50 protein-coding genes and 3 pseudogenes (1 of these 53 only partly in view) are annotated in these 56,739 nt (G+C 71.6%); 26 read left to right on the top strand and 27 right to left on the bottom strand.

Translation table 11 applies throughout. The annotated features are described in order from the left end of the window. Together QIT00_RS21975 and QIT00_RS21970 are read left to right on the top strand one after the other, a co-directional pair. Positions 1-949: the 3' portion of an NAD-binding protein gene (locus QIT00_RS21975; protein ID WP_282537109.1), read on the top strand. Its footprint begins 932 nt before the window's first position; only the last 949 of its 1,881 coding nucleotides appear in the window; its start codon lies beyond the left edge, outside the window; its stop codon occupies positions 947-949. A gap of 259 nt (positions 950-1,208) precedes the next feature. Then, positions 1,209-2,660: an aldehyde dehydrogenase family protein gene (locus tag QIT00_RS21970; protein WP_282537050.1), complete on the top strand. Its 1,452-nt coding sequence runs from the start codon at positions 1,209-1,211 to the stop codon at positions 2,658-2,660. Between the two features lie 119 nt (positions 2,661-2,779). Here QIT00_RS21970 and QIT00_RS21965 read toward each other — a convergent pair whose 3' ends face one another. The 3 genes from QIT00_RS21965 to phnA all read right to left on the bottom strand — a co-directional run bounded on the left by QIT00_RS21965 (position 2,780) and on the right by phnA (position 6,703). Continuing rightward, a complete protein-coding gene (locus QIT00_RS21965; RefSeq protein ID WP_282537049.1) occupies positions 2,780-3,922 on the bottom strand; it encodes a TIGR03364 family FAD-dependent oxidoreductase in 1,143 nt (380 codons plus the stop codon). Positions 3,923-3,996: 74 nt separating this feature from the next. Beyond that, the gene (locus tag QIT00_RS21960; protein WP_282537048.1) at positions 3,997-5,328 is read right to left on the bottom strand and encodes an MFS transporter; all 1,332 of its coding nucleotides are present in this window, start codon (positions 5,326-5,328) and stop codon (positions 3,997-3,999) included. 127 nt (positions 5,329-5,455) lie between these two features. Next, a complete protein-coding gene (gene phnA, locus QIT00_RS21955) occupies positions 5,456-6,703 on the bottom strand; it encodes a phosphonoacetate hydrolase (RefSeq protein ID WP_282537047.1) in 1,248 nt (415 codons plus the stop codon). Between the two features lie 249 nt (positions 6,704-6,952). Between phnA and QIT00_RS21950 the strand changes: the two genes are divergently transcribed. Next, positions 6,953-7,864, top strand: coding sequence for a LysR family transcriptional regulator (locus tag QIT00_RS21950; RefSeq protein WP_282537046.1), 912 nt, complete (start codon positions 6,953-6,955; stop codon positions 7,862-7,864). Between the two features lie 20 nt (positions 7,865-7,884). Here QIT00_RS21950 and QIT00_RS21945 read toward each other — a convergent pair whose 3' ends face one another. Beyond that, positions 7,885-8,604, bottom strand: a complete 720-nt coding sequence (locus QIT00_RS21945; RefSeq protein ID WP_282537045.1) for a carbon-nitrogen hydrolase family protein — start codon at positions 8,602-8,604, stop codon at positions 7,885-7,887. Between the two features lie 65 nt (positions 8,605-8,669). Then, positions 8,670-9,797 (bottom strand): PucR family transcriptional regulator, encoded by a 1,128-nt coding sequence (locus QIT00_RS38995; protein ID WP_408909823.1) that lies wholly within the window; start codon positions 9,795-9,797, stop codon positions 8,670-8,672. Between QIT00_RS38995 and QIT00_RS38990 the strand changes: the two genes are divergently transcribed. Further along, the gene (locus QIT00_RS38990; RefSeq protein WP_408909825.1) at positions 9,687-10,082 is read left to right on the top strand and encodes an aldehyde dehydrogenase family protein; all 396 of its coding nucleotides are present in this window, start codon (positions 9,687-9,689) and stop codon (positions 10,080-10,082) included. The genes QIT00_RS38995 and QIT00_RS38990 overlap by 111 nt on opposite strands. Further along, the gene (locus QIT00_RS38985) at positions 9,974-10,204 is read left to right on the top strand and encodes an aldehyde dehydrogenase family protein (RefSeq protein ID WP_408909824.1); all 231 of its coding nucleotides are present in this window, start codon (positions 9,974-9,976) and stop codon (positions 10,202-10,204) included. The genes QIT00_RS38990 and QIT00_RS38985 overlap by 109 nt, the downstream gene beginning before the upstream one ends. Here QIT00_RS38985 and QIT00_RS21930 read toward each other — a convergent pair. Beyond that, a complete protein-coding gene (locus QIT00_RS21930; protein ID WP_282537044.1) occupies positions 10,201-10,638 on the bottom strand; it encodes a hydrolase in 438 nt (145 codons plus the stop codon). The genes QIT00_RS38985 and QIT00_RS21930 overlap by 4 nt on opposite strands. Next, the gene (locus tag QIT00_RS21925) at positions 10,635-11,357 is read right to left on the bottom strand and encodes a leucine-rich repeat domain-containing protein (protein WP_282537043.1); all 723 of its coding nucleotides are present in this window, start codon (positions 11,355-11,357) and stop codon (positions 10,635-10,637) included. Before QIT00_RS21925 ends, QIT00_RS21930 begins: the two co-directional genes overlap by 4 nt. 45 nt (positions 11,358-11,402) lie before the next feature. Here QIT00_RS21925 and QIT00_RS21920 point away from each other — a divergent pair, with 45 nt between their 5' ends. From QIT00_RS21920 to QIT00_RS21910, 3 genes are all read left to right on the top strand, one after another. Beyond that, the gene (locus QIT00_RS21920) at positions 11,403-12,038 is read left to right on the top strand and encodes a CGNR zinc finger domain-containing protein (RefSeq protein ID WP_282537042.1); all 636 of its coding nucleotides are present in this window, start codon (positions 11,403-11,405) and stop codon (positions 12,036-12,038) included. Between the two features lie 9 nt (positions 12,039-12,047). Beyond that, complete coding sequence (locus QIT00_RS21915; protein ID WP_282537041.1) at positions 12,048-12,482, top strand: ACT domain-containing protein; 435 nt, start codon at positions 12,048-12,050, stop codon at positions 12,480-12,482. Between the two features lie 168 nt (positions 12,483-12,650). After that, entirely contained in the window at positions 12,651-13,151 is a 501-nt protein-coding gene (locus QIT00_RS21910; RefSeq protein WP_282537040.1) for a hypothetical protein, read from the top strand. Between the two features lie 112 nt (positions 13,152-13,263). On the opposite strand, the gene QIT00_RS21905 is transcribed toward QIT00_RS21910, so the two are convergent. Continuing rightward, positions 13,264-15,243 carry an N-acetylmuramoyl-L-alanine amidase gene (locus tag QIT00_RS21905; RefSeq protein WP_408909822.1) on the bottom strand — a complete coding sequence of 660 codons (1,980 nt, stop codon included), beginning with the start codon at positions 15,241-15,243 and terminating at the stop codon, positions 13,264-13,266. A gap of 239 nt (positions 15,244-15,482) precedes the next feature. Next, positions 15,483-16,718: an ROK family transcriptional regulator gene (locus QIT00_RS21900; RefSeq protein WP_282537038.1), complete on the bottom strand. Its 1,236-nt coding sequence runs from the start codon at positions 16,716-16,718 to the stop codon at positions 15,483-15,485. A 189-nt stretch (positions 16,719-16,907) separates the two neighbouring features. Here QIT00_RS21900 and QIT00_RS21895 point away from each other — a divergent pair, with 189 nt between their 5' ends. The 6 genes from QIT00_RS21895 to QIT00_RS21870 all read left to right on the top strand — a co-directional run bounded on the left by QIT00_RS21895 (position 16,908) and on the right by QIT00_RS21870 (position 25,719). Continuing rightward, the gene (locus QIT00_RS21895; RefSeq protein WP_282537107.1) at positions 16,908-18,425 is read left to right on the top strand and encodes a sugar ABC transporter ATP-binding protein; all 1,518 of its coding nucleotides are present in this window, start codon (positions 16,908-16,910) and stop codon (positions 18,423-18,425) included. Then, positions 18,422-19,420, top strand: a complete 999-nt coding sequence (locus QIT00_RS21890) for an ABC transporter permease (protein ID WP_282537037.1) — start codon at positions 18,422-18,424, stop codon at positions 19,418-19,420. The genes QIT00_RS21895 and QIT00_RS21890 overlap by 4 nt, the downstream gene beginning before the upstream one ends. Next, positions 19,417-20,448, top strand: coding sequence for an ABC transporter permease (locus tag QIT00_RS21885; protein ID WP_282537036.1), 1,032 nt, complete (start codon positions 19,417-19,419; stop codon positions 20,446-20,448). Before QIT00_RS21890 ends, QIT00_RS21885 begins: the two co-directional genes overlap by 4 nt. Next, on the top strand, positions 20,445-21,650 hold the full coding sequence (locus tag QIT00_RS21880; RefSeq protein WP_282537035.1) for an ABC transporter substrate-binding protein: 1,206 nt from the start codon (positions 20,445-20,447) through the stop codon (positions 21,648-21,650). Before QIT00_RS21885 ends, QIT00_RS21880 begins: the two co-directional genes overlap by 4 nt. Next, a complete protein-coding gene (locus QIT00_RS21875; RefSeq protein WP_282537034.1) occupies positions 21,647-22,519 on the top strand; it encodes a sugar phosphate isomerase/epimerase family protein in 873 nt (290 codons plus the stop codon). The genes QIT00_RS21880 and QIT00_RS21875 overlap by 4 nt, the downstream gene beginning before the upstream one ends. Positions 22,520-22,590: 71 nt before the next feature. Then, positions 22,591-25,719 carry a ThuA domain-containing protein gene (locus QIT00_RS21870; protein ID WP_282537033.1) on the top strand — a complete coding sequence of 1,043 codons (3,129 nt, stop codon included), beginning with the start codon at positions 22,591-22,593 and terminating at the stop codon, positions 25,717-25,719. Between the two features lie 77 nt (positions 25,720-25,796). On the opposite strand, the gene QIT00_RS21865 is transcribed toward QIT00_RS21870, so the two are convergent. The 3 genes from QIT00_RS21865 to QIT00_RS21855 form a co-directional block, all read right to left on the bottom strand. Continuing rightward, on the bottom strand, positions 25,797-27,047 hold the full coding sequence (locus QIT00_RS21865) for a cation:proton antiporter (protein WP_282537032.1): 1,251 nt from the start codon (positions 27,045-27,047) through the stop codon (positions 25,797-25,799). Between the two features lie 4 nt (positions 27,048-27,051). After that, positions 27,052-27,522, bottom strand: a complete 471-nt coding sequence (locus QIT00_RS21860) for a TrkA C-terminal domain-containing protein (RefSeq protein WP_282537031.1) — start codon at positions 27,520-27,522, stop codon at positions 27,052-27,054. Between the two features lie 237 nt (positions 27,523-27,759). Beyond that, positions 27,760-28,890 (bottom strand): aminoglycoside phosphotransferase family protein, encoded by a 1,131-nt coding sequence (locus QIT00_RS21855; RefSeq protein ID WP_282537030.1) that lies wholly within the window; start codon positions 28,888-28,890, stop codon positions 27,760-27,762. A gap of 232 nt (positions 28,891-29,122) precedes the next feature. Between QIT00_RS21855 and QIT00_RS21850 the strand changes: the two genes are divergently transcribed. Continuing rightward, positions 29,123-30,619, top strand: coding sequence for a DNA-binding protein NsdB (locus QIT00_RS21850; RefSeq protein ID WP_282537029.1), 1,497 nt, complete (start codon positions 29,123-29,125; stop codon positions 30,617-30,619). A 191-nt stretch (positions 30,620-30,810) separates the two neighbouring features. On the opposite strand, the gene QIT00_RS21845 is transcribed toward QIT00_RS21850, so the two are convergent. The 4 genes and pseudogenes from QIT00_RS21845 to QIT00_RS21830 all read right to left on the bottom strand — a co-directional run bounded on the left by QIT00_RS21845 (position 30,811) and on the right by QIT00_RS21830 (position 35,211). Beyond that, positions 30,811-32,247 carry a PP2C family protein-serine/threonine phosphatase gene (locus QIT00_RS21845; RefSeq protein WP_282537028.1) on the bottom strand — a complete coding sequence of 479 codons (1,437 nt, stop codon included), beginning with the start codon at positions 32,245-32,247 and terminating at the stop codon, positions 30,811-30,813. Between the two features lie 280 nt (positions 32,248-32,527). Continuing rightward, on the bottom strand, positions 32,528-33,088 hold the full coding sequence (locus tag QIT00_RS21840) for a dihydrofolate reductase family protein (RefSeq protein WP_282537027.1): 561 nt from the start codon (positions 33,086-33,088) through the stop codon (positions 32,528-32,530). Positions 33,089-33,161: 73 nt separating this feature from the next. Further along, positions 33,162-34,290: pseudogene (locus QIT00_RS21835) on the bottom strand (lactonase family protein). Between the two features lie 105 nt (positions 34,291-34,395). Further along, positions 34,396-35,211: an NAD(P)H-dependent oxidoreductase gene (locus QIT00_RS21830; RefSeq protein WP_282537026.1), complete on the bottom strand. Its 816-nt coding sequence runs from the start codon at positions 35,209-35,211 to the stop codon at positions 34,396-34,398. A 236-nt stretch (positions 35,212-35,447) separates the two neighbouring features. On the opposite strand from QIT00_RS21830, the gene glxA reads away from it, so the two are divergent. Together glxA and QIT00_RS21820 are read left to right on the top strand one after the other, a co-directional pair. Then, positions 35,448-37,448, top strand: a complete 2,001-nt coding sequence (gene glxA / locus QIT00_RS21825; protein ID WP_282537025.1) for a radical copper oxidase GlxA — start codon at positions 35,448-35,450, stop codon at positions 37,446-37,448. A gap of 325 nt (positions 37,449-37,773) precedes the next feature. Continuing rightward, positions 37,774-38,850 carry a Ppx/GppA phosphatase family protein gene (locus QIT00_RS21820; protein ID WP_282537024.1) on the top strand — a complete coding sequence of 359 codons (1,077 nt, stop codon included), beginning with the start codon at positions 37,774-37,776 and terminating at the stop codon, positions 38,848-38,850. 42 nt (positions 38,851-38,892) lie between these two features. Here the strand turns inward: QIT00_RS21820 and QIT00_RS38980 are convergent, their stop codons facing one another. Then, positions 38,893-39,018 carry a hypothetical protein gene (locus QIT00_RS38980; protein ID WP_408909821.1) on the bottom strand — a complete coding sequence of 42 codons (126 nt, stop codon included), beginning with the start codon at positions 39,016-39,018 and terminating at the stop codon, positions 38,893-38,895. A gap of 54 nt (positions 39,019-39,072) precedes the next feature. Here QIT00_RS38980 and QIT00_RS21810 point away from each other — a divergent pair, with 54 nt between their 5' ends. The 4 genes from QIT00_RS21810 to QIT00_RS21795 are packed head-to-tail and all read left to right on the top strand — an operon-like array spanning position 39,073 to position 41,305. Then, positions 39,073-39,231: a hypothetical protein gene (locus tag QIT00_RS21810; protein WP_282537114.1), complete on the top strand. Its 159-nt coding sequence runs from the start codon at positions 39,073-39,075 to the stop codon at positions 39,229-39,231. A 28-nt stretch (positions 39,232-39,259) separates the two neighbouring features. Then, positions 39,260-40,585 (top strand): deoxyguanosinetriphosphate triphosphohydrolase family protein, encoded by a 1,326-nt coding sequence (locus QIT00_RS21805; protein WP_282537023.1) that lies wholly within the window; start codon positions 39,260-39,262, stop codon positions 40,583-40,585. Positions 40,586-40,607: 22 nt separating this feature from the next. Then, on the top strand, positions 40,608-40,904 hold the full coding sequence (locus QIT00_RS21800) for a hypothetical protein (protein WP_282537022.1): 297 nt from the start codon (positions 40,608-40,610) through the stop codon (positions 40,902-40,904). Positions 40,905-40,933: 29 nt separating this feature from the next. Then, a complete protein-coding gene (locus QIT00_RS21795) occupies positions 40,934-41,305 on the top strand; it encodes a VOC family protein (RefSeq protein ID WP_282537021.1) in 372 nt (123 codons plus the stop codon). A 44-nt stretch (positions 41,306-41,349) separates the two neighbouring features. Here the strand turns inward: QIT00_RS21795 and QIT00_RS21790 are convergent, their stop codons facing one another. Further along, positions 41,350-42,231, bottom strand: a complete 882-nt coding sequence (locus QIT00_RS21790) for an esterase/lipase family protein (RefSeq protein WP_282537020.1) — start codon at positions 42,229-42,231, stop codon at positions 41,350-41,352. A 140-nt stretch (positions 42,232-42,371) separates the two neighbouring features. On the opposite strand from QIT00_RS21790, the gene QIT00_RS21785 reads away from it, so the two are divergent. From QIT00_RS21785 to QIT00_RS21775, 3 genes are all read left to right on the top strand, one after another. Further along, positions 42,372-43,112, top strand: coding sequence for a class I SAM-dependent methyltransferase (locus QIT00_RS21785; RefSeq protein WP_282537019.1), 741 nt, complete (start codon positions 42,372-42,374; stop codon positions 43,110-43,112). Positions 43,113-43,376: 264 nt separating this feature from the next. Next, entirely contained in the window at positions 43,377-44,744 is a 1,368-nt protein-coding gene (locus tag QIT00_RS21780; RefSeq protein WP_282537018.1) for a M20/M25/M40 family metallo-hydrolase, read from the top strand. Beyond that, positions 44,741-46,288, top strand: coding sequence for a YfcC family protein (locus QIT00_RS21775; protein ID WP_282537017.1), 1,548 nt, complete (start codon positions 44,741-44,743; stop codon positions 46,286-46,288). Before QIT00_RS21780 ends, QIT00_RS21775 begins: the two co-directional genes overlap by 4 nt. Here the strand turns inward: QIT00_RS21775 and QIT00_RS21770 are convergent. From QIT00_RS21770 to QIT00_RS21735, 8 genes and pseudogenes are all read right to left on the bottom strand, one after another. Next, positions 46,195-46,581 (bottom strand): carboxymuconolactone decarboxylase family protein, encoded by a 387-nt coding sequence (locus QIT00_RS21770; RefSeq protein ID WP_282537016.1) that lies wholly within the window; start codon positions 46,579-46,581, stop codon positions 46,195-46,197. The two genes, QIT00_RS21775 and QIT00_RS21770, sit on opposite strands and share 94 nt — an antisense overlap. A 161-nt stretch (positions 46,582-46,742) precedes the next feature. Next, on the bottom strand, positions 46,743-47,309 hold the full coding sequence (locus QIT00_RS21765) for a DinB family protein (RefSeq protein ID WP_282537106.1): 567 nt from the start codon (positions 47,307-47,309) through the stop codon (positions 46,743-46,745). Positions 47,310-47,315: 6 nt separating this feature from the next. Further along, a pseudogene (locus tag QIT00_RS21760) lies at positions 47,316-48,455 on the bottom strand (serine hydrolase domain-containing protein); the annotation flags it as partial. Positions 48,456-48,577: 122 nt separating this feature from the next. After that, positions 48,578-49,060, bottom strand: coding sequence for a GNAT family N-acetyltransferase (locus QIT00_RS21755; protein ID WP_282537015.1), 483 nt, complete (start codon positions 49,058-49,060; stop codon positions 48,578-48,580). A gap of 406 nt (positions 49,061-49,466) precedes the next feature. Then, positions 49,467-51,194, bottom strand: coding sequence for an aa3-type cytochrome oxidase subunit I (gene ctaD / locus QIT00_RS21750; RefSeq protein WP_282537014.1), 1,728 nt, complete (start codon positions 51,192-51,194; stop codon positions 49,467-49,469). A gap of 161 nt (positions 51,195-51,355) precedes the next feature. Next, positions 51,356-52,501: a S1 family peptidase gene (locus QIT00_RS21745; protein WP_282537105.1), complete on the bottom strand. Its 1,146-nt coding sequence runs from the start codon at positions 52,499-52,501 to the stop codon at positions 51,356-51,358. A gap of 345 nt (positions 52,502-52,846) precedes the next feature. After that, entirely contained in the window at positions 52,847-53,164 is a 318-nt protein-coding gene (locus QIT00_RS21740) for a zinc-ribbon domain-containing protein (protein ID WP_282537104.1), read from the bottom strand. 111 nt (positions 53,165-53,275) lie between these two features. Continuing rightward, a pseudogene (locus QIT00_RS21735) lies at positions 53,276-53,785 on the bottom strand (VOC family protein); the annotation flags it as partial. Positions 53,786-54,114: 329 nt separating this feature from the next. Between QIT00_RS21735 and QIT00_RS21730 the strand changes: the two are divergent. Continuing rightward, positions 54,115-55,191, top strand: coding sequence for a diaminopropionate ammonia-lyase (locus QIT00_RS21730; RefSeq protein ID WP_282537103.1), 1,077 nt, complete (start codon positions 54,115-54,117; stop codon positions 55,189-55,191). A 356-nt stretch (positions 55,192-55,547) separates the two neighbouring features. After that, positions 55,548-55,703 carry a hypothetical protein gene (locus QIT00_RS21725; protein WP_282537013.1) on the top strand — a complete coding sequence of 52 codons (156 nt, stop codon included), beginning with the start codon at positions 55,548-55,550 and terminating at the stop codon, positions 55,701-55,703. A gap of 465 nt (positions 55,704-56,168) precedes the next feature. Here QIT00_RS21725 and QIT00_RS21720 read toward each other — a convergent pair whose 3' ends face one another. Further along, complete coding sequence (locus tag QIT00_RS21720) at positions 56,169-56,576, bottom strand: ATP-binding protein (protein WP_282537012.1); 408 nt, start codon at positions 56,574-56,576, stop codon at positions 56,169-56,171. Positions 56,577-56,739: the final 163 nt, after the last annotated feature.

Raw genomic sequence — 56,739 nt, 5'->3', positions numbered from 1 at the left:
CTACGTCACCGTGCTCGACCTGTTCGCCATGGGCGACCCCGCCGAGGACGAGCCGCGCAGTCGCCGGATGCTCCAACTTCTCTCCGGATTCGCCGGGTTGCTGCTCCTGCCGGTGCTGCTCGCCGCCGCACTCGAAGCCTTCGGCACGTTCCGTACGGCGTCCTCGCTGCGCCGACCGCCGCGCCGGCTCTCCGGGCACGTGGTGCTGCTCGGCCTCGGCAAGATCGGCACCCGTGTCCTCGCGCGGCTCTTCGAGCTCGGCATCCCCGTCGTGTGCGTCGAGGAGGACCCGGAGGCCCGCGGCGTTGACCTCGCGCGCCGGCTGCGGGTCCCCGTCGTCCTCGGCGACGTCACCCAGGAAGGCGTCCTGGAGGCCGCGAAGATCGAGCGCGCCCGCACCCTGCTCGCCCTGACCAGCATCGACAGCACCAACCTCGAAGCGGCCCTGTACGCCCGCTCGGTGAAGTCCGACGTGAAGGTGTCGCTGCGGCTGTACGACGACGAGTTCGCCACCGTCGTCAACCGTACGCTGCGCTCGGCCCACCCCAACTCCCAGACGCTGAGCCGAAGTTGCACCCACCTCGCGGCGCCCGCCTTCGCCAGCGCCATGATGGGACGGCAGAACCTCGGCTCCCTCTCCGTGGAACGCCAGGTGCTGCTGTTCGCCGCCGTGAACGTCGCGGGCCATCCGGTCCTGGAGGGCTGCACCGTAGGGGAGAGCTTCCGGCCCGGCCGCTGGCGCGTGATCGGCCTCGACGCCGCCGACCCGGCCGAACGCCGCCCCGACCTCGCGGCCCCACAGGACGACGCCGAGGAACGCCCGCCGGGCCTGGTCTGGAACCTGCACCCCGGGTACGTACTGCGCTCATCGGACCGCGTCGTGGTCGCGGCGACCCGGCGCGGCCTGGCGGAGCTGATGGGGCGGCGGCGGGTGGTGGGGGTTTCCTGACCTCCTCAATCTCCCCCAGCTACCGCTGTGAGGTGCCCCCGGAGGGGCTCAAATTGAGCCCCTCCGGCGATTGAGGAGCGGGGTCCGGGGCGGAGCCCCGAAGCTCCGCAGGATTTCGGGAAGGGGCGGGGAGGGGAAATAGCCCTGAGCTATCGCGGACATTGGGCAATCACGCATTGTGGCCGCCCCGCCCCTGGGCGAGCCTGGCCGAGGCTCCCGGCGCCCCGCCGGTGCGGTCAAGCGAAGGGGAGGGCAACACGTGGCACAGCACCTTCGGCTCAACTTCGTCGACGGGCGATGGACCCCGGCGGAGTCGGGGCTCACCCGGGAGAACGTCAACCCGGCCGACTTCTCCGACGTACTCGGGGAGTTCGCGGAGTCCGGCGGCGTGGACACCGACCGGGCAGTGGACGCGGCGGCGGCCGCGCTCCCGGCCTGGCGTGCGCTCGGCCCGATCCACCGGGCGGCGCACCTGACCGAGGCCGGACGGATGCTCGCCGCGCGGGCCGAAGAGGTGGCCGCGGCCATCACCCGGGAACAGGGCAAACTCCTCGCAGAAGCCCGCGGCGAGGTCCAACGGACCCTTTCCGTACTGGAGTTCACGGTCGGCCAGGCCCGGCGGCTCGGCGGCGTGACGGCACCCGCCGAGGACGAACGCACCTTCGCGTACACCTTCCGCCGCCCCATCGGCGTCGTCGGACTCGTCACCCCGTGGAACTTCCCGCTCGCCATCCCGATGTGGAAGGTGGCGCCCGCGCTGCTCTCGGGCTGTACGGCGGTGCTCAAACCGTCGCCGCTGACCCCGCTCACGTCCGCGCTCCTGGTCGAGGTGTTCCAGCAGGCGGGCGTGCCGGACGGGGTGCTCAACCTCGTCCAGGGCGACGTGGCGGCCGGTGAGGCCCTGGTCGCCAACCCGGCCGTCGCCGGCATCAGCTTCACCGGCTCCCTCGGCGTCGGCACCGCCATCCACACCGGCGGCGCCCACCGACTCCTGCGTACGCAGCTGGAGTTGGGCGGCAAGAACGCGGTGGTCGTGTGCGACGACGCGGACCTGGACGCGGCCGTGGACGCGGTGGTGCACGGCGCCTTCGGGCAGGCGGGCCAGCGGTGCAGCGCGACCAGCCGGGCCGTCGTGGACGTCCGGGTGCGGGACCGGTTCCTGGACCGCCTGGTGGCGCGGGTCGCGGGCCTGCGCGTGGGCCCGGGCGACGATCCGGCCTCGCAGCTCTGCCCGGTGGTGAACACCGTACGCAGGGACGCCGCGCTCGCCGCGATCGAGGGCGCGCAGCGCGACGGCGGCAAGGTGCTGTGCGGCGGCGGACCCGAGGTGCGGCCGGGACTGCCGGAGGGCTGCTACGTCCAGCCGACGGTGATCCGGGACGTGCCCTGGGACAGTGAGCTGGCGCAGGAGGAGGTGTTCGGGCCGGTGCTGGCGGTCGTCGACGCGGACGGATTCGACGACGCGATCCGGATCGCCAACTCCGTCAAGTACGGGATGAGCGGCACCGTGTTCACGGCCTCGCAGGCGCGGGCGTTCGAGGCGGTGGAGCGGTTCGAGGCGGGCATGCTGCATGTGAACCGGCCCGGGGTCGGGGCGTACGCGCATCTGCCGCACACCGGCGCGAAGGCTTCCCAGTACGGGCCTCCGGAGTGCTCGCCGGAGGTCTTCGAGTTCTACACTGCGTGGCATTCGGCTTGCATCGGGTACTGAGCTGCGCTCCGCGCGCATCAAGGCTCCGGCGGGCCGGTTCCCGCCGGAGCCTTCTCTTTCCCCACCCCGCCCCTTCCCGAAGGTCCTGCCGGACGGGCCTCCTCAATCGCCGGAGGGGCTCAAAATTGAGCCGCCGCCACCACCTCCTCCGCCAACCCGAACGACAGCGTCATCCCCGCCCCGCCGACCCCGTTGACCACCGTCACGCCCGGCTCCGGGGAGACCACCAGTTCCGTGCGGCCGTCGCGCAGGGACGGGTAGTAGCCGGTCCAGCGTTCGGTGATACGGGGGTCGGGGAGGTCGGCGAACGTGCGCAGGTAGTCGCGTACGGCCTCGTTGATGCCCTCGTCCTCGAAGGGGTCGTGCGTCGTGCCGTAGGCGTGGCTGTCGCCGATCGTCAGGCGGCCGTCGGCGGTCTGGGAGAGCAGGACGTGGATGCCGTGCTCGCGGTGGTACGGCAACTCTTCGCCCATCCGCTCCGCGAGCGCCTCCCGTGCCGCGAGGCCGTCGAACGCCGCGTAGTGCAGCAGCGTCAGACCGCCGCACAGCATCGGGCCGAGCGGCCGGCCGCCGGGCTGCACCCCGGTGCGCATCATCTGCAGCTTGCAGCGCACCAGACCGCTGTCGGCGTACACCTCCGGGTAGAGCGTCGCGAAGTCGTTCCCGCCGCACACGAAGACCCGCCCGGCCCGCCACTCGCCCGCCGTGGTGGACACGGTCGGCAGGTCCACGGAGCGTACGGTCGTACCGAAGCGGATGTCGACGTCGTACTCCGAGACCAGGTGCTCCGCGACGGCGGGAAGCGCGAGCCGCGGGTCCACGTTGAGCTCGGTCGGGCTCCACATCGCCGCCAACAGCCCCTCGGGACGGGCCACATGGCTTCTCTCCACGGCCTCACGGGGCGTCACCATGGCGACGCCCCGCTCACGGGCGGCGGGAGCGCAGGCGACGAACTCCTCCAGGACCGCCACCTCGTCGGGGCGGTGGGCCAGGTGCAGGGAACCGCTCTGCTCGGCCCACAGCCCGGTCTTGGCGGCTATGTCCAGCCAGATCTCCCGGCTCCGCAGGGCACGACGGTAGAGCGCGCCCCGCTGCTGCCCCACCGCCCAGATCATGCCGAAGTTGCGGATGGAGGCGCCCACGGCGAAGTCGTCCCGCTCGAAGACGACGACACGTTCTCCGCGGCGGGCGGCGGCGAGGGCGTGCGCGAGTCCGACGATGCCCGCGCCGACGACGACGGTGTCGGCCTGGTTGACGCTCATGATGAGGAAACCTCTCTCGGTACGGACGGGGGTGCAACGAGGGCAGCCTGGGAGGAAGTTGGGCGGTGCTCAGCTCAACTCGCCGCGCGCGGAAGCCGGTTCCAGTGCGGCAGCATCAGCAGTCCGGCGAGCAGCGCGGCCCCCGCGAAGCAGGTGAACAGCACACCGCCGGAGAGGAACCCGGGCAGCAGCCCGCCCAGGATGGCCCCGACGGAACCGCAGCCGTTGACGAGCCCGGCCGCCGTGCCCGCCCCCTTGTCGGTGCCGAAGTCGACGGCCGCCACGCAGGAGATCATCGAGTCGGCGGCGTACACGGTGAGACCGATGACGGCGAGCACGGCGATCATCACGGGCACGCTGCCGGTGGCGGTGAGCGGCATGAACAGTGCGAGCGTCACCGTCAGCAGGCCAAGAGCCAGCACGCAGGGCGGCACGCGGCGCGAGCCGAACAGTTTGTCCGAGAGCCAGCCCACCACGATCGGGGCGAGAACTCCCGCGACGCCGAAGGCGATCGGGATGAGGACCGCGCCCACCTTGTCGATGTCGGGCAGCCGCCGGCTGACGAGCACCGGCCCCCACAGCAGGATCGCGTAGCGGGCGGGCTTGAGGAGGAAGTACGCGGCGCCGAGCGTCAGCACCATCCGGTCGCGCAGCGTCTCCCGGTAGAGCGCGAGCCCGGTCCTGCGCGGCTCCGGCGGCTCCGGTGGCACAGCGGGTACGGGCTTCCCGGCCGCGGCGGCCGGCTCGTCGGCCTCCGAGATCCCCGCGTCGTACGGGGAGTTCTTCTGCAGCAGCACGAACAGCAGCAGGACGACGGCGAGGGTCGCCGCGCCCGCGAAGAACGCGATCCGCCAGCTGTCGAACAGGGAGTAGGCGACCCAGCCGAGGAACGGCGGTGCGGCGAGCCCGCCGAAGGCGTAGTTGGTGCTCCACAGGCCGAGGACGCGCCCCCGTTGGCGTACCGGGAAGAAGCTGCCCATGTTCTTGCACAGCGGCGCCCAGCCCGCGGACTGCGCGAGGCCCTGCACGACCATGGCGCCGCCGAAGACGAGCAGCGCACTGCTCACCCCCATCACACACGCGGCGACGATCGCGCCGACCATGCCGCCGATGACGACGACCCGCGGCCCGAACCGGTCGGCCCACATGCCCCACAGGAACTGGCCCACCGCGTACGCGGCCAGATAGACCGCGTCGATGACGCCGAGGACCCGCTCGGTGAGGACGCCGCCCACCGCAGGGTCCTCCAGGATGCCGAGTTTGGCGACGGAGAAGGCCTGGCGTACGAAGTAGAAGCCCGCGTACGCGAGCCAGGTGACGGCGAAGATCCGCCAGCGCCAACGGGTGGCTTCGACGCTCCCCCTGACGGTCCGTGAACTGCCTTGCGGTGGTGCGAGGTCGGCCATGGCGGTGTCCTGTCCCTCGTCCTCGGTGCCGATACGGATGCGTGGGGGGTGGTCGTTCTCCGGGGTGAGTGGTCGTTCACTGGAGCAGCGGCGGGTCCCGCGCGCGCGGGCGCGGGACCCGCCTCGCTCAGGCGGCGGGCAGCGGTTCGCCCGCGGCGACGGCGGTGCCCACCCAGTACGCGTCGAAGTTCCGCAGCCGGTGTCCGGCGGGCAGGCCCTCGACGGGCGCGTTGACGAGGAACGGCACCCTCTGCTCCGTGAGCCCGCCGTGCGAGCGCAGCGGTTCGGTGAACCCGGAGATGTCGTGCCGGGCCGGGGTGGTGCCGAGGACCGTGTTGCGCTCGGCGATGACGACGAGGTCGCCGATCCGGTCGCCCGGCAGCTCGAACCGCTCACAGGCCGCCTCGCGCGTCAGCACCTCGTCCACGCCGTCGATCCGGGCGAGCCCGGAGGCCACCGCCTCCCGGTCCGCCGAGCCGGGCAGATGCACGGTGGCGTACGAGCCGAGCGCGCCGTGGTGCACGGTGTACGGGTCGGTGATGGGCAGCACGACGCGCGCGGCGCCCGGTTCGAGGCTGCCGTCCAGGGTGTCCTGGAGGAAGACGACGCGTGCGGCGCCCGCGCCGTCGGCCTTGGCGTTCATGCCGTGGTCGGCGGTGACGACGAGAACGGCGCCCAGGGCGTCGATGCGCTCGAAGTACTGGTCGAGCATGGCGTAGAAGTCGTTGGCGACGGGCGAGCCCGGCGCGTGCTTGTGCTGGATGTAGTCGGTGAGCGACAGGTACATCAGGTCGGGGCGGTCCTTGTCGAGGATGTCCGCCCCGGCCGCCATGACGAGTTCGCTGAGCTCGGCGCTGTACACGGACGGCAGCTCCATGCCCGTACGCTCCAGGACCTTGCCGATGCCGTTCTCCTCCTCGGTGGCCTGGTCGGCCTTCTCGGCGGAGAAGCAGATGCCGTCCTTCAGTCCGCTGCCGAGCAGTCGGCGCAGCTTGTCCTTCGCGGTGATGACGGCGGCCTTCGCCCCGCGCTGTGAGAACTCGGCGAACAGCGTGGGCGCGCGCAGCAGTTCCGGGTCGTTCATCATGACCTCGGTGCCGGACGCGGTGTCGTAGAAGTAGTTGCCGCAGATGCCGTGCACGGCGGGCGGCACACCCGTCGCGATGGACAGGTTGTTGGGGTTGGTGAAGGACGGCATGGTGCAGTCGGCGCGCAGATCGGCACCGCCTCGCAGCATGCGCTCCAGGAACGGCATGCGGCCGTCCGCGATGGCCCGCTCGTGGTAGGCGTCCTCGCTGCCGTCGATGCACACGACGACGACGGGCCGGTGGGGCCGGTGGTAGCGGCGGCCGTTCACAGTCAGCGGCTCGGTCATGTACGGATCCACCCCTGAGGTCGAAGTCTCGCGGCCGGCCTCCTCGTTCACCGTGCCGCGTCTTCATGGGTAGCACCGGCCGCCGGGGCGGAAGAACCACCGGATTCGCTATGGCGGCCATAGCCCCCCGATCCGAGAGCGGGCAGGTCCGGGGCCTCCCCGGCGGGCCCGGGGGCGGGCTAGGCTCGGCGCCCGGTGATCGGCCGGGGCATGCCGGGTGAGCTACGAGAGCGTGGGGCGAGGGGGCGCGTGGAACTCAACCTCCACCGTTTGTGGATCTTCATGCAGGTCGTGGAGCACCAGGGCTTCTCCGCGGCGGCGCAGCGGCTCTACATGAGCCAGCCCTCCGTCTCCAACCAGGTGCGCAGGCTCGAACAGTCCCTGAAGGTGACGTTGATCGACCGCTCGGGCGCCCGCGCCCGGCCCACCGCCGAGGGCGAGGTCCTCGCCGAGTACGGCAAGCGCGTGTTCCTGCTCGCCGAGGAGGCGGTGGCGGCCGTGCAGCAGGTCAGCGGCCTCGCTTCGGGACGGCTCCTCGTGGGCGGTTCGACGACGGTCGGCACGTATCTGCTGCCGTCCCTCCTCGCCCGCTTCCAGGAGCGGCACCCGGGCATCGAGTGCGATGTGTTCGTCGGCAACAACGAGGCCGTACTGGAACGCCTCCTGGCCGGGGACATCGGCGTCGCGGTCGTCGCGGGCGTGCCCACCGCCTCCCAACTCCTCACGGAGACCGTCCTCGACGAGCGCCTCGTCCTCGTCGCGTCCCCCGCACACCCCCTCGCCGGGCGCGCGGAGGTAGCGCCGCGGGACCTCGCCGACTGCCGCTTCCTGCTCCGCGAACCGGGCTCGCAGACCCGGGTGCTGCAGGAACAGGCGCTCTCCGAATGGGAGTTGGACGCCGTGTCCCGGGGCGCGGTGTGGGGACCGGAGGCCGCGAAGCAGTGTGTGGCGGCGAGCCTGGGAATCGCGCTGATCTCCGAGCACGCGGTCGTCGACGACGTACACGCGGGCACGCTGACGGTCCTCCCGGTCAGCCCGGCGCCCCGCCCCCGCCCGGTCAACCTGGTCCGCCGCCGCGACCGGTTGCTGTCCCCGGCCGAGCGCGCCTTCATCGACCTGCTCCGCTCGGCGGGCGGTTGGCCACGCGAACTGCCTGCTTAGGGCCTTAGGACTTCAGGTCCCTAGGCCGCACCGGGTTCCACATCCGCCAGGACGGCCATGGTCCGCTCGGCATCCGCCTGTACGAGCAGGCCGCCGCCCGGCGACCACAGCCCCGAGCGGCCGCAGCCGGTCCAGGCGCCCGCCGGGCCGACGTGATTGGCGAGGACGACATGCAGGCCGAACGCCTCGGCGATGCCGGGATACACCCTCGCCAGCTCCTCCACGCCGCCGCTCGTGCCGTACAGAGAGCTGGCGAGGAGCACCTGGCACCGGTCGTCGGCGACCCGGGAGAGGAGGGCGGAGAAGTGGTTGTCGAAGCAGGTCGCCAGGCCGAAGCGGAGCCCGCCGAGCTCGAACCGCCCGTCGTGCCGCCCCGCCACGAACGCTTCCTGCTCGTGCTCGAACAGATGCTGCTTCCGGTACGTGGTGAGCAGGTCGCCGTCCGGCCCGAAGACCAGTGTCTCGATGGCGGGCCGCTCCTCCCCGGTGACCGCGACGCAGTTGACGACGACGGCGATGCCCGCCGCCCGGAGCGCGTCCAGGCGGGCGTCGTTCGGCCGGATCCAGAGGTCGCGCCGGGACAGTACGGCATCGAGCTCGTACCCGGTGAGGGCCAGTTCGGGGAAGACCACGAGCTCGGCGCCCCGCCCGCGGGCCTCGTCGGCGAGGACGCCGAGCTGCTTCAGGTTCGCCGGAAGGTCGGCGGGGGAGCAGGTGAGCTGGGCTGTCGCGATCTTCATGCGACGCAGCATGCCAGTACGCCGTGTCGCCTCGTACGCGGGTGCGCCTACGCCTACGCCTATGCCTACGCCGGTTCGGGCCCCGGGCGGCGGGCCCGGAGGGCGACCGCGACGAGGGCCGCGTCGTCGGGGCGGCGTGGGTCGCGGCCGGTGAGTTCGTGGAAGCGGGCGAAGCGGTGCTGGACCGTGTTGCGGTGGCAGTAGAGGGCTTCGGCGGTCTCCGCGATGGAGCCGCTGCCGTCCAGGTGCGTCCGTACGGTCTCCAGGAGCCGGGCCGCCTCCGAGCGTGAGACGGCGGGCGCGTCCAGGCCGCCCAGGACGTCGTCGGCCAGGTCGCGCGCGAAGTCGCCCGCGCGGTGGGCCAGTACGTCGAGCCAGCAGTCCTCCAGGAGCCGTGGCGAGTGCGCTTCGGGCGGCAGCACCTGTGCCCTGGCGATGGCGAGCCCCGCGGCCCGGGGCACGGCGGCCAGGCCCGCCGCCGGGGGAGCGATCCCGCACGGCGAGTCCGCGAGCAGTTCGGTCACGCGCTCGCGGGTGGTCTGGCGGCCCAGCTGGACGACGAGCACCGCGTCGCCGCCCACCATCTGCTGCTGCACCGGAGCATCGGCGGCCCGCAGCGCCGTCGCCGCCTGGTGAAGGCCCGGCCCGGCCGCCGCGGACGACGCCGCGCACAGGAAGCTGCCGTCCGGAGCGAACCCGAGGGCGAGCCCGGCGTCCCGTACGACCGTCGGGTTGTGGCCCTCGCTCTCCATCAGCCGCGCGAACCACATGCGCCGCTCGTCCGCCTCGCGTCGGCCCATCTCCAGGACCGTGCGCTGATAGGCCGTCATGATCCCCGTGACATGGCCCTCGACGGCTTCCCACACGTGGTAGGCGGAGCCGACGAGTTCGGTCATGTCGGCGGGTTCGGCCCGTCGTACGAGCGCTGCCCAGACCACCCGGAAGTCGAGGCGCGCGGCTTCAAGGAGAGCGTCCAGCGGAACGCCCTGCAGAGCCCGGCTCTCGCCGACCCGGCGCGAGACGTCGGCGACGTGCGGCGGCACCGGCAACTGGGCCACCGTGCGCAGGAGCAGCTCGAAGGCCTGCCACGCCGAGTCGCGGAACTGGGTGTCGGGCACCCGGTCCGCGGGCCGTTGAACAGCGCCGCCCACGCCGAACGGGTGGCCGCCGTCCTCGCGGACCTGCCCGCCCACGCCCGCGTCGAGACCGGCGGCCGCCGCCTCGACCGCCCCGGCTGGTTCTTCCCGCCCACGGTCGTCTCCGGCGTACGGCAGGAGGACGACGTGGTGCAGCGGGAGATCTTCGGAGCCCTGTGGTCACGGTCCAGCCCTTCGACACGGAGGCCGAGGCGATCGAGCTCGCCAACGGCGTGGACTTCGGCCTCGCGTCCAGCGTGTGGACGACCGCCCTCGCCCGCGCGATGCGGGTCAGCGCGGAGCTGGACTTCGGCTGCGTGTGGCTGGGCTGCCACCAGGTGATCCCCGCCGAGATGCCGCACGGCGGCTGCAAACAGTCCGGCATCGGCCGCGACCTGAGCCGCTACGGCCTCGACGACTACACCCGCGTCAAACACGTCATGGCCGCCCACGACACGGTCTAGCGCTCCCGTACGACGACCCGCTTGGCCCCGAGCAGCACCCGGTACGGGTCCCGCTCCGCGAAGTCGGCCAGTGACCACACCACGGGCCGCCCCAGCTCCGCGCACAGGTGCAGCACGGCATCGTCCCCGGCCCACACGCCCACGTGGGCGCCGTAGGAATCCTCGTCCGCGTTGAACAGCACAAGGTCGAGCGGGCGCGGCACCGGCACGTGCACGGTGGCCGCCGTGTCCTGCCACAGCTCGCTCGACCGCAGCGGCGGCGCCGTCAGACCGAAGTGCCCGAGCACGGCGTACGCGAACAACTGGCAGTTGGCGCCCAGCGCGAGACCGGGCCGGGCGGTGACGTCGGCCGACCCGGGGAACCGCGCACCCCTGTACGGCACGTTCCAGTACGGATCGGGCAACCGCCCGAGAAAGCCCTCCGACGCGCTCACCACAGCACCACACACCCCCGTGCGGAGAGCCGCGCCTCCACCTCGACCGGAACCTCCACCGGGTTCCACCGCAGATCCAGCTTCTCCAGGACGGGCAACTCCAGTAACCAGAAAGGCAGTTCACGTACCGCGTTCCCGCGCAGATCGATGCGCCGCAGCAACGGAAGCCCCCGCAACGCCTCCGGCACGGCCCCGAACCGGTTCTCCCGCAACTCGACCTCCCGCAGCTCGCGCAGCCGTCGTACGGAGGAGGGCAACGTCGTCAGCCGGTTGCCGCGCAGCCACAGCTCACGCACGGCGGCCAGGTCGCCGACGGACTCGGGAAGCGCGGCGAGGCGGGCGTGCTGAGCGCGCAGCTCCACCAACTCCCGCATCCCGCCCAGGGATTCGGGGAGCCGGTCGAGCGGGTTCTCCCCGACGTTCAGGTAGCGCAGCCGAGCCAGCCGACCCAACTCCTCGGGCAGTGCGCTGAGTTGGTTGTCGTGCAGATACAGGAAGTCGCACAGCCCCCGCAGCTCACCGATCGCCTCCGGCAACGCGACCAGCCGGTTGTGCCCGAGGTCAAGGGTCCGCAGCCGGGTCAGCTCCGCGAGACGCGGGGAGACGGACGTGAGGAGGTTGTCCGCGAGGATCAGCTCCTCCGCGTCCACGCGCGCCCACACGGACTCCGGTACGCGCGTGAGCCCCGCCCTCCAGTGATCGATCCGCTTCCGATCCATCCCCGTACCCCCTCGCCGCCGGACGCCGAAGCTAGCATCGAGCCCATGCCCGCGCCCCGGCTCGTCCCCGATCTCGTCCCCGATCTCGTCCTCGATCTCGCCCTCACCGTCCGCCACGACGGCAAGGGCGGGATCGCCGACGATCTGGACGGGGTCGACGGGCTGGCCCGCTGGGTCGCCGCGCGCGGCGATGAGCTCGCCGAGGCCGGGGCGCCGCTCGGCGACTTCGTCGCGGACGAGGACGCCCTCACCGCCGTACGCGCACTGCGGCAGGCCGTACGCACACTGTTCGCCCGGGCCGTCCGCCCCGCGCCGCCCAGCCCCGCCGACGCACAGCGGCTGCTCCCCGGAGCCGAGGCGCTCGACCGGCTCGCCGCAGCCGCCGCCCGCGTCCCCGTCGCGCCCCGCCTGACCTGGCCGGAGTCCGCCGCACCCGAGATCACGTACGTGCCGACCGCCTCGGGACCGCCCGCCGACCTGCTCCTGGCCGCGCTCGCCCGCGCCGCCACCCTCTTCCTCGCGAGCGACGACCGCACCCGGCTGCGGGCCTGCCACGCCCCGCGCTGCGTGCGCTACTTCCTGAAGGAGCATCCGCGCCAGGAGTGGTGCAAACCCTCCTGCGGCAACCGCGCCCGCGTGGCCCGCCACCACGACCGGCACCGCGTCGAGAGCGCCCTCTAGCCTGACCGCATGCACCCCAACCAGGAAGAACCCCCTGCTCACGGCCCCGCCGAACGCGACCTCACCCGCCTCCTCACCGGCCTGCGCCCCCACCTGGACCCGCACCGGTACGTGTACGCCACCGTCACCGGAGGGATCCCGCCCGGCCTGGACCCGGTCGTCACGGTCCGCGAGGACGAGGGCCGCACCCTCGTCGTACGGCAGGAAGAGGCGGACCGGGCCGGACTGCCGTACGCGTATGTCGCCGGGTGGATCACGCTCCGCGTGCACTCCGCGCTCGACGCCGTCGGCCTGACCGCCGCCGTCGCCGGTCTGCTCGCCGACGCGGGCCTCAGCTGCAACGTCGTCGCGGGCTTCCACCACGACCACCTGTTCGTGCCGTACGAGCGGGCCGAGGAGGCCGTGGACCTGCTGGGGCGGCTGGCGGCGGACGCGGGGGCCTGAGGAGCGAACCCGTGAACTCGCTCCGGTCCGGCCGATGTTGTGTCCCGAACAGCCGGGCGGCCCGTCGCCCACAGGGGGTCTGACCGGCCCGCACGCGCTTCGCGCCGGGCGTCGGGCCGGTCGGGGCCCGGCGTCCGGCCGTGTCGAAAGCCACGTACCATGGACGGCATGTCCTTCCTCCGCCGCCGAAGCGCCCCCACCCCCGCCGGCCCGGACTTCGACGTCCTGGCCATGGACCCGGGGGACTGGCCCGGCAACCTCGGCGCGGGCCTCCTGCCCGCCCCCGACGGCAGCTGCCAGGGCGTGTTCCTGCGGTACGACCTGTTCGGCGGCCGCGGCCCCGCCATGGTCATCGGCAACCTCCCGGAGGGCTCCCCGGCCCGCGAGACCGGCGAGAAGGACGTTCCGTTCGAGGTGGCGCAGCTGCTGCTCGCCCTGGAGAACGACGAGGACATCGAGGTCGTCGAGACCGAGGACGTGCCCGTCATGCAGGGCGACAACCTGCTGATCGTGCGCCGCCTCAAGCTCTCCGAGAGCCGGATCTCCTGCGTCCAGTTCGACCGGAGCGACAACGTCCTGGTGACCATCGCCGCCTGGGACCGCCCGATCACGGACGATCTGTACGCGCTCCTGAAGCCGCTGCCCGCGGAGCTCTTCCAGCAGGGCTGACCGCCCACCCGCCGACGCACATACGCCGGGCCCGGACCTGCCCCACGCATACGCCGGGCCCGGACCTGCCCCCACGCAGATCCGGGCCCGGCGAGCCTCTGCTCGCGCCCCGCTACGAACCCGAGGGCACGACCCGCACGTCCGCAGCCCGTACGAACGCGATCCGGTGACCGAACTGGATCTCGTAGTACGCGTCCTTGCCGCGCACCACCTGGTGGTCGGACGTGTCGAACGTCGTCGCGTAGTAGTACTCGCCCGGGACCTTCCCGCCCGTCGCGTACTTCTGGCCCTTGAGTAGCTTGTACGGCAGCGGGGACACCGGCTGCGGCTTGATGTCCGAGGGGTAGGCCGAGCTCTCCGGGTACGGGCGCCCGTACACCGGGATCTCCTCGGCACCCGCCTTCGGGGTGATCGTCGGGCCCGCCGCGTCGACCGCCGTGGGCTGCTTCTTCGGGTTCTTGAACCAGGCCTTCTGCCCGAGGAACCAGACCGCCGTCCAGTCGCCCTCGCGGTCCGCGACCGCGTACCGCTGGCCCGTCGACAGGCGCGAGCCGAGGTCGTTCACGCCGGTCGTCGAGTCACCGCCGCCGGGGCGCAGGCCGATGTCCTTGACCAGCGGGGCGTCGTCGCGCGGCTCGGTGTGCACCCGGACCGCGCTGGAACCGTGGGCCGGGCACGTGTCGCCGGGCTCCTCGCAGCTCGTGAACTCCGGCTTGTGCTGGTCGTATCGGGGAACCACGGTCACCAGACCGCCGTCCGGCCCCGCCGTCCGCTTGAACGGCTTGCCCATCAGCGTGAAGTAGTGCTGCCAGTCCCAGTACGGGCCCGGGTCCGTGTGCATGCCCGGGATCGCCGAGGTCGTGCTGCCCGGCACGGTGTCGTGGCCGAGGATGTGCTGCCGGTCGAGCGGGATGTCGTACCGCTTCGCGAGGTACTTCACCAGGCGGGCCGAGCTGCGGTACATCGCCTCCGTGTACCAGGCGTCCGGCTTGGTGAGGAAGCCCTCGTGCTCCAGGCCGATCGACTGCGCGTTGACCGCCCAGTTGCCCGCGTGCCAGCCGACGTCCTTCAGCTTCAGGTGCTGCGCGACATGGCCGTCGGTGGAGCGCAGCGTGTACTGCCAGGACACGTACTCGGGGTCCTGCACCAGCTTCAGGGTGGTGTCCCAGGTGCCCTCGGTGTCGTGCACCACGATGTACCGGATCTTCTGGTCCTTCGGCCGGTCGGCCTTGTCGTGGTTGCCGTAGTCCTCGTCGCCGAACTCCTCGTACGGCGCCGGGATCCACTCGCAGGAGATCGTCTTAGGGCAGTCCGTCGCGGCGCCCGAGGCGCGGCGCAGGCCCAGCTTCCCCATCCGGCTGGCGTCCGGCTCCAGGCCCCTGGTGGCGGCGAGCTCGACGTGCTGGCCCGCGTCGGTGGTGCGGGTCTGGCCGTCGCGGATCACCGCGAACACCTCGTTGGCGTACGAGGCCGCGGAGGCCTGGTCGTCGGCGCCGGAGAACTTCGCGACGGCCGCGTACCAGTCCGCCGGGTCCGCGCTGTCGGCGTCCGCCCCGGCCTCGCGCTGCGCGGCGGCGAGCAGGGCGGCGCCGCCGCGGATGTTCGCCGCCGGGTCGGTGCGCAGTTCGTCGGCGCCGATGCCGGTCAGCTCGGCGGCCTTCGGCAGGGTGCGCAGGCGTTCGGGCAGCTCGGACGCGTCGGGCAGCTTCGCCTCGGGCACCCGGGCCGGGCGGCGGGTGTCGCCGCGGGCGTCCTCCTCGCCGTGGCTGTGGTGCGGGGCCTCCTCGATCGCGGTGCGCGCGTCGGTCAGATGCATCGGGCCGTAGCCGCCGCTGACGCTCGGGGCGCCGCCGTGCGCGTCCCAGCGGGACTGCAGATAGGAGACGCCGAGGAGCACGCTCTGCGGCACCCGGTACTCGGCTGCCGCCGCCGCGAAGGCGCTCTGCAACCGCGCGGAGGGCGGGGCCGGGGCGTCATCGGAGGGCGCGGCCGCCAGCAGGGGCAGCAGCAGGGCGGCCGATGCCACGGCGCCCGAGGTCCTCGTCAGACGTCGGCGCACGGTCACATCTCCGGCATGGGCTGACCTTCGCAATGCTGCCTCCCGGGGCGATGGGTCGCGATGGGGCGTGCGGGGCCGAACGTGGGTGTCAGTGGTACCGGCTCTCCGACGATCCGTCAATCATGCCTACGGCAGCGGGATTTCCCATGTCAGGACGGTTCCCGGCGGGTTTCCTCCGCGCACGTCGGCCCGCCTGCGCCCCGTCAGTGGCCTGGACCATTGAACGCCCGCTGAGCAGGCCGGACACGGACCGCCGACCACACCGGGTCGGTTCAGCGCGCGGCGCCCGCCAGGGCCCGGTCCACCTGTTCGGGGGAGAGCGCGTGCTCGATGGCGAGGATGCCCGCGCCGACCGCCGCGGCGTTCTCTCCCGTACGGCTCGGCTCGATCCGCAGGACGTGCGTGGCCAGCGGGTGCGAACGCCGGTACACCGCTTCCCGTACGCCCGCGAGGAGTTGGTCGTGGACCGCGGCCAGGGCGCCGCCGAGGACCACCGCGTCGGGGTTGAAGAAGTTCACGAGCCCGGCGAGGACTTCGCCGACCGCGCGCCCCGCCTCGCGCACCATCCGCACCGCCTCCCGGTTCCCGGACTGCACCAGGCGTACGACATCGCTGCCCGAGGACGCGTCCAGACCGAGGTCGGCGAGGCGCCGGGCAAGGGCCGCGCCGCCCGCCACCGCCTCCAGGCAGCCCGAGTTGCCGCAGCGGCACGGGTCGTCCAGCTCGCCGACGCGGATGTGCCCGATGTCCCCGGCGCTGCCCTGCGCCCCGCGGTGCAGCCGGCCGTCGGCGACGATGCCGCAGCCGATGCCCGTACCGACCTTCAGGTAGAGCAGATAGCGGGTGTCGCGGAAGGCGCGGCGCTGCTCGGCCAGGGCCATCACGTTCACGTCGTTGTCGACGAGGGCGCGGGCGCCGTAGCGGGACGCGAAGAACTCCGGGATCGGGTACCGGTGCCAGCCCGGCATGATCGGCGGGTCCACCGGGCGGCCGGTGGAGAACTCGACGGGCCCCGGCACCCCGACGCCGATCGACCGCAGCCCGTGCCGTTCGCGGCCCGCCTCCGCGAGCAGGCCGTCCAGGGTCCGCTCGACATGGCCGAGCACCGCCTGCGGGCCGTCCGCGATGGACAGCGGGTCCTCGCGCAGGGCCAGCATCGCGCCGCCGATGTCGAGCAGCGCCACCCGGCAGTGCGAGGCCCCCAGGTCGACGCCCGCGACCGCGTGCTCGCGCGTACGCAGGCGCAGGCGGCGGGGCGGGCGCCCGCCGGTGGAGCCGCCGTCGGCGTTGTCCTCGTCGAGGAAGCCGTGCGCGACCAGGGCGTCCACGCGCTGCGAGACCGTCGAGCGGGCCAGCCCTGTGAGCCGGGCTATGTCGGCGCGGGTCGCCGCCGCCCCCGAGCTGACCAGCGAGAGCACCTCGCCCGGGGAGTACGCGGCGGACACCGGGGACGGGACGGGAGGGGCGGCCGGGGACGGCGCCGAGGCGTACTCCGGGGCTGAGGACATGTCCGCCAGCCTAGGGACGACTTCAACCGCTCACAAGGCACGCAGCGTTCGGCAATCGACCTAAGTACCCGTCAATTTCGTTGTGAAGAACGGCGCTTGAACCCTTGACAGGTCAAACGCGGGCCAGGACATTGCTCCGCGGTGCGCTTCCGCGCCCGCTGTCGAAGGAGAGCCGTACGAATGCCGGCGATGCTGACGATGCAGGGTGTGTCCAAGAGCTTTCTCGGAGTACGGGTGCTGCACGGCGTGGACCTCGACCTGGAGGCGGGTGAGGTGCACGCCCTGGTCGGCGAGAACGGCGCCGGCAAATCGACGTTGATGAAGGTCCTCGCCGGGGAGCACGTCCCGGACGAGGGCACCGTCCGGCTCGACGGCACCGCCCACCGGTTCGGCCATCCCGCCCAGGCCCAGGCCGCCGGGATCGGCATCATCCACCAGGAGTTCGCGCTCCTGCCGCACCGCACGGTCGCCGAGAACGTCTTCCTCGGCCGCGAACCCACCCGCCGCGGCCTCGTCGACCGGCGCGCGATGCGCGAGCAGACCGCGCGCCTCCTGACCGAACTCGGCATCGGCGCGGCGGAGGGCCTCACCCCGGACACGTACGTCCGTGATCTGTCCGTGGCCCGCCAGCAGACCGTGGAGATCGTCAAGTCCCTGGGAGGCGCCTCCGACGTACGTGTCCTCGTCATGGACGAGCCGACCGCCCCGCTCGCCGACCACGAGGCCGGACTCCTGCACGACCTCGTCCGCCGCCTCGCCGCCCGCGGGCTCGGCGTCCTCTACATCTCGCACCGGCTCCGCGAGGTCTTCGAACTCGCCGACCGCGTCACGGTGTTGAAGGACGGCCGCCGCGTGACCACCACCCGCACCGCCGACACCGACACCGACCGGGTCGTCCGCGCCATGGTCGGCCGCGAGCTCAGCGCCTACTACCCGCCGCGCGCCCGCCCCGAGGAGCTCGGCGCGCTCCGGCTCACCGTCACCGGCGCGGGCAACGACCGGCTGCACGCCATCGACCTGCGCCTGCGCGCGGGCGAGATCACCGGAGTGGCGGGCCTCCAGGGCTCGGGCCGTACCTCCCTGGCCCGCGCCCTGTTCGGCGCCGCGCCCTTCACCCACGGCCGGATGACCGTCGGCGACCGGGAGCTGCGTCCTGGCAGCCCGCGCCAGGCCATCCGCGCGGGCCTCGCCCTCGTCACCGAGGACCGCAAGACCGAAGGGCTCGCCCTGCGCCAGTCCGTACGCGACAACGCCTTGCTCGTCACCCGCGCCGTACCCGCCCGAGGACGCCCGCCCGCAGGACGCTCCCTGGCCGGGCTCCTCGACCGCGTCAGGCTCCAGGCGCGCGGCGAGGACCAGCAGACGCAGTATCTGTCCGGCGGCAACCAGCAGAAGGTCGTCATCGCCAAGTGGCTCGCCGCCCACCCGCAGGTGCTGATCGTCGACGAACCCACCCGTGGCGTCGACGTCGGCGCCAAGGCCGCCATCCACACGCTGATCCGCGAACTCGCCCGCGACGGGCTCGCCGTGCTGCTCATCACCTCGGAACTGCCCGAGCTGATCGGCATGAGCGACCGCGTCCTCGTCATGGCCGAGGGCCGGATCGCCGGTGAACTGCCCGCGGGCGCGAGCGAGGAGGACATCATGCGGCTCGCCACCTCGGCCGCGGAGAGACCAGCGCCGTCGGCCGCGGAGGGAGCCGCATGACCGGCACCGCACTCGCCCCCGCGCCGGTGAAGTCCCCGCCGCGGAAGGCGTCCCGGCTCACCGACCCCGTCGTCGGCGTCTGGCTCGCCGCCCTCGCCGTCACCCTGCTCGGCTGGCTCGTCGTCACGCTCGACGGCGGTACGTTCCTCACCCAGGCCAACATCACCGGCATCCTGCAGAACAGCGTCGCCCTCGGCCTGGTCGCCGTCGGCCAGAGCGCCGTGATCCTCACCGGCTCCCTCGACCTGTCCGTCGCGTACCTCATCGGGCTCGGCACGCTCGTCGCCGCCGAGACCATGCAGAGCGGCAGCGTTGTCACGGCCGTGCTCGCGGTGCTCGCCCTGTCGGCGGCCGTGGGGCTCGCCAACGGGCTCGTCGTCACCGGGCTCAAGGTCAACGCGTTCATCGCGACCCTCGGCACCGCGTTCATCCTGCGCGGCTGGATCGAGCACCACTACACGGGCCCGGCGGGCAAGGTGCCCGCCTCCTTCCAGCGGCTCGGCTACGACCGCATCGGCCCGCTGCCCGTCTCCCTGTTCCTGCTCGCCGCCGTCGCCCTGGCGCTGTGGCTGATCACCCGGCGCACCCGCCTCGGCCACCACATGTACGCCACCGGCGGCGACGAGCACGCCGCCCGCCTCTCCGGCGTCCGCACCCGCCGCACCGTGATCGCCGCGCACGTCCTGTGCTCCCTGTGCGTGGGCGCCGCCGCCCTGTTCCTCGCCGCCCGGCTCGGCGCCGGAGCACCCTGGGCGGGCACCGAGGCGCGGTACGACCTGGAGTCCATCGCCGCCGTCGTCCTCGGCGGCACCGTCCTCGCGGGCGGGCGCGGGGGAGTGGCCGGCACCCTCGGCGGCGTCCTCGTCCTCGCCGTCCTGGACAGCGTCTTCAACCAGCTGTCCGTCGACCCGTTCTTCAAGAACGTCGTACGCGGCGTCGTCATCATCGCCGCCGTCGCCCTGTACGCGCGGCGCGGCGCGAGGAGGTCCGCATGACGGTGGCAACTCCCGTACACGGCAAGCGAGTTGGGGTCACCTTCGGCCCCGGCACGCCCGTCTACGTGCTGCTCGTCGTCCTCCTCGCCGCGCTCGCCCTGACCGACCCCGGCTTCTACGACCCCGACCGCTTCCTCGCGTTCGTGAAGCGCGCGGCACCCCTCGTGCTGCTCGCGGCCGGCCAGTATCTGGTCATCGTCAGCGGCGAGTTCGACCTGTCCGTCGGCGCGATCGTCACCGCCGGGGTGGTCGTGGCGGCCGAGCTGTACGGCTCGTACCCCGGCGCGCACTGGCTGCTCATGACGCTCGCGCTGCTGCTCGCCGGAGCGGTCGTCGGCCTCGTCAACGGGCTGATCAGCACCGGCCTGCGCGTGCCCTCGTTCATCACCACGCTCGGCATGATGCTGATCCTCGAAGGCGCCGTCTTCTACTGGACCGGCGGCTCCCCGCAGGGTGTGCTCCCCGAGGAGTTCCGCGCCCTGGGCCGCGGCACCGCCTTCGGGTGGCTGCCGTGGGCCGTGCTCGCCTGCGCCGCGGCCGCCGTGCTCGCGGTGTGGCTGATGCGCCGCGACTTCGGGCGCACTCTCATCGCCACCGGCGACAGCGAACGCACCGCTGCCCTGTCCGGCGTACGGGTGCACCGCGTCCGCGTCCTCGCCTTCGTCCTGTCCGGAGTGGCCGCCGCGCTCGCCGCCGTCCTGGTCGGCGGCTTCTCCGGGGTGTCCGCGCAGGCCGGGCGCGGCATGGAGTTCGAGGCGATCACCGCCGTCGTGCTCGGCGGGGTGGCGCTCGGCGGCGGGCGCGGTTCGGTGCTCGCCGCGATGGCCGGGGCGTTCTCGCTCCAGGCCCTGTTCACGCTGCTCAACCTCCAGGGCGTCTCCGGCGCCCTCGAATCCACCGTCCAGGGCGTCATCGTCATCGCCGCCGTAGGCATCGGGGCCGCGGACTTCGCCCGCCTGCGCCGCCGCCGTACGCAGTCCGCGGCGCGCAGCCCCCGTACGCATTCCTCGGAAGGAAGTACGCCATGAGCCGCCCCCGCCCCCTGCTGATCGGCTCGGCCGCGGCCCTCGCCGCCGCCCTCCTCGCCTCCTGCACCAGCGACGTCCCGCCCGACGCGCCCGCCGCCGCATCCCAGAGCAGTGGCTCGGAAGCCGACGGAAAACAGTCAGAGTTCTTCCAACAGGCCGAATACGAACGGCAGTTGAAGCTCGCGAAGGTCACCCCGGAAGGCCCCGAGGGCAAGCCCTGGGAGCAGATGCTCGAACCGAGGATGAAGGACACGTCGCAGTACGCGAAGAAGGGCTCCGGCGGCGTCCACCTCTGCTTCTCCAACGCCGGGGTGTTCAACCCATGGCGCCAGGTCGGCCTGAAGACCATGAAGGCCGAGGTCGAACTCCACGACGAGATCAGCGAGTTCACCGTCCTCGACGCCCAGGGCAAGGACGACAAGCAGATCTCCGACATCCAGGAGCTCACCGGAAAGGGCTGCGACGCGCTGATCGTCTCGCCCAACACCACCGCCACCCTCACCCCCGCCGTGAAGGAGGCCTGCGGCAAACTCCCCGTGATCGTCTTCGACCGGGGCGTGGAGACCGACTGCGCCGTCACCTTCATCAACCCCATCGGCGGGTACGGCTACGGAGCGGTCGCCGCCGACTTCCTCGTCGACAAGGTCAAGCCCCAGGGCAAGATCCTCGCCCTGCGCATCTCGCCCGGTGTGGACGTCCTGGAGAACCGCTGGTCCGCCGCCAAGGTCGCCTTCGACAAGAGCGAACTCGACGTCGTGGACGTCAAGTTCACCGAGGGCGACACCGCCAAGACCAAGTCCGTCGTCGCCGACGCCATCTCCCGGCACGGGCAGATCGACGGCGTCTGGATGGACTCGGGCGCCACCGCCGTCGCCGCCGTGGAGGCCTTCGAGGACGCGGGCGTCGACGTACCCCCGATCACCGGCGAGGACCAGCAGGACTTCCTTCAGGCCTGGAAGGACAAGGACCTCACCGCGATCGCCCCCACCTACCCCACCTTCCAGTGGCGCACCCCGGTCATCGCAGCCCTGCGCGTCCTCGACGGCGAGCAGGTTCCCGAGGAGTGGAAGCTGCCGCAGCCGACCGTCACGCAGGACAACCTCGACACGTATCTGAAGGACGGCATGCCGCCGCTGCACTACGCGATGTGCGGCTGCGAGAAGCTGCCCGGCTTCCCCGAGGACTGGGGAGGCAAGAAGTGACCGCCCCCGCACGGCAGTTGGGCGCCAACCCGTGGATCTGGCACTCGCCCGTCACCACGGACGCCCTCGCCGAGACCCTGCCGCGCCTCGCCGGCTGGGGCTTCGACTGCGTCGAACTGCCCCTGGAACAGCCGGACGACTGGGACCCGGCGAGCTGCGCCAAGCTCCTCGACGCGACCGGCCTCTCCCCGGCCGCCGTCATCGGCGTCATGACACCCGGCCGCGACCTCGTCCGCACCACACCGGACACGGCCCGCACCACCCAGGACTACCTGCGCCGCTGCGTCGACCACGCGCACGCGATCGGCGCGCCCGTCGTCGCCGGGCCCCTCTACGCGGCCGTCGGCCGGACCTGGCGCATGGACACCCGGGAACGGTCGGCCGCGTACGCCGAGTGGCGCGAGCACCTCGCGCCCGTCGTCGAGTACGCCCGGCGTGCCGGAGTCCGCCTCGCCGTCGAACCCCTCAACCGGTACGAGACCAGCTTCGTCAACACCGTCGCCCAGACCCTCGACGCCCTCGACGGACTGCCCGCCGACGGCATCGGCCTCGCCCTCGACACGTACCACCAGAACATCGAGGAGCACTCCTTGTCCGCCGCCGTGCACACCGCCGGCGAGCGCATCGCGCACGTCCAGGTGTGCGCCAACGACCGGGGCGCACCCGGCGCCGACCACCTCGACTGGCCGGGCTTCCTGCGCGCCCTCGCCGACGCGGCACCCGGGCTCCCACTCTGCATCGAGTCGTTCACCGCGCACAACGACGCCATCGCGGTCGCCGCATCCGTATGGCGCCCCCTCGCCACCACCCAGGACGCCCTCGCCACCGAAGGCCTGGGTTTCCTGCGCCGCACGCTCACGGCGCTCTGACAGGCCCCCGATCTCCGGCACGCACCACCATCCGGCACCACCTCACCCGTACGACGAGAGAGGAACGGTCCATGGGTCGCCACCCACGTGCACTGCCGAAACGCATACGAAGAACACTGCTCACCCTGCTCGCCACCCTGGCGCTCGCGCTGACCGCGCTGCCCGCCACCGCCGCGGGCAAGGCGCCGGAGTTCCGCGCGCTGCTCTTCACCAAGGCGGTCGGGTACGTCCACGACTCCATCCCCGCCGGAATCCAGATGTTCCAGGAGGAGGCGGAGGACAACAACTTCGAGGTCGTCCAGACCGACGACGCCACCGTCTTCGCCGACGACAAGCTCAAGGACTTCGACGTCATCGTCATGCTGCAGAACTCCGGCATGGTCTGGGACACCGACGCCCAGCGCGAGGCGATGCAGAACTACGTCCGCTCCGGCAAGGGCGTCGTCGCCCTCCACAACACCCTCGACATGGGCGTCGAGGAGGAGTTCCCGTGGTGGGACGAGACCATCAACGCGGGCGCCCACATGCCCGCCCACTCGCCCGGCGTCCTCAAGGGCACCGCGAAGGTCGCCGACCGCGTCCACCCCTCCACCAAGGGCCTCCCGGAACGCTGGGAGCGCCCCGAGGAGTGGTACAACTTCGATAAGAATCCCCGCGGTGACGTGCACGTCCTCGTCACGGCCGACGAGACCACGTACGACCCGGGCGGCTCGGCCATGGGCGCCGACCACCCGATCTCCTGGTGCCGTACCACCGAGGGCGGCAAGGTCTGGGCCACCGCGATGGGCCACGACAAGGCGTCCTACAACGAGGCGTACTTCCGCGAGCACGTCATCGGCGGCGTCAAGTGGGCCGCGGGCAAGGCGAAGGGCGACTGCGGCGGCACCGTCTGGAACGGCTACGAGAAGATCACCCTCGACGACAACACCGCCGACCCGATGGAGCTGGACGTCGCCGCCGACGGCAAGGTCTTCTACGCCCAGCGCAACGGCGAGGTGAAGATCTTCGACCCGAAGTCCCACCAGACCACCAGCGCGGGCCAGTTGGACGTCTACACCGGCGGCGAGGACGGCCTCGTCGGCCTCGAACTCGACCCGAAGTTCCAGGACAACCACTGGATCTACCTGTACTACGCGCCCGCCGGAGCCAAGGACGACATCAACCGCCTGTCCCGCTTCACCGTGAAGGACGGCAAGCTGGACAAGGCCAGTGAGAAGCAGCTCATCGACGTCCCCGCGTACCGCGACCGCACCTTCCCCGAGCCCGGACACACCGGCGGCGCCGTCGAGTTCGGCCCGGACCGCACCCTCTACCTGTCCACCGGCGACGACGTGCCGCCCAACCTCGACCCGAACTGGCAGGGTTACGCCCCGCTCGACTGGCGCGAGGGCAAGGAGATGCTGGACGCCGCCCGCACCGCCGGCAACACGAACGACCTGCGCGGCAAGATCCTCCGCATCAAGCCCAAGGACAAGGGCGGCTACAGCATCCCCAAGGGCAACCTCTTCGCCAAGGGCACCGACAAGACCCGCCCCGAGATCTACGCGATGGGCTTCCGCAACCCGTTCCGCTTCACCGTCGACCCGAAGACGGGGTACGTGCACGTCTCCGACTACGGGCCCGACCGCGGCGCCCCCACCACGGACCGCGGGCCCGAGGGACTCGTCGAGTACAACGTCATCAAGGAGCCCGGCAACTACGGCTGGCCGTTCTGCCACGGCAACAACCAGGCGTACGCCCCGTACAACCCGGACACCCAGGAGGTCGGCGCCAAGTTCGACTGCGACAAGCCGACCAACCCGTCCCCGAACAACACCGGCCTCAAGGACCTGCCGCAGCTCGTCCAGCCCGAAATCTGGTATGGCTACGGCGAGTCGAAGGAGTTCCCCGAGATGGGCAGCGGCGGCTCCGCCCCGATGAGCGGACCCGTCTACCACTACGACGCCAAGAACCCGTCGAAGACCAAGTTCCCCGCCTACTTCGAGGGCGCGAGCTTCTTCTACGAGTGGGCGCGCAACTCCGTCAAGGAGATCCGCTTCGACCAGGACGAGAAGCTCCTGAAGATCAACGACTTCATGGACTCGGTGAAGTTCACCAAACCCATGGACATGACCTTCGGCCCCGACGGCTCCCTCTACGTCCTCGAATGGGGCTCGGAGTTCGGCGGCGGCAACAACGACTCCGGCCTCTACCGCATCGACTACGCGCAAGGCCAGCGCAGCCCCCTCGCGAAGGCCAAGGCATCCGCCACCAACGGCCCGACACCCCTGAAGGTCGACTTCTCCAGCGAGGGCACCAGCGACCCCGACGGTGACGCCCTCACCCTGGCCTGGGACTTCGACGGCGACGGCACCTTCGACTCCACGGAAGCCAACCCCAGCCACACCTACACCACGAAGGGCGACTTCACGGCCCAGCTGAAGGTCACGGACTCCACCGGCAAGACCGGCTTCGCCAACATCCCGATCACCGCGGGCAACACCGCCCCCACGGTCAAGGTGGAGACCCCGCTCGACGGCAAGCTGATCACCTTCGGCGACAAGATCCCGTACAAGGTCACGGTCACCGACCCCGAGGACGGCACCGTCGACTGCTCCAAGGTCACCGTCAACCCGGCCCTCGGCCACGACGACCACGAGCACCCGACGACCGACATCCCCGGCTGCGAGGGCACCGTCGACACCGGCGACCTGGGCGGCCACCCCGAGGGCGCGGACCTCACGTACGTCCTCAACGCCAAGTACACCGACCAGGGCGCCGAGGGGACGTCGGCGCTCACCGGCTACGGACGGTCGGTGCTGCAACCCCGCCACAAGCAGGCCGAGTACCGCGACGACCAGTCCGGCACCCGGATCGTCTCCCAGGAGGGCGCCGAGAACGGCAAACGCATCGGGGACATCAGCGACGGCGACTGGATCGCCTTCGACCCGATGAGCCTGGAGGGCGTCGACCAGGTCAGCTACAAGCTGTCCTCGCCGTACGGAGTGGGCGCGATCGAACTCCGCTCGGGCGCCCCGGACGGCAAGCTCCTGGCGACGACCCCGGTCCCGAACACGGGCGGCTGGGACACCTATCAGGAGACGCCCGCGGTCCCCGTCGAAGCCCTGCCCGGCGGCGGCCACAAGCTGTACCTGGTCTTCACGTCACCGCAGGACAACGCCTTCGACGTGGACGCGGCGCGGTTCCACAGCGGTACGTGAACGACACCTGACGGCACCAGGGCCCGCACCCACCGAGACGGGTGCGGGCCCTGCGGTCGTCCACCGTGCCGTGCGCGCTACGGCTTCGCCCCGCCGTGCGCCTCGGCCGTCTCCGGCCGCTCCTGCGCGGGCACGCTCGCGGAGGACGGTCCACCCCCACCGCCCGAGCGTTCGCGCCGCTTGATGAAGTAACCGGCGATCGGCTGCGTGTACCGCGCGGTCAGCGGGCCCACGATCACCAGGATCAGGACGTACGCCGTCGCCAGCGGGCCCAGGGCGGGCTCGATGCCGGCCGTCACGGCGAGGCCCGCGATGACGATGGAGAACTCGCCGCGTGCGACCAGCGTGCCGCCCGCGCGCCAGCGGCCCTTGACGCCGACCCCGGCGCGTTTGGCCGCCCAGTACCCCGTGGCGATCTTCGTGAGCGCCGTGCCGATGGCCAGGACCAACGCGGGCAGCAGCACCGGAGGAATGCTCGCCGGGTCCGTGTGCAGGCCGAAGAAGACGAAGAACACCGCGGCGAACAGATCCCGCAGCGGGCTCAGCAGCGTGTGCGTACCCTCCGCGACCTCACCGGACAGCGCGATGCCCACGAGGAACGCGCCCACCGCCGCCGACACCTGGAGCTGCTGGGCGATGCCCGCCACGAGCAGCGTCAGGCCGAGCACCACGAGCAGCAGCTTCTCCGGGTCGTCGCTGGAGACGAAGCGGGAGATGACGCGCCCGTAGCGGAGCGCGACGAACAGCACGAGCCCGGCCACACCGAGCGCGATGGCGAGCGTGACGCTCGCCGCAGCGAGGCTCACCCCCGCCAACAGGGCCGTGATGATGGGCAGATACACCGCCATCGCCAGGTCTTCGAGGACGAGAACGCTGAGGATCACGGGCGTCTCACGGTTGCCGACCCGGCCGAGATCGCCGAGCACCTTCGCGATGACACCGGACGACGACACCCACGTGACGCCCGCGAGCACCACCGCCGCCACCGGACCCCAGCCGAGCAGCAGCGCGGCGAGCGCGCCGGGCAGCGCGTTCAGACAGAAGTCGACGAGCCCCGCCGGGTACTGGGTCTTGAGGTTGGAGACCAGATCGGTCGCCGTGTACTCAAGACCCAGCATCAAAAGCAGCAGGATCACGCCTATCTCGGCGCCGATCGCCACGAACTCCTCGCTCGCGCCGAGCGGAAGCAGCCCGCCCTCGCCGAACGCGAGCCCGGCGAGCAGATACAGCGGTATCGGCGAGAACTGGAACCGCCCGGCGAACCGCCCGAGCAGCCCCAGGCCGAGGATGATCGCGCCGAACTCGATCAGGAAGAGAGCAGAGTGCACGAGGTCACTCCTGCCCGAGGATCGCCGCGGCCGCCTCGACGCCCTCGCGGGTACCGATCACGATCAGCGTGTCCCCACCGGCAAGGCGGAAGTCCGGCGCCGGAGACGGAATGGCCCCGGAGCGCCGCAGCACGGCGACGATGGACGCGCCCGTGTCGGTACGCATCCGCGTCTCGCCGAGCACCCGGCCGTTCCAGTGCGAGTGCGTCGACAGCTCTATGCGCTCGGCCACCAGCCCCAGATCCGTGGTGTGCAGCACATTCGGGCTGTGGTGCGCCGGCATCAACGCGTCGATCAGCGAGGCCGACTCGGGCCCCGTCAGATGCAGCGACTGCAGGCACGCGTCCGGGTCGTCGGCCTGGTAGACGTTGACGGTGCGCGTACCGTCGCGGTGCGCGACCACCGAGACATGGCGGTCCTCACGCGTGGTGAGGTCGTACTGGACGCCGATGCCGGGCAGCGGCGTCGTGCTCATCCGTGGAGCAGGCACGGCCTGTCCCCTCCCTGATCCCCTACTTGCTGGTGGAATACGCCGCGCCGGCCTGGAGCGCGAACACGGCAAGAGCGACATCGTGTCATCCGCGCCTGACGGCCCGACATGGGTGTCAGCACGGATGGACACGGACCGTGCCCGGAGGGGAGGGTTGCGCGGGGAACTGCGCGACCAGCCACGACGCATGCGGCAGACGACCGACAGCGCCGCAGGCCTTCCTCAGCGAGTGCCGACCGCCGCGCGCACCGCCCTGCGGGCCAGCGCGCAGTCGTCGTGCAGCCGCCGCAGTAGCAGCCGCTGCTCCTCGCCGGACGGAGCAGCACCGGGTTGGGCCTGACCCGGTGCTGCCGGGGCCTGGTCGTGCATGGCGCGCTGCACGGCCGTCTCGTACGTACGGATCTCCCGGGTGAGGACCAGCATCAGGTTCACCAGGAACGCGTCGCGCGCCGCCGGGCCCGCGGACTGGGCGAGCTGGCTGATCTGACGGCGCGCCAGGGGGGCGTCACCGAGACAGGACCAGAGCGTCGCCAGGTCGTACCCCGGCAGGTACCAGCCGGCGTGCTCCCAGTCGACGAGGACCGGGCCCGCCGGGGAGAGCAGGACGTTCTGCAGCAGCGCGTCGCCGTGGCAGAACTGGCCCATGCCGCTGGGGCCCGCGGAGTGCGCGATGCCGTGCAGCAGCTTCTGCAGGTCGCCCAGGTCCCGGTCGGTGAGCAGACCCAGCTCGTGGTAGCGCGAGATCCGCGAGGCGTAGTCCAGCGGGGCGTCGAACATCCCCGCCGGCGGCCGCCAGGCGTTGAGCCGGCAGATCGCGCCGAGCGCCGCACGGATGTCCGCGCGCGGCGGCGCCTCCACCGGGTGCCGCTGCACGGCCGCGACCCTCCCCGGCATCCGCTCGATCACCAGCGTGCCGCCCACCGGGTCGGCGGCGATGAGCCGCGGCGCACGTACCGGCGGACGGTGCCGGACGAACGCGCGGTATGAAGCTATTTCGTGCTGGAGCCGCTCCGACCACGCGGGGGAGTCGTCCAGTAAGCACTTGGCGACCGCGGTGGAGCGTCCGGTCGTACCGACCAGGAGTACGGAGCGGCCGCTGCGCCGCAGCACCTGCACCGGGTTGAACTCCGGGCAGATCCGCAGTACGGACGCGATGGCCGTACGCAACTGCGCGCCCTGAGCGCCGGACAGGTCGAGTCTGCCGCTGAGCGGCTGCGTGCCGGGGGCCGGGCGGCGCATCCGGCCGCCTATGGCGGGGACCGCCTGTCGGGACGGTGCCAAGTACGGGCCGCTGCCCTGACGGTGGGCCTGCGGCCGGGGCGGAGCGGACACGGAGGACGATGCTGCGTACATGGGCGAGACAGATCCCTTCGTGTGCCGACGAGTCACATACGCCACCCGCCCGGCTGCAGTTCAGCACCCTGGGGAGTGCGGTACGACCGCCGGGGCGGGGTGGCGCATATCTACCTGACACCTCCCGGCACCTGGCACACCATGTGGCGCACCCTGGCGAACCCTGGCGAATAGTCGCACCGCATCTGACAGGCGGTTACTGTCAACTCAGCCGAGAACCTGGGGGCTTGACGTGAGCAGCGAACCCAACACTCGCCTGCAAGACCTGTTCGGCCTGGCCGGCTGGTCCAAGGGCGAACTGGCGAGACTCGTGAACCGGCAGGCGGCGGCCATGGGCCATCCGCAGCTGGCGACCGACACCTCGCGGGTGCGGCGCTGGATCGACATGGGAGAGATCCCGCGCGATCCCGTGCCGCGGGTCCTTGCGGCCCTGTTCACCGAGCGACTCGGCCGTGTCGTGACCATCGAGGACCTCGGTCTGGTCCGGCACGGGCGTACGGGAAAGAGGCAGAGCAAGGGGCAGCAGGACAACCCCGACGGACTGCCTTGGGCGCCCGAGCGGACTGCTGCGGTCCTCACCGAATTCACGGGAATGGACCTCATGCTCAACCGACGCGGCTTGGTGGGCGCGGGCGCCGCGCTCGCCGCGGGATCCGCACTCAGCAGCGCCATGCACGACTGGCTGCACACCGACCCGGCCCTGTCCGCCGACGCACCCCGCTCCCACGACCCCCTGCATGCCGACCCCGCTGGGTACGACCGGTACGAGGCCGCCCCCATCGGGTCGCAGGAGATCGAGGAGCTGGAGCGTTCGGTGGAGGTGTTCCGCGCCTGGGACGCCTCCCGTGGCGGCGGGCTGCAACGCAAGGCCGTGGTGGGCCAGTTGAACGAGGTGGGCGGCATGCTCGCCTACCACCACCCCGACCATCTCCAGCGGCGCCTGTGGGGCGTCGCCGCCAACCTCGCGGTCCTCGCGGGCTGGATGTCGCACGACGTCGGCCTGGAACCCACCGCCCAGAAGTACTTCGTGATCGCCGCACACGCGGCCCGCGAAGGCGGCGACCGGCCGCGCGCCGCCGAGGCGCTCTCCCGGGGCGCCCGCCAGATGGTCCACCTGGGCAGGCCCGACGACGCCTTGGACCTGATGAAGCTCGCCAAGTCCGGCTCGGGCGACGAAGTCCTGCCGCGCACCCAGGCGATGCTGCACACCATCGAGGCCTGGGCGCAGGCCGCCATGGGCAAGGGCCAGGCGATGCGGCGCACCCTCGGCGAGGCGGAGGAACTCTTCGTCTCGGACAAGGGCGATGTGCCACCGCCGAGTTGGATGCAGATGTTCGACGAGGCCGATATGCACGGCATGCAGGCCCTGGCGTACCGCACGCTCGCCGAGCACGACCCCAGCGCGTCGAGCATCGCCCAACGGCACGCCAAGGAGGCGCTGGAGCTGCGGGTCGGCGGACGGCAGCGCTCGAAGATCTTCGACTACATCTCGCTGGCCTCCGCCTGCTTCATCGCCGACGACCCGGAACAGGCCGACCGGTACGCACGCCTGGCCCTGGTGTCGATGGGCGAGACCTCCTCGCACCGCACCTGGGACCGGCTGCGCGAGATGTACCGCCTCACCGGCCAGTACGCCTCGTACCAGAAGATCCAGGATCTGCGCGAGGAGATCGAACTGGCCCTGCCCAAGGCGCAGTCGAAGGGGAAGGGTAAGAGTGTGAGGGCGTGACGACCCTCGCCGGTCGCCCCGGCTGCGGGGTTCTGTCTGCCGGGTGGCTGCCTCGTCGCCGGGTGTCGGGCCGGTGGTCCGTCCTCGCGCCCACGCGGCGCCAGCCGCACATCGACACAGCCTCGCGCCCCTGAGAGGCGGCGATCCCGCCGCCTCTCAGCAGGGGCTCCCCGCCGCCTCTCAGCAGGGGCTCAGGGCGCCCCGATCTTCGCGACCAGGACGCACGCGTCGTCCTCGCGCTCGGTCTGCCCGAACTCCTCGACGACCGTGCGTACGCACTCCTGAGCACCGCGCGCCCCGGCGAACCGGGGAGCCAGGTCCAGGAGGCGCTCGGCGCCCGCGGTGCCGTCACGTCCGGGCACGAGGCCGTCGGTGTGGAGCAGCAGCAGATCGCCGATCTCCAGGCGTTCCTCGGCCTGTTCGTACACCGCGCCCGAGGTGGCGCCCAGGAGCACTCCGTCCGGCGGTGTCAGCGCGCGCCCCGTCCCTCCGCGGAACAGCAGGGGGGCGGGGTGCCCGGCCTGTGCCCAGGTGAGCGTGCGGTGCACCGGGTCGTACCGGCAGCACACCGCGCTGCCCAGGGCGGGCTGCACGGCCGTGTCCAGCATCTGGTTGAGGTGGCCGAGCAGCGGTCCCGGCTGGGAACCGGCGATCGCCATCCCGCGCAGCGCGCCGAGCAGCATCGCCATGCCGGAGGTGACGGTGACGCCGTGCCCGGTGAGGTCGCCGACGCTCAACAGGGCGTCTCCGTCCGGGAGTTGCAGGGCGTCGTACCAGTCGCCGCCGATCAGCGCGCTGGAGGAGGACGGCAGATAGTGCGCCGCCAGGTCCAGGGCCGCGGGGCTGCCGTGCGGGAAGCGGAGCGAGCCGCGCCAGGGCGGCAGTACGGCCTCCTGCAGCTCCACGGCGACGCGGTGCTCGGTCTCCGCGAGCTGCTGCTGGCGTTGCAGGGACTCCTGGCTCTCGCGCACCGCGAGCTGGCTGCGGCGCAGTTCGCTGACGTCCCGCAGGACGGCCCACATCGAGGCGGTCATGCCGTTGGCGTCGAGCACGGGCTCGCCCATCATGTGCACGGTGCGCACTTCGCCGTCGGGGCGGACGATGCGGAACTCGCCGTCGATGGGCCGCCCGTCGACGAGGCAGTCCGTCACCATCGTGGTGAGCAGGGGCTGGTCCTCCGCGTGCACGAGGGCGGGGAGTTCGTCGAGCGTGAGCGGCTGCTTGGCCTGGTCCCGGCCGAATATGGCGTAGAGCTCGCCGGACCAGGTGACCTCGTCCGTCAGGAGGTTCCACTCGGCGCTGCCGACCCTGCTGAGCAGGGATCCGCGCTGCGGTTCGGGCCGCGACGGGGCGGACCGGGCGTCCCGGCCGCCGTCGTGCAGGGAGCCGGCCGGGGCACCGGCGCGCAGCTGGCCCAAGTGGGTGTTGAGGTCGTCGAGTTGGTGCACGGCGAGTTCGCACAGGGCGCGCTGCCAGCGGCCCTGCGGGTCCGTGGCGTCGGGCACGGTGTCGCGGCGCACGGCGTCCACGTCTCCGCGAAGGCGCTGCGTCTGGGAGATGAGCGCGTCGACCGTGCCGCGCTCGGGCGGCTGAGGTGCGGGGCGGTCCGCAAACAGATGGGACGGCATGACGTACTCCGATGCAGGCGCGGTGCGACCAAGGCTGACGGAAGAGCCGGTTACGACTGTTGCACAGGCAGCCATGCCCCGTAAGGGATTCGGCAACACACGATCCGGTGGTGCTGTCGGCATATGCCGGTGTCCTCGCATGCGCGTTGTCCCGATTGGCGAGGTTTGCCGGGCGCTTTATGGTGTTGCGCACAGCCCTCAACTGTGCCTGAAGGCCGGGCAGTTGAGGCCGAAAATAGCCGTTTGCCCCGGGCGGGTGACGGGCTGGGGCGGATCCGGTTCAGCTGCGCGGCGCGTACCGCAGAAACGTCGTACCGCCCGCGAAGCGGCGCTGTTCCAGCAGTTCGAGGCCGCTGCTGAACCCGGCGGGAAAGGCCCGCTTGCCGCCACCGACCAGGTAGGGGACGAGGAACACCCGGCACTCGTCGACGAGCCCCGCGGCGAAGGCGTGCCGGGCCAGTTCGGGCCCGCCGACGGCGAGGTCGCGGGTGGCCGATTCCTTGAGCCGCGCGACCGCCTCGGGGTCGAATTCGCGCTCGATCCGGGTGCGCGCGGTCGAGACCTCGCGGAGGGTCCGGGAGTACACGATCTTGTCGGCGCCGAGCCACTGCCGCGCGAAGTCCACCGCCACGGGTGGCTGACCGGGTTCGTCGAGGACGGTCTCCCAGTACCGCAGCACCCCGTACATACGTCGGCCGAGCAGTTGGGTGCCGACCGAGCGCTCCTGGTCGTTGATGAACGCGTGCACCTCGTCGTCGGGCGCGGCCCAGTCGAAGGAACCGTCCTCGTCGGCGATGAAACCGTCGAGCGAGGTGATCACGGTGTACAGCAGGCGTGCCACGGGTCCTCCGGTCGTCCGGCGGGGTGCGTACGTCCATTGTGGCGCCGTGGGGCGGTGAACACCCGTCGCGGCGTCACAGAGGCAGCGCGCATACCGCCCCGGGGGAGGCGAAGCCCTCGCCGACCGGCCGCAGCGCGCCGTCGGGGGAGAGGGCGATGTGACGGGGGGAAGTCGCCGCCCACGGGGACCGTGTCGAGCAGCCGCAGGCGGGCGCCGCCGGACTCGATCCCGTACCGGGTGAGGCTGTTGTGGCCGCGGTTGGCGAGGTAGGCGTACGCGCCGTCCGGAGTGACCGCGAACATCGCCGGATGGCTGGTGCCGGACCCGGTGCCGGTCTCCTGCGGCTCGCCCGGAGTGAGGCGGCCGCTCGCCGGGTCGTACGCGCAGACGACCGCGGTGTTGTCGAGCTCGACGGCGACGTACGCGTACCGCCCCGAGGGATGGAAGGTGAGGTGCCGCGGGCCCGAGCCGGGCCGGAACGCGGCCTGCGCGACGCGGGTCAGGGTGCCCGCCGAGGGGTCCAGCCGGTACGTGTAGACCGTGTCCGTGCCGAGGTCGGTGGCGAGCAGGTGGTCGCCGTCGGGGGCGGTGAGGAATTGGTGGGCGGGCGGCCCCTGCTGTCCGGGACCCGGCGGCGGGCTGTCGTGGGTGACGAGGTCGGCCCGCTCGCCTAGGGCGCCGGACGCGTCGATCGGGTGGACGGCGACGTTTCCCGAGCCGTAGTGGGCGGTGAGCAGCCACTTTCCGCTCGGGTGCACCGACAGGTGGCAGGGTGCGGCGCCGCCGCTGTCGCGCCGCCCGATCACCTCGTGCGGGCCGTCCGGCCGGAAGCGGACCGCGGTCACACCGCCCTGCTCCTGCTCGTTCACCGCGTAGTACGTCCGCCCGTCCGGGTGGACCGCCAGATACGACGGGTCGTCGACGCCGGTGAGGGTCTCGCCCGCGGTGATCCTCCCGTCGGCCGGGTCGTACGAGGCCACCCCGATGCCCTTGCCGCCGGCTCCGGCCGAGGTGTACGTGCCGATGAGGAGCGGGCGCGGGCGGCCGGACCTGTCGCGGCGGGGCGACGGCGGGGGCGCGGGCCGGGCGCTCGCGCCGGACAGTGTGGCCAGGGCGCCCACGGCCGAGAGCGCGCCGAGGAGGCGACGCCTGCTGGGGCTGCCCTCGGGGTGGGAGGTGTGGGGCCGTCCATGGGGACACAGCGACGGGTGTGGTCCACGCCGGGCAAGCGCCGCAACTCGAATTGCGCGGTCCGCAACGGCAGTTGGGGCGCCCGGGCTCGGGGCCGCCGCCTCAGCGCCCCGGCCTCAGTGCCCCGCCCCCACCCGGTCGCGTGCGTCGAGCCGCTGTGCCGCGACCCCCGACCGTCCCGGTGCCACATCGGGCCGCAGTACCAGGTCGGCGTCGTAGTCGCCGCCCTGCTCGTGCCGGTAGCGCAGCGGCTCCTCGTCCGCCAGGCCGCGCAGCCGGTCTCCCAGGGCCTCGGTGGTGGCGCGGGCTCCCGCCGGGGTCATCCGGTCGGCGCCGTAGACGGTGAACGGGGCGAGCGGGGTCATGCCCGTGTACCAGAACGTGCCGTGCAGGAGCGGGAACAGCACCTCGTCGATCGGGCCGTGGATGCCGCGCGGGCCGAAGCTGGACTCGCGGGCCCCGACCGACGTGACGATCAGGGCGCGCTTGCCCGCGAGCCCGCCGTCCCCGTACCGCAGGGTCGTACCCGCCTCGTCCTTGAGGCCGAAGGCGAAGCCCTGCACGAGGACCCGGTCGAACCAGCCCTTCAGGATCGCGGGCGGCCCGAACCACCACAGCGGGAACTGGAAGACCACGGTGTCCGCCCAGGCGAGCTTCTCCTGCTCGGCCCGGATGTCGGCGCTCAACTCCCCGCGTCCGTGCGCCCGTTCCTGTGCGGCGCCGACGATGAGCCGCTCGCGCCCCGGGGCGGTCGGCTCGGCTCCGGGCCCCCCGAAGTCCGCCGGGTCGACGACGGCCTTCCAGTCCATCGCGTACAGGTCGGACACCCGGTGCTCGTGGCCGAGGGAGTCGAGCGTGCGCAGTCCCGCGTCGAGCAAGGTGCCGTTGAGGGAGTGCCGTTCGGGGTGGGCGTAGATCCACAGGATTCTCATGCCTCCGATCCTCCGGCAGGACCCCAGGATGAACCAGTGGCCAGATGGACTAGAACCGCAAGTATCTGGCCAGTCCATCGCCGCAGGGGGAAGGGCTCGGCCCCGGTCGGCCGAGGACCAAAGTCCCTACGGTCATCCAGGACTAATGTCCGGACTCGTCATAGAGTGCAAAACGTGCAAAACGCCCATTGGTGGGCGTCAGGGTCGCTGCCGTAGTGCCTCATGGGGAGTTGTCGATGGGATACCGTCCGAGCCGCCGCACCACCAGGGTCTTTCTGGGCGGCGCCGTCGTCCTTGTCCTCGCGGGGACCAACGCCCCGGCGGTCTACGACTTCGCCTCGGAGCGGTATCACGCGTACGAGATCGATCAGCCGGAGTACAAGGCGGAGAACGGCCAGTGGAAGGTCGTGGACGTACCGGAGAAGTACCGCATCAACACGATCCACGCCGCGCTCCTGCACACCGGCAAGGTCCTCCTGATCGCGGGCTCGGGCAACAACGCGAAGATGTTCGACGCGAAGACCTTCCGTACCGTGCTGTGGGACCCCGTGAAGAACACCTTCGAGAACGTGCCCACCCCCGCCGACCTGTTCTGCGCCGGACACACCCAACTCCCGGACGGGAACCTGCTGGTGGCGGGCGGAACGCAGCGCTACGAGACGCTCAAGGGCGACGTGGAGAAGGCCGGCGGCCTGATGATCGTCTACAACGAGAACCCGGACAAGCCGAAGACCCTGCCCGCCGGCACCCGCTTCACCGGCCAGGAGAACGGCAAGACCTTCGAGTCGCAGGCCAGCCTGGTCGTGCCGCGCGCGAAGAAGACCACCGACCCGAAGACCGGCAAGACCAAGGTCACCGCGAGCAACGCGCGCGTGTACGTGGAGGCACCGGAGAAGGGCGAGGAGTATCAGACCGGTGCGCAGGACCAGTACCGCGTCTCCGGGCTCAAGGGCGATGAGCGGCAGAACATCTACGGCATCGCGCAGAAGCTGTCCTTCGACAAGAAGGACTTCCAAGGGATCAAGGACGCCTACGAGTTCGACCCCGTCGCCGAGCGGTACATCAAGGTCGACCCGATGGGCGAGGCCCGCTGGTATCCCACCCTGACCACCCTGGAGGACGGCAAGGTCCTCTCCGTGTCCGGCCTCGACGAGATCGGCCAGGTCGTGCCGGGCAAGAACGAGGTGTACGACCCGAAGACCAAGAAGTGGCGCTACCTCCCCAAGTCCCGCTTCTTCCCGACCTATCCCGCCCTCTTCCTCGCCGACGACGGGCGGCTCTTCTACACCGGCTCCAACGCCGGGTACGGACCGGACGACCAGGGGCGCGAGCCCGGTCTGTGGGACCTGGACTCCAACGAGTTCACAAAGGTGCCCGGCATCAGTGACCCCGACATCCTGGAGACCTCGATGTCGGTACTGCTGCCCCCGGCCCAGGACCAGAAGTACATGGTGCTCGGCGGCGGTGGCGTCGGCGAGTCCGAGAAGGCCACCAACCACACCCGCATCGCCGACCTCAAGGCGGCGAGCCCGCGCTTCGTGGACGGCCCCGACCTGTACGAGAAGGCCCGCTATCCCACGAGTGTGATCCTGCCGGACGACAAGGTGCTCACCACCAACGGCTCCGGCGACTACCGGGGCAAGGGCGACACCAACGTGCTCAAGGCCGCGCTCTACGACCCGGAGACCAACAAGTTCGACTCGGCCGCCGCCCCGCTCGTGGGCCGCAACTACCACTCCGGCGGGCTGCTGCTCCCGGACGGCCGGGTGATGACCTTCGGCTCCGACTCCCTCTTCGCCGACAAGGCCGACTCCAAGCTGGCCACGTTCGAGCAGCGGATCGAGCTCTACACGCCTCCGTATCTCCACCAGGGCGGCGAGCGGCCCGAGTTGAAGGATCCGAACGGCGGGCGCAGCAGCGTCGAGCTGGGCGGGAAGAAGACGTTCAGCAGCAAGGACGCCGCGTCCATCAAGAGGATGCGCCTGATGCGGCCGGGTGCCTTCACCCACGTCACCAACGTCGAACAGCGGTCCATCGCCCTCGACTTCGAGCGTACGAAGGACGGCGTCGAGGTCACCCTGCCGAAGAACCCGGCACTCGTGCCGCCCGGCTGGTACATGGTCATGGCCGTCGACGACCGCGGCGTCCCCTCGGAGGCGGCCTGGCTCCACGTCCCGGTGAGCGAGGACGCCCCCACGCGCAAGACGACGGCGAAGATCCCGGCCGCGGCGCACTGAGGTTCGGTGGGGGCCTGCGGCCCCATCCGCGCCCCTGCCCGGGGCTGCCGCCCCTGGACCCCGCTTCGGGGCTCCGCCCCGGACCCCTACCGCGCTGAGGCGCTCGTCCTCAAACGCCGGACGGGCTGGGTTTGATAGGGGCGCGGGGCTGCGACGTTTGCGGCTCCGCCGCGGGGCGCGACCAGCCACGACGGCGCGGCAGCCGAAAGACGGCCGAGAAGGGGGTCCCGGGGGCGCAGCCCCAGAGCCCGTCCGGCTCGCGACCGTGCCAACGTCGGCCCCCACCTTCCGCATTGGCACCCCCTTCCTCGGGTACCGGCTAGGAATGCGTATGGGAGTGATCGATGTCGGTTCGAATACGGTACGTCTGGTCGTCGCGGACACGGACGGCGCCGTTCCGTTGCCGGTGCACACCGCGAAGCGGGCACTGCGCCTGGCCGAGCACGTCGACCGGGGCGGCCACGTGCCCGACGACCAGGTGGACCGGATCGTCGACGCGGTGGCGGCGGCCCGCGCCGAGGGCCGCCGCTGGGGCGTGACCGAGCCGTTCGCCTTCGCGACGGCCATCGTCAGGGACGCCCCCAACCGAACGGAGCTCCTCCGCAAGGTCGCCGCCCGTACCGGACTCCACCTGAACGTGCTGCCCGGCGAGGTGGAGGCCGAGCTGACCTTCCTCGCGGCGCGCCGCTGGATGGGCTGGCGCGCCGGGCCCCTCGCCATGCTGGACATCGGCGGCGGCTCCCTCGAAGTGGCCTTCGGACGCTCGAAGTTGCCGGACTTCGCGCTCTCCCTGCCGCTCGGCGCGGGCCGCCTCACCCGCGAGTTCTTCGGCACCCAGGACCCGCCCGCGCCCCGCCGCGTCAAGGCGCTGCGTCGGCACGTACGCCACCAGATGCGGGACGCCGCCGCGCGTGTCCGCTGGGAGGCGCCCCGGACGGCGGCGGCGACCTCGCGTACGTTCCAGCAGCTGGGGCGGCTGTGCGGGGCGGCGCCGGGACGGTTCGGCCCGTTCACGCCGCGCCGGCTCGCGCGCGCGGATCTGCGCGTGGCCCTGGACGAGTTGGCGCGGCGCACGAGCGCGGAGCGGGCCGAGCTGCCGGGCATCTCGGCGGCGCGGGCCCGGCAGTCCCTCGCGGGCGCGGTCGTCGCGCACACCGTGATGAAGCTGACCGGTATCGACGAGCTGACGATCTGCCCCTGGGGCCTGCGCGAGGGCATCCTGCTGCGCTGCATCGAGGACGGCGGTGCGGAGTGGTGGCACCGGACGGCGGACGTCGGCCTCGCGGATCCGGGCGGCGAGCCCGGAGCGCGGTCCGCGTGGCCCGTGCCCGAGCTGCAGGGCGTCCTGGTCGAGCAGGGCGCGGGCGAGCAGCACAACGGCGCCTCGGTGTGCGGCGCCTGACGGGCGCTCTCCCGGACGTCGGTGCTGGTCGGACGTCGGCGCTCAGTTCACGTCGACGTGGTCGATGAGCGCCGGCATCCGGGAGAGCACCCGCAGGCAGGCCCTGACCTCGGCGTCGGTGAGGTCGCCGTCCACCTGGCGCAGCAGGGCGTGTTCGCGGGCGATCACGGCGTCGAAGGCGGCCCGGCCCGCGTCGGTGAGGTGGACGAGCGAGGAGCGCCGGTGCGCCGGTACAGGGGGCCGACGAGCCAGGGGACCCCGCCCGCCTGGGTCGAGGCGTTCATGAGGTTCGGGGCCGGGACCGAGCGCACCCTGGACGACGGAGCGGGCTTCCACAACACCCTCGTACGGGACTTCCTCGCCGGAATTCCGGGAGCCTGAGGGGCGCACGCGCGCGTACCATCCGGCCATGCGACCCGCCCAGTACAGCGACGACGACCTCGAACAGCACTCCCTGCGGCGCCGGGTGTCCGACGACGGGCAGCGGTCCGGCTTCGAGCACGATGTGGACCGCATTCTCTACTCCACGCAGTGGCGGGCCCTCGCCGGCAAGAGCCAGGTCGTCGCGAGCGGTGAGCTCGGCGCGTACCACACCCGCCTCACCCACTCCATGAAGGTGGCCCAGCTCGGCCGCCGCATGGCCGAGCGGCTGCAACGGCGGTACGGCGGTCCGAACCCGGCGCTCGTCGAGGCGGCCTGCATGGCGCACGACATCGGGCACCCACCGTTCGGCCACGCGGGCGAGACCGCGATGCGCGCCACCATGGACGAACTGCGCGGCCGGGAAAGCCAGTTGGACAGCTTCGAGGGCAACGCGCAGACCTTCCGCGTGGTCACCTACCTCGCCGCGCACAAGTACCCCGGCCACCGCGGACTCCACCTCACCCGCGCCTGCCTCGACGCCGCGACCAAATACCCCTGGGAGCGCGCCCCGCTCGCCGAGAACCCGGCCCGCCACGTCAAGTGGGGCGTGTACGACGCCGACCTGGCCGCCTTCGCCTGGGTGCGGAACGGGCGCGCCGACACCGACGTGCCCGTCGAGGAACAGCTGATGGACTGGGCCGACGACGTCACGTACGCCTGCCACGACGTCGAGGACTTCTACCGCACCGGACACATCCCGCTCGCCTCCCTCTTCCCGCCGCCCGGCGCCGCGGGCGGCGACACCGAGCGCGAGGTGCGGCGCTTCCTCGACTACGTGCAGGGCAAGCGGGCCCGTGCCGGTGAGCCCTTCGACCGGGCCGCGGCCCAGGGGCTCCTCACGGAGATCGGCAAGCGGCTGACCGTGCCCGCGCCGTACAGCGGCAGCCACGACGACGCCGTCGCCGTCAACCGCCGCACCTCCGACCTCATCGACTACTTCACCCGCGGCATCACCCTGGACATCGGCGGCAGCGCGCCCATCCGCTACGGCGCCCGGCTCGTCATCCCGGCCGAGCGGCGCGCCGCCTGCGATCTGCTCAAGGAACTGGTGTGGGCGTACGTCATCGACCGCCCCGCCCTCGCCACCCAGCAGCACGGCAAGCGGCGCATCGTCGGCGAACTGCTGCGCTGGACCCACGAGTCGCCCGAACTGCTCCCCCCGGAGCGGGCCGAGGAACTGGCCGAGCACGGCGATGTGCTGAGGGCGGCGGCCGACCACGTCGCCTCGCTCACGGAGGACCAGGCGGTGGCGCTGCATCGGCGCCTCTCCGGCACGGGTCTCGGATCCGTCAACGACAATGTGTGGTTGTGACCGGGCAGTAGGATCGGCCGGCATGTACATAGCCTTCGGTTTCATGTTCGCCGTCATGCTGCTCCTCGCCACCAGCATCGTCGAGAGCAAGGTCAAGCGTGTGGAGGCCAGGACCGCCCGCGTCGAACGCAAGCTGGACCTGATCATCGAGCACCTGGGAGTGGACGCGGGCGGGCTGATGCCGGACCTGGCCCCGGTCCACGCGCTTCTGGCGGAGGGCAAGGAGGTGCAGGCGGTCAAGGCGTATCGCCAGATCACCGGCGTCGGCCTGAAGGAAGCGGCGGACGAGGTCAGGCGCCTCGGCGGCACCCCCCGCTGACCTCCGCCGCGCTGCGGGATCATGGACGCATGCTGAGCATCGGATCGATCGTCCTGGGCGTCTCGGACGTCCCCCGCGCGACCGCCTTCTGGACCCGCGCACTCGGATACGTACCGCGCGACGAACCCGAGGAGCACTGGGTGGTCCTCACCCCCGCCGAAGGAGAGAAGGGCCCGCACCTCTCCCTCGGCCGGAGCGACGTCCCGCCCTCGGCCCGGCCGCGCGTCCACCTCGACCTGTACGCGGGCGACGCCGCCGACCAGGCCGCCGAGGTGGACCGCCTGCTCGCGCTCGGCGCGCGGCGCGTCGACTGGGACAGCTATCCGGAGGACCCGGACTTCGTGGTCCTCGCGGACCCGGACGGCAACCTCTTCTGTGTCATCGACACCGGCCGCGCCTGACGGAGCTCACACTCCGGGGCGCGGCCGGTCGTTCCCGTACGGGCTCAACTCACCGCCGACAGGCAGGTGGTGGGCTTCGCGTGCGCGGGGTCCAGTGCGTTGGCCACCTCGTGGAACGCGAGCCGGTCGGTCAGGCCGATCGCCACGTGCTCGGAGAGGTCCGCCGCGCACTTGTCCTGGATCAGCACGTTGGTCACGCCGGGCCCGTCGAGGAACTGCGAGGCGTACGGGGTGACGACCTGGTCGTACTTGGTCGCGATGACCGTGTACGTGACGCCGGGTACCGTGTCGCCGCCCTCGTTGAGCTTCGTCAGGAACGGGGAACCGGCGATCTGGTCGGCGAGGGCGGGAGTGTTCTCGTCCACGAACTCGCGGGCGCCGGGGAACACGTCGAGCAGCTTGGTGAGGCCGTGCAAGGTCGTCCCATGGTTGCTGGGCGCGATGCCGACGAGCGCGTTCACCTCGTCGGCGCCGCCGAGGAACTTCAGGTAGTGGCGCGGCATCATCCCGCCCTGCGAGTGCCCCACGAGGTCGGCCTCGTCGGCGCCGGTCGCGGCGAGCACCTTGTCGACGTACGCGTCCAACTGCTCGGCGGACTTCTCGACCGGGCCGAGGCCGTGGAACAGCGGGACGTTCGGCAACTGCCCGTAGTCCAGGGAGAAGACGCAGTAGCCGCGCTTCACCAGATACGGGGCGAGCCCCAGCCAGTTGTCGACGGAGTTCCCGAACGTGCCGTGCACGAGCACGATCGGACGGGGGTGCGCGGCGGACGGCCGGCAGTCGTAGTCGTTCCAGCCGCTGCTGGGCGCGGCGGCGGACCGGGTGGGTTCGGCCTGCGCGGCGGTGACCGGCGTCAGCGCGGCGGCGGCCAGGAGCAGGGCGGTGAGGGGGCGCAGCGCGCGCCGGAAACGGGAATTGGGTGGCATCGAACGGACTCCCTTGCGGCTTGTGGGGGAGGAGCGTCGTGCGCCAGCCAAGTTACGGGCGGGTAGACACGGCGGGAAGTAACGGGTCGGCAAAAATTGACACAGAGTCAATAACGAAACCCGGCGGCTAGGGTGGCGGAATGTTCACCTCCAAGGGGCCGACCCTGCGCGAACTGGCCGAACAGGCGCTGACCTCCGTGGAGCGGGGCTACGACCTCCTCGCCCCCAAGTTCGACCACACCCCGTTCCGCACCCCGGACCGCTTCGTCGAAGCCACCGAGTCCGTGCTCACCCGCCTCGGCCCCTTCGACTCCGGCCTCGACGTGTGCTGCGGCACCGGCGCGGGGCTCGACGTCCTGCGCGCGGTCTGCCGTCGTCGGGTCACGGGCGTCGACTTCAGCGCCGGAATGCTCGGGCGCGCGGGGGCCGACGGTGCGGGGAAGCCGGCGCACCTCGTACGGGGCGACGCCCGCGCACTGCCGTTCGGTGCCGCCTTCGACCTGGCGGTCAGCTTCGGTGCGTTCGGCCACTTCCTGCCGGCCGAGCGGCCCGGCCTGTTCGCCGAGGTGCACCGGGTGCTCCGGCCCGGCGGCGTCTTCGCCTTCCCGGTCGCCGCCCCGCCCCCTATCGGCACCCCGATGTACTGGACGCTGCTCGGCTTCGACGCGGCGATGCGGGTACGCAACCGGGTGCGGCGGCCGCCGTTCGTCATGTACTACCGCACGTGGCCGCTGGGCGCGGTGCGCGCGGATCTGGAGCGTGCGGGGTTCGTGGTGTCCCTCCACCCACTGGAGGAGTTCGGGCGCCGCCGGGACGGGAGCCCGGGGTGCCGACTGGTCGTGGCCCGCAAGCCGGGTGAGGTCACCCGTACGGCCGCGTGATCTTCTCCCCTCCCCGCCCCTTCCCGAATCTCCTCAATCGCCGGAGGGGCTCAATTTTGAGCCCCTCCGGCGATTGAGGAGGCCCGTCCGGCAGGACTTAATCCAGCCCGTCCGGCGTTTGAGGACGAGCCCGCAGGGCGATCGGCGGCGTCCGAGTCGACGGTGCGGGACCCGGGGCCGTCCCGGATGCGGCAGCCGTACGACTCCGCGATGCTCACCCCGTACCGCCATGCGACACCGCCATGCGACGAGAGGTGTGCCGGAATGCAGGACGACGCCCACGACCTCCCCGCCACCGTCGACGCCCTGATGGACGGCCTCCGCGCCGACCTGGAGGAGCTGGCCGCCATCCCGTCCGTGGCCTTCCCCGGCTTCCCATCGGGGCCCGTCCACGAGGCCCACGACCTGCTCGTCCGGCTGCTGCGCGAGGCGGGCGTGCAGAACGTCGACCGCATCGACCTGCCCGACACCGCGCCCGTCGTGTTCGCCGAGATCCCGCCCCCCGACCCGGCCGCGCCCACCGTGCTGCTCTACAGCCACTACGACGTCCAGCCGCCCGGCGACGAGTCGCTGTGGCTCTCCCCGCCCTTCCAGCCGACCCCCGTCGATGGCGGGCTGCGGGCGCGCGGCATCGCCGACGACAAGTCCAACGTCATCGCCCACCTCGGCATGCTCCGGGCGTACGGCGGCAGGCCCCCGGTCGGCGTCAAGATCGTGTTCGAGGGCCAGGAGGAGTACGGCAGCGCCTTCGACACGTATCCGCAGACCAGGCCCGAGCGGTTCGCCTGCGACGCCATGGTCATCGCCGACCTCGGCAACCTCCGCCCCGGAACGCCCACGCTCACCACCGGGCTGCGCGGCGCGAGCGAGGTCGTCGTCGAGGTCCGCACCCTCGAAGAGCCGCGCCACAGCGGCGAGTTCGGCGGCGCCGCACCCGATGCCCTGCTCGTCCTCGTCAAGGCCCTCGCCACCCTGCACGACGTCCACGGAGACGTCGCCGTGGACGGCCTGCGCCGCGAATCCTGGTCCAGCACCGGCTACACCGAGGACGAGTTCCGCACCCTCGCCGGGGTCCGCGACGGCCTGCCGCTGCTCGGCTCCGGCGAACTCGGCGAGCGGCTCTGGAGCGGGCCCGCCCTCACCGTCGTCGGCCTGGACGCGCCGACCGTCGAGGGCGCCGCCTCCGCCGTCGTCCCGTACGCCCGCGCCAAGCTCAACCTGCGCTTCCACCCCCGGCAGGACCCGAACGAGGCACAGGCCCGGCTCGTCGACCACCTGCGCTCGCTGCGCCCCTTCGGCGTACCCCTGACCGTCACCCCCGGCGACACCGGGCCCGGCTACGAGGCCACCACCGAAGGGCCCGCCTACCGCGCCGCCCGCACCGCCCTCAAGGAGGCCTGGGGCGAGGACGCCGCGTACGTCGCGACCGGCGGCTCCATCCCGCTGGTCAACGGGCTCGCCCAGGCCGCGCCCGACGCCGAGGTGCTGCTCTTCGGCGCGCAGGACAGCATGTGCAACCTGCACGCCCCCAACGAACGCGTCCTGTTCTCCGAACTGCGCAACACGGTTCTCGCGATGTGCGCGTTCGTACGGGAGTACGCGACGGACTTCCGCAGGGACGCGGCCCGATGAGCACGCCCGTCGGTGGCGACGGTGCTGCCGCCACCACGGGGGAGCCCCAACAGACGGACGGCAAAGGGAAGTTCACGTTTCCCAGTGCCCTCACCGTCCTCGCCGTCGTCACCGTCGCGATCTGGCTGCTCGCCTTCCTCATCCTGCCCGGCACGTACGAGCGCACCGAGGACGGCGCACCCGTGCAGGGCACGTACCACCGCGTCGAGTCCACGCAGAGCTTCGTCGACCGGCTGAACGACCTGTTCCTCGCGCCGGTCAACGGCCTGTACGGCGTGCAGGACGAGAAGACCGGTCAGGTCGGGCCCGACCTGACCGGCTCCCTCTACGGCAGCGCCGGTGTCTTCCTCTTCGTCCTCGCCATCGGCGCGTTCATCACCGTGGTCTTCGCGACCGGCGCCCTGGACCGCGGCATCGCCCGCCTCGCGCACCGGCTGCGCGACCGCGGCGCCCTGCTGATCGCGGGCGTGATGCTGGTGTTCTCCGTGCTCGGCACGGTCGAGGGCTTCGCCGAGGAGACCCTCGGGTTCTACGGCCTGCTCGTCCCGATGATGCTCGCCCTCGGCTACGACCGGATGGTCGCCGTGGGCGCCTCCATCCTGGGCGCGGGCGTCGGCGTGCTCTGCTCCACCGTCAACCCGTTCGCGACCGGCGTCGCCTCATCGGCCGCCGACATCTCCCTGGGCGACGGCATCGTCCTCCGTTTCGTCATGTGGATCGTCCTGACCGCCGTCACCATCGCGTACGTCGTGCACTACGCGCAGCGCGTGCGGAAGAACCCCGCCCGTTCCCTCAGCGGATTCCTGCCCGGCGACCGCGATCAGTCCGCCGCCACCACGGAGGAGGCCCCCGAACTCACCAGGCTCCACAAGGCCGTTCTGGCCCTGCTCGGACTGGTCTTCGCGTTCATGATCTTCTCGGTGGTGCCCTGGTCGAGCGCCCTGACCGGCGACGCGGACGCCGAGCCGTACGGCTTCGAGCTCGGCTGGTCCTTCCCGCAGTTGGCCGCGCTGTTCCTGTGCGCGGCGGTCCTCGTCGGGATCGTCGCCCGGTTCGGCGAGCAGAAGCTGAGCTCCACGATCACCCAGGGCGCCGGCGACTTCATCTCCCCGGCCCTCGTCATCATGCTGGCCCGCGGCGTGACCGTGATCATGAACAACTCCCGGATCACGGACACCGTGCTGCACTCCATCGAGGGCATCGTGAAGGGCACCTCGTCCGGGGTCTTCGCGGTCATCGTGTTCGTCGTGAACCTGCCGCTCGCCTTCCTGATCCCCTCCACTTCCGGGCACGCCACGCTCGCGATGCCGATCCTCGCGCCGCTGGCCGACTTCGCGGGTGTCTCGCGCGCCGTCGTCGTCACGGCCTGGCAGGCCGCGAGCGGCTGGATGAACCTGTGGGTGCCGACCACGGCCGTCACCATCGGCGGCGTCGCCCTCGCCAAGGTCGGCTACGACAAGTACCTGCGGTTCGTCTGGCCGCTCCTGGCCATCCTGTTCGTGCTGATCTGCGCCTTCGTGGCGCTCGGCGCGATCCTGACCTGAGGTCCCGCCCGGCTCAGTCGGCCAGGGCGGCGAACATGCCCGGCTCGTACGACCCTGTGCCGCCAGACGGCCACCAAACTGAGCCGCGGCGCACTCTCCCCGGCGGCCGCGGCCTCCTTGCTGTGCACGTCGACGCAGAAGGCGCAGCCGTTCAGCTGACCGACCCGCAGCTCCACCAGCTCCCGCAGCGCCTTCGGCACAGTCGACTGCTCCAGCGGCAGCGAGGCGTTGAAGAACCGCTTGGCGACCTTCGCGGCGGTCGGGCTCTCCATCAGATGGAAACGGGGTTCCATGGCGTACGACCTCCCGGCTTCCTGGCGTACGACCTCCCGGCTTCCTGGCGCGGGCTCGGTGCGCCGCGCCGTACGCACACAGGACGCCGGGGCGTTGGGTTCTGTGACAGCAACGGGGGGCGGGGCCTCCGGAAGTGGCGCACGACCTTGACGGGCGTCCGCTAACCGGTGCCGGTCGCGGACCCGTCGGCAGAGGTGGGGCCGCCCGGCGCGACGGCCCGCAGCAGGCGCAGCTGCCCGATCTCGGCGGCGTTCTTGGTCAGCTCGACATTCACCCAAGCCACCAGGTCGGCGATGGTGCGCCCGGCCTCCCGCGGCCACGGGAACGCCGCGGGCTCGTCCCAGCCGTCCCCGCTCGCCGCTTCGAGCCCGGCCAGCCACTCCGTACGCAGTCCACCGAGCCACTCCACGGCCGGCAGCCCCGGCCCGGGCCACTCCACGTCGAGCGGCTCGGGCGGCGTCGTACCGCGCAGGTGCGCGAGGGCGGTGGTCCACCACCAGCCGATGTGCCAGCTCAGCCAGGCGACGGTGGGTACGGGCACCGGGTCGGGCTCCGTCTCGGCCCAGTCCGGTCGCCAACCACCGTCCGGTGTGCGGTGCAGCGTCCAGCACAGCGGTGCGGGCTCCCACAGGAAGTCGTCCGGTACGAGCCGCTCCAAGTGGTAGTCGCACAGCGCCCAGGCAACCTCGAACTGCCCGACGAGCAGCTGCGCTCGGCGATCGTTCATCACGCCCCCCACACAAGACCGCAGCGCCGAGATCAACCGGTTCGCCCGGTCGTCCCCATGGCCCACCATGCGATTCGCCACGTACGCGAACCCCACGCCGAACTCGTCGTCCCCGAAGGCAAATTGACCCCCGGCACCGTCATTGCCGAAGCTGCGCGCCCCGAGCAGCGGGCGGAACGACGGCGAGTCGAGCAGGAAGCCCGAACCCCAGCGCACCCCCATGTCGAGCCCCAGCCAGGAAGGCCCGGACGACATCTCCCGAACCGCGTCGCTCACCGTCGGCTCGGACAGCAGCCGCGGCGCACCGTCGATGCCGGTCGCGGCGGCCGCGTAGAGCCCCGCGAGCCCGCTCGCCGAGGCCAGCGCCCCGGAGCCCGGCAACTCCATGCCGAGCAGCGCCGGGTCGTTCCAGCCGCGCGGCGCGTCCAGGCCGGGGAAGGCGAGGGCGCCGTTCATCGTCACGATGCGCGTCAGCAGATGCTCGGGCCCCGGCATCGCGGGCCGCCCCTCCGCCTCCACAAGGCGGGCACGCCCGGCCTGTTCGGCCTCGGACGCGCCGATCCACGCGTGCAGCCCCAACGGCTCGGCGACGGTCCGGCGGAAGTGGGCGCCCGGCGTGTACCCGGTGATCCGCCGCACCACCTCACCGAGCAGGAAACCGAGCACCTGACCGTGGTACTCGTACGCCGAACCCGGCTCCCACAGCGGCTTCTGCTCCTCGATGGCCCGCACCACCGGCGTCCACGCGGCGATCTCCTCGAACGACGGCGACGCGTCGAGCACCGGCACGCCGGCCCGGTGCCCGAGGACCATGCGGCAGGTCACGGACTCCTTGCCGTGCCGCGCGAACTCCGGCCAGTAGCGGGCCACCGGCGCGTCCAGATCGAGCAGGCCCCGTTGCGCGAGGAGGTGTACGGAGACGGCCACCAGGCCTTTCGCGCAGGAGAACACCGGCACGACCGTGTCCTGCTGCCAGGGCCGCCCGGTGCGCTCGTCGGCCACCCCGCCCCACAGCTCCACGACCTTGCGGCCACCCACGAACACCGTGGTAGCGGCCCCCAGTTCGGGGAAGTCGTCGAAATTCCCGGCGAAGGCGTCGGCCACGGCGCCGAACCCTTCGTCCACCCAGCCCTGCTGCGCTGCCACTGCCGTCGTCCGTTCCCTGGTGTGCGTACGCGGATCTCCGTCCGCCGGTGCGAGGGCGGACCGGCGCACGCTATGCGCTCGCGCGCGGGGGATGCCAACGAATTACGCGCGAGTGCGAACCGTCAGGTGAGCGACCGGCTGAAGCGGAGTGCCGGTTCTCCTTCGAGGGTCGTCTCGCCGACGCAGCGGAAGCCCGTCCGCGTGAGGACCGCGCGGGAGCCCGCGTTCACCCGGGTGGTCTCCGCGAACAACGTGTGCAGGCCGTACGAGTCGGCGGCCAGCCGGAGGATCCGGCGTACGGCGACGGTGGCCAGGCCGCTGCCGGTCGCGCGTTCGGCGATGCGGTAGCCGAGGTGGGCCGTGCCGTCCTCCACGTCGACGAGGTTGATCCGGCCGAGCACCGAGCCGTCCTCGTCGACCACTACGTGGAAGTAGCAGGCGCCGGTGGCCTGTTCGGCGAGTCGGGCCTGGTGGATGTCGGCGAACTCGGTGAAGTACGCGTCTCCCCGGTCCGGGACCCAGCGCGCGAAGTACGCGCGGTTCTCCCGCTCGAAGTCGAGCAGAGCGGGTGCGTGTTCGGGGCGCAGGAGCTGGAGTTCGGGCATGGCGCCACCGTAACCGCTGCGGGGTACGGGTCGACGGCCGCTCGATCGTCTGATCTTTGCCCGCAGTGTTCGAATCGGGCCTGCGAATTCCCCGGCGGGGACCGCCCAGTTGACCAGCGTCGATTACACAGGGCGAAGAACTCCCGTAGCGGAGGCCTTGGTTCCATCACTCATGTGGGGCAATGGGGCTCATCCCGCGCTTATGGCGATTCTGTGAAACTGCATTCCTATCCGATGACCGGGGTGCCGGACGTCGCGGCGTGGACGGGGTGGTGCGCGCCGCGGCCCCACGGCGATCCAGGGCCGGATGCGCGTATGCCGGACGCGGCTGGCTCGGCATACGCGGCGGGGGCTCCGGTGCACCACGGAGCCCCCGCGCAGAATTCCCCGCAGCGAATGCTTCCTGTCAGTGGCCGCTCCTGCCCCCGGCCCGCAGGCGCTCCTGGTCGGCGTGCTCGATCGCGATGATCTCCGGGTGGTGCAGGTCGAATGCCGGGGACTCGGACCGAATGCGCGGCAGCGACTCGAAGTTGTGCCGGGGCGGCGGGCAGGAGGTGGCCCACTCGAGCGAACGCCCGTACCCCCACGGGTCGTCCATGCCGACCGGCTCACCGTATTTCGTCGTCTTCCAGACGTTGTAGAGGAACGGCAGCACCGAGAGGCCGAGCAGGAACGCGCTCATCGACGAGATCGTGTTGAGGGCCGTGAATCCATCGGCCGCGAGATAGTCCGCGTACCGTCGCGGCATTCCCTCCGCGCCCAGCCAGTGCTGCACCAGGAACGTGCCGTGGAAACCGACGAACAGCGTCCAGAAACAGACTTTCCCGAGCTGTTCGTCCAGAATTTTTCCGGTGAACTTGGGCCACCAGAAATGGAATCCGGCGAACATCGCGAAGACCACGGTGCCGAACACCACGTAATGGAAGTGCGCCACCACGAAGTACGAGTCGGAGACATGGAAGTCCATCGGCGGCGAGGCCAGGACGACGCCGGTCAGGCCGCCGAACAGGAACGTGACGAGAAAGCCCGTCGTCCACAGCATCGGCGTCTCGAAGGACAGGCTGCCCTTCCACATCGTGCCGATCCAGTTGAAGAACTTCACCCCGGTCGGCACGGCGATGAGCATCGTCATGAACGAGAAGAACGGCAGCAGCACCCCACCCGTCACATACATGTGGTGCGCCCAGACCGTCGCCGAGAGCCCGGCGATGGCGATGGTCGCGCCGATCAGACCCATGTACCCGAACATCGGCTTCCGCGCGAAGACCGGAATGACCTCGGAGACGATCCCGAAGAACGGCAGCGCGATGATGTAGACCTCCGGATGCCCGAAGAACCAGAACAGGTGCTGCCACAACAGCGCACCCCCGTTCGCCGGGTCGAAGATGTGCGCCCCGAATTTCCGGTCCGCCTCCAGAGCGAGGAGCGCCGCGGCCAGGACCGGGAACACCATGATCACGAGCACGGCCGTGAGCAGGACGTTCCAGGTGAAGATCGGCATGCGGAACATCGTCATTCCCGGCGCCCGCATGCAGATGATCGTGGTGATGAAATTGACCGAGGCGAGAATCGTGCCGAATCCGGAGAACGCCAGGCCCATGAGCACCATGTCCGCGCCGATATCGGGCGAGCGAACCTCGCCCGAGAGCGGCGTGTACATGAACCAGCCGAAACTCGCCGCCCCGTCCGGCGTCAGAAAGGAGCCCACGGCGATCAGCGAACCGAAGAGATACAGCCAGTACGCGAACATGTTCAGCCGTGGAAAGGCCACGTCCGGCGAGCCGATCTGCAACGGCATGATCCAGTTCGCGAACCCGGCGAAGAGCGGTGTCGCGAACATCAGCAGCATGATCAGGCCGTGCATCGTGAACGCCTGGTTGAACTGCTCGTTGGAGATCAAGTGCGTGCCCGGACGGGCCAGTTCCGCACGCATCGCGAGGGCGAGCAGACCCCCGAACAGGAAGAACGCGAACGACGTGACCATGTAGAGCGTGCCGATGGCCTTGTGGTCCGTGGTCGTCAGCCACTTCACCACCGTGAGTCCGCGCCCGGTCTGCCGTGGAGCCGCCTGCGCGTGCGGGGCGCCCTCCTCGGACGCGGGCTGCGGGGATGGGGACGGGGGATGGATGGCCACGCGAACACCAGGCCTCTCTGCATGGACGACGTCGGCACGGGAGCCCGCCCAAGACGGGCCCCTGCGACGACGATGTCCCCGCGCGACCGCACGACGCACGGAGCCACTCGGGTGCGTCACCCGGACAGCTCGCCCGTCCGGGTGGCGCACGCCGGGACGACTCAGGCGGTGTGCAGCGTCAGCCCGTACCGCCCGAGTATCTCGTTCACCGGCTGGAACCAGGTCTCGCCGCCGCCGGAGCAGTTGCCCCAGCCGCCCGAGGTCACGCCCTGCGCCTGGTCGCCGCTGATGAACGAGCCGCCGGAGTCGCCCGGCTCGGCGCACACGCTCGTCTTGGTCATCTGGTGCACGGCGCCCTGGCTGTAGTTCACCGTCTCGTTCTTGGCGAGGAGCGTGCCGCAGTGCCAGTGCGTCGTGGAACCGGAGCGGCAGATCGACGCCCCGACCGGCGCCTCGGCCGAACCGCGCACCAGCTGGTCCGGGACCGTGCCCCAGCCCAGGACCACGGGCACCGTCCACCAGCCGTTGCCGACACTGACGTACGCGTAGTCGTCGCCCGGGAACGACGAGCCCTGGAAGCTGCCGATGTCACTGCCGTCCCAGCCGCGCACACCCGCCCCCGCCGGCCCGCAGTGCCCGGCGGTCACGAACCCGCCGTGCACGGAGAAGCCGATCGAGCAGCGGACGTTGCCGGTGTAGTACGGGTCGCCGCCCACGGTCCCGGCGGCGAACGTGGCCGGCGCCTCGGCGACGGTCTCGACCCGTACGGGCACGGCGGCGGTGGAGCGGGCGCGCTTCAGGAAGGACCTGACATCGTTGTCGTCCCGCTGCCCTTCGACCACGCTCACGACGAGCCGGTTCTCCTGCAGGGCAACATGCCAACTCGCCACACCGGCGGGTGCGTTCAGCCGGTCGATACGGGCCTTGGCGGCGTCGAGCTGAGCGGCGCCGCGCTTGACGATCCGGACGGCGGCGCCGGTCGCCCGTACCGCTTCGGCCTTGTCCTTGCCGGTGAGGGCGACGGTCAGCCGCCCGTCGGCGCCGCTCCTTGACGGCGTGAACCAGGAGCCGCCGTAGGCCGCCCCGGCCGCCTTGCGCGCGGCCCGCTCGGTCCGGGCGGCCTCGCGCTCGGCGTCGAGCCGGGTGCGGGCCTCGGCGGGCGTCAGGCCGAGGTCGCGCCGCAAGGCGTCGAGGAGTGCGCCGGAGGGGGCTTCGGGCGCGGGCCCGGGCGGGGGAGCGGCCGCGGCGGACGGGGCGAGGAAGGCGGCTGTGCAGGTACCGGCGAGGAGTAAGGAGGAGAGGGCGATCCGCGCAGTGGCCGTACGCCTCGTCCCACGTGTCGTCTCGTGTCTCGTCCCGCGTCCCTTCTCGCGTGTTGTCTCGCGTGTCGTCTCGCGTCTTGTCTCACGTCTTAGCTTGCGTCTCACGATGAGGACCCTTTCGTCGTTCCCGGAGGTGGGGTGGAACAGGGTGGGGTGAGAGCGCTCTCAGAACTGGCCGAGGCGGAGCTTAGAAGAGCCGCCTCGGCCATGTCCATACCAAGTCGTGAAGTTGTACGCGGAGGGGGTGTGCCGGAGGGATCCCTTACGTGCGGGGGGAGTTGGTCCCGCTCATGCGCGGCCGGTGCTCATGCACGAGGCCGCGGCAGGCTCTCACGCGTACGGATTGTTGCCCTGCGACGGGCCGCCGGACTGCGGCTGGCCGGGCGCCTGGAGGCCCTGGCCGCCCTGGCTGCCGGAACCGTGCGCGAGCAGGCCGTCCGCCTGGTCCTTCGGCACCTTGTGCTCGGTCCCGCAGAACGTGCACTGCGTCTGGTACGACGTGGCGATCGGGAACAGTGGCACGAAGAACAGCGAGAACTTCGTGACCTTCTTACGCAGTGAATGGGCGGCGGGATTGCCGCAGTTACCGCACACCAGCGTGATGATGGCCAGCTGGTACAGATAGCTCTTCGTGCCGAAGATGATCACGGACAGCCTCTCCCGGTCCCGGTCGGCCGCCTGCCTTGAGCGACGGCTTGTGCGGTCATCGTACGTGGGTGCTTTACGCGTGGGCATACGGTCGCGAGGGGGAGGGCTCGCGGCGGCGTCGGTGCACGTGGCGCCGAGGGAGCGGAGACGGTCGATCTCCGTCGGCCAGTCGGCCTCGGCGGGCACCGCCAGGTCGAGGTGCAGTCTGTTCGTGCCGGTCTTCGGCGCGACCGGGGGGCCCACCCCACGTGACCTTCGTGCCGCCGTCCGGCGACTGGATCGCGGTCTCCTGGTCCTGGTCCCAGACCAGCGGCCACCGCAGCGCCGCGCTCCAGAAGTGGCCGACCTCCTGCGTTCCGTCGCAGGCCGGCGCTCCGATGAGGCCGGTGTCGGCGAGGAAGGTGTTGCCCGCGCCGGTCGAAGTGGGCCTGGTTCCGGCCGGTCTTCGGCACCGGGACCGGCAGGAAGCGGATGCGGAAGTCGGCCGGACCGGGCGGCGCGATGGCGATGTCGTCCGCCGGAGCCGTCGGCAGGTGCCCAGCCCAGCACCCCGGACCAGAACCGCGCCAGGTCCGAAGGGTGCGCGGCGTGGAAGCAGACCGCGAAGAGTCGACTGTTCATGCCCCCCCGGGAGTCTCCGATCCTCGAACTTCGGTGGTCCACCTGTGTGTTGGCCCTGCCCGGCAGGTGGATCCTGTGATCCTCGAACTTCCTTGTTCCACCCGGGTGTTGGCATGCCCGGCAGATTGGCTGCTTGCCCTCCGCGTGCGGAGCCCAGGTCTGAACGTCCGCCGCCGCATCCGAATTCCGCCGCCGGGCGGCCGACTGAGACCCGACGCGGGCGAGGGCCGCACGGAACCGGTGCTGGACCGGCGGGCTCTCGTCTGCGCACGCTTGCTCCCGTGTCAGCCAACTCCGCAGGAATGACGTCCTCCGCCTCCCGCACGCCGATGTGGTGGTCGCACCCGGCCGCCCGCTCGTGGACCTGCGCCCCCGCACCCGCCGAGGCCCGCGCCTACCACGCGGCGCTGTCCGACTACCACCCGACACCCCTGGCGGAACTCCCGGCCCTGGCAGAGGAGTTGGGACTGGGCCGCGTCTTCGTCAAGGACGAGTCCGCACGCCTCGGGCTGCCCGCGTTCAAGGCGCTCGGCGCGACCTGGGCCGTGCACCGCGCACTTGAGGGGCGGGCGGCGGGGCCGGTCACGTTGGTGTGTGCCACCGACGGCAATCATGGGCGCGCCGTGGCCCGTACGGCCCGACTGCTCGGTGAGCGGGCCCACGTGTTCGTGCCGCAGGGCGTCCACCCCGACGCCGTACGCGCCATCGCCGCCGAACAGGCCGAGGTGACCCGGGTCCCGGGGCCGTACGACGACGCCGTGCGCCGCGCTGCCGAGGCCGCCGCCGGGCCGGACGCGATCCTGATCCAGGACAGCGCGTGGCCTGGGTACGAGCGGGTGCCCGCGTGGATCGTCGAGGGGTACTCCACGCTCTGCGCCGAGATCGACGCCCAACTCGCCACCGCGGGAGCCGGGTTGCCCGGTCTCGTCGCCGTACCGGTGGGCGTGGGGTCGCTGGCGCAGGCTGTTGTCACGCATTACCGCAGCCGCCCGTCCGGGCCGCCTCCGGCACTCCTCTCCGTCGAACCGGAGTCCGCGGCCTGCGTCCTGGAGAGCCTCGCGCGCGACGAGCTCCGCACCGTCAGCACCGGCGGGACGACGATGGCCGGACTGAACTGCGGTACGCCGTCCAGCCTCGCGTGGCCCGTCCTGCGCCGAGGCCTCGATGCCGCGATCGCCGTCACGGACGCCGACAGCGCCCGCGCGGCAGCCACCCTCGCCGAGCTCGGCATCTCCTGCGGCCCGTGCGGCGCGGCCCCGCTGGCCGGGATCCGCGCGGCCCTGACCGGCCCGGGCGCGCGGGACCGCCGCGCCCTGCTGGGCCTCGACCAGGACTCGGTCGTCGTACTCCTCAGCACGGAGGGGGCGGCGGCGAATCCGCAGGTTCGGGACGTCGGGCGTACGTGAACAAGTGAAGGGGCGGGGGCGACGAGGGGGTGGCCCGCCCGGAGCGTCCGCGTCCGCCCGGCATGTGATGTACCGCACGAGACGTGTGGAGTGTGGCGTACGCCGCAGGGACGGGGTGCCGGGCCGGTGGGGCGGCGTGATCTATGTCATGGGGAACGGCGCATTCCGGCCATGATCGGGTGCGTTGAGGGATGTCCTGTCCCGGAATGGGGTCATCTTTCCGTCCCGGCCTGTGACGATTTGGTGACGAGGAGTTTTATCGACCCCCCTGCAAAGCCGGGAAACGAGCTCGTAGACTCACTCCTCGCTGTCGCCAGGCAGTACGAAACATGTCCCCGAGGGAAAGAGGCTTCACGGTGAGCCCCGCTGACAGTGCCGAAGCTCCGATCTACGCCGACCTGGTGGAAGAGAGGGGAGACGTTCCTGCTGAGGCGCGCCAGGCCGCCGAGGAGACCCTGCGTGAAGCCGACCGCGTGCTCGACTTCAGCACCCTCGAAGTGACCGCGGCCTAGCCCCGCCTACGGTCGGTCCTGGGCGCCGCACTGCCCAGTGGCCGAATCCCGTCTGCGGGCGAGCAGATGCGCCTGCGTACGCCCTCGCCCTCACCGCGTCGGCGCACATCCGCGTACGCGGCTGGAACCCGGCCTCGCTCGCGGCGCCCGGATGAGCCGTCACCCGGCCCTGGCCCCAACGCATCTCCACACCCGCCTCCACAACGCGCCTCCATGACCGGCCCACCCCGCCGGTCCGCACCAGCCCGGCGAAGAGCGAGAGCACTGCTCTACCTGGAAGGCGAGAGCGCTGCTCTCGTCCGCACCAGCCCGGCGAAGAGCGAGAGCACTGCTCTACCCGGAAGGCGAGAGCACTGCTCTGTCCCGACGATGAGAGCACCGCTCTGTCCCGAAGGCGAGAGCACCGCTCTGTCCCGAAGGCGAGAGCGCCGCTCTGCCCCGAAGGTGCCGGAAGGTGAGCGCCGCTCACCCCAGCGGCACGCTCGCGCAGATGCGCTTGCCGCCCGCCCGCTGCTCCACCGTCACGGCCCGGCTCAGCGCGTGCACGATCTCCAGGCCGTGCCGGGAAGGGCGCAGCGCATCCGGCGCGACCATCACCGGCAGCGCCGGTTCCGTGTCCCAGACGCTGATGTGCAGGGCGTCCGCGGTCAGTTCGAGCTCCAGGACGCACGGGCCCGACGCGTGCTTCACGACGTTCGTCACCAATTCCGTGACCACGAGGAGCGCCGCACCGAGCGCCTCCGCCGGCACCGGGAACGCGGCGCTCGCACGCAGCCCGGCGACGAACTCCGACACCAGATCCCTGGCGTGCACGGCGCTGTCCGTACGGCCCTCGAAAGCCGCACCCGCGTAAGTGCTGCAGCCGGTCGGCATGATCGCGGCCCTCTCCTGTGGTGCTTGTTCGGTCCTGCTGCCCGCCCTGATGAAGCGGCGGGCCGGTGCGGCACTCCTCGGGTACGGACCCCGTACTCCCCGGGCACCTCTCACCTGGAACGCGGATACCCGCCGCGGGCCGCCGCATGCATGTATCGGGCAA

Origin of the sequence: Streptomyces luteolus, from assembly GCF_029968015.1 — a bacterium.
GTDB classification, from domain to species: domain Bacteria; phylum Actinomycetota; class Actinomycetes; order Streptomycetales; family Streptomycetaceae; genus Streptomyces; species Streptomyces luteolus.
The sequence above is the reverse complement of the archived record's forward strand: the minus strand, read 5'-3'. Positions and strand labels throughout refer to the sequence as shown.

What these genes read in the sequence shown, in the direction of transcription:
- QIT00_RS21965 (WP_282537049.1), bottom strand. Translation starts at nt 3,922, where the DNA reads ATGAGCGTCAACCAGGCCGACACCGTCGTCGTCGGCGCGGGCATCGTC.
- QIT00_RS21960 (WP_282537048.1), bottom strand. Translation starts at nt 5,328, where the DNA reads ATGGCCGACCTCGCACCACCGCAAGGCAGTTCACGGACCGTCAGGGGG.
- phnA (WP_282537047.1), bottom strand. Translation starts at nt 6,703, where the DNA reads ATGACCGAGCCGCTGACTGTGAACGGCCGCCGCTACCACCGGCCCCAC.
- QIT00_RS21945 (WP_282537045.1), bottom strand. Translation starts at nt 8,604, where the DNA reads ATGAAGATCGCGACAGCCCAGCTCACCTGCTCCCCCGCCGACCTTCCG.
- QIT00_RS21925 (WP_282537043.1), bottom strand. Translation starts at nt 11,357, where the DNA reads ATGGATCGGAAGCGGATCGATCACTGGAGGGCGGGGCTCACGCGCGTA.
- QIT00_RS21920 (WP_282537042.1), top strand. Translation starts at nt 11,403, where the DNA reads ATGCCCGCGCCCCGGCTCGTCCCCGATCTCGTCCCCGATCTCGTCCTC.
- QIT00_RS21915 (WP_282537041.1), top strand. Translation starts at nt 12,048, where the DNA reads ATGCACCCCAACCAGGAAGAACCCCCTGCTCACGGCCCCGCCGAACGC.
- QIT00_RS21910 (WP_282537040.1), top strand. Translation starts at nt 12,651, where the DNA reads ATGTCCTTCCTCCGCCGCCGAAGCGCCCCCACCCCCGCCGGCCCGGAC.
- QIT00_RS21900 (WP_282537038.1), bottom strand. Translation starts at nt 16,718, where the DNA reads ATGTCCTCAGCCCCGGAGTACGCCTCGGCGCCGTCCCCGGCCGCCCCT.
- QIT00_RS21895 (WP_282537107.1), top strand. Translation starts at nt 16,908, where the DNA reads ATGCTGACGATGCAGGGTGTGTCCAAGAGCTTTCTCGGAGTACGGGTG.
- QIT00_RS21890 (WP_282537037.1), top strand. Translation starts at nt 18,422, where the DNA reads ATGACCGGCACCGCACTCGCCCCCGCGCCGGTGAAGTCCCCGCCGCGG.
- QIT00_RS21885 (WP_282537036.1), top strand. Translation starts at nt 19,417, where the DNA reads ATGACGGTGGCAACTCCCGTACACGGCAAGCGAGTTGGGGTCACCTTC.
- QIT00_RS21880 (WP_282537035.1), top strand. Translation starts at nt 20,445, where the DNA reads ATGAGCCGCCCCCGCCCCCTGCTGATCGGCTCGGCCGCGGCCCTCGCC.
- QIT00_RS21870 (WP_282537033.1), top strand. Translation starts at nt 22,591, where the DNA reads ATGGGTCGCCACCCACGTGCACTGCCGAAACGCATACGAAGAACACTG.
- QIT00_RS21860 (WP_282537031.1), bottom strand. Translation starts at nt 27,522, where the DNA reads ATGAGCACGACGCCGCTGCCCGGCATCGGCGTCCAGTACGACCTCACC.
- QIT00_RS21855 (WP_282537030.1), bottom strand. Translation starts at nt 28,890, where the DNA reads ATGTACGCAGCATCGTCCTCCGTGTCCGCTCCGCCCCGGCCGCAGGCC.
- QIT00_RS21845 (WP_282537028.1), bottom strand. Translation starts at nt 32,247, where the DNA reads ATGCCGTCCCATCTGTTTGCGGACCGCCCCGCACCTCAGCCGCCCGAG.
- QIT00_RS21830 (WP_282537026.1), bottom strand. Translation starts at nt 35,211, where the DNA reads ATGAGAATCCTGTGGATCTACGCCCACCCCGAACGGCACTCCCTCAAC.
- glxA (WP_282537025.1), top strand. Translation starts at nt 35,448, where the DNA reads ATGGGATACCGTCCGAGCCGCCGCACCACCAGGGTCTTTCTGGGCGGC.
- QIT00_RS21820 (WP_282537024.1), top strand. Translation starts at nt 37,774, where the DNA reads ATGCGTATGGGAGTGATCGATGTCGGTTCGAATACGGTACGTCTGGTC.
- QIT00_RS21805 (WP_282537023.1), top strand. Translation starts at nt 39,260, where the DNA reads ATGCGACCCGCCCAGTACAGCGACGACGACCTCGAACAGCACTCCCTG.
- QIT00_RS21800 (WP_282537022.1), top strand. Translation starts at nt 40,608, where the DNA reads ATGTACATAGCCTTCGGTTTCATGTTCGCCGTCATGCTGCTCCTCGCC.
- QIT00_RS21795 (WP_282537021.1), top strand. Translation starts at nt 40,934, where the DNA reads ATGCTGAGCATCGGATCGATCGTCCTGGGCGTCTCGGACGTCCCCCGC.
- QIT00_RS21790 (WP_282537020.1), bottom strand. Translation starts at nt 42,231, where the DNA reads ATGCCACCCAATTCCCGTTTCCGGCGCGCGCTGCGCCCCCTCACCGCC.
- QIT00_RS21785 (WP_282537019.1), top strand. Translation starts at nt 42,372, where the DNA reads ATGTTCACCTCCAAGGGGCCGACCCTGCGCGAACTGGCCGAACAGGCG.
- QIT00_RS21780 (WP_282537018.1), top strand. Translation starts at nt 43,377, where the DNA reads ATGCAGGACGACGCCCACGACCTCCCCGCCACCGTCGACGCCCTGATG.
- QIT00_RS21775 (WP_282537017.1), top strand. Translation starts at nt 44,741, where the DNA reads ATGAGCACGCCCGTCGGTGGCGACGGTGCTGCCGCCACCACGGGGGAG.
- QIT00_RS21770 (WP_282537016.1), bottom strand. Translation starts at nt 46,581, where the DNA reads ATGGAACCCCGTTTCCATCTGATGGAGAGCCCGACCGCCGCGAAGGTC.
- QIT00_RS21765 (WP_282537106.1), bottom strand. Translation starts at nt 47,309, where the DNA reads ATGAACGATCGCCGAGCGCAGCTGCTCGTCGGGCAGTTCGAGGTTGCC.
- QIT00_RS21755 (WP_282537015.1), bottom strand. Translation starts at nt 49,060, where the DNA reads ATGCCCGAACTCCAGCTCCTGCGCCCCGAACACGCACCCGCTCTGCTC.
- QIT00_RS21730 (WP_282537103.1), top strand. Translation starts at nt 54,115, where the DNA reads ATGTGGTGGTCGCACCCGGCCGCCCGCTCGTGGACCTGCGCCCCCGCA.
- QIT00_RS21720 (WP_282537012.1), bottom strand. Translation starts at nt 56,576, where the DNA reads ATGCCGACCGGCTGCAGCACTTACGCGGGTGCGGCTTTCGAGGGCCGT.